46 protein-coding genes, 1 tRNA gene and 1 pseudogene are annotated in these 57671 nt (G+C 71.2%); 8 read left to right on the top strand and 40 right to left on the bottom strand.

All coding sequences use genetic code 11. From position 1 onward, the window contains the following. Positions 1-15: 15 nt before the first annotated feature. The 12 genes from IEW13_RS00240 to dacB form a co-directional block, all read right to left on the bottom strand. Positions 16-942: a Rossmann-like and DUF2520 domain-containing protein gene (locus tag IEW13_RS00240; protein WP_188548919.1), complete on the bottom strand. Its 927-nt coding sequence runs from the start codon at positions 940-942 to the stop codon at positions 16-18. Further along, the gene (locus IEW13_RS00235; RefSeq protein ID WP_188548918.1) at positions 939-2681 is read right to left on the bottom strand and encodes a PH domain-containing protein; all 1743 of its coding nucleotides are present in this window, start codon (positions 2679-2681) and stop codon (positions 939-941) included. The genes IEW13_RS00240 and IEW13_RS00235 overlap by 4 nt, the downstream gene beginning before the upstream one ends. Positions 2682-3386: 705 nt before the next feature. Continuing rightward, on the bottom strand, positions 3387-3929 hold the full coding sequence (locus tag IEW13_RS00230) for a PH domain-containing protein (protein WP_229744826.1): 543 nt from the start codon (positions 3927-3929) through the stop codon (positions 3387-3389). A gap of 4 nt (positions 3930-3933) precedes the next feature. Beyond that, positions 3934-4413: a DUF3180 domain-containing protein gene (locus IEW13_RS00225; RefSeq protein WP_188548917.1), complete on the bottom strand. Its 480-nt coding sequence runs from the start codon at positions 4411-4413 to the stop codon at positions 3934-3936. Positions 4414-4417: 4 nt separating this feature from the next. Next, entirely contained in the window at positions 4418-5422 is a 1005-nt protein-coding gene (gene folK, locus IEW13_RS00220) for a 2-amino-4-hydroxy-6-hydroxymethyldihydropteridine diphosphokinase (protein WP_188548916.1), read from the bottom strand. Then, positions 5419-6309, bottom strand: coding sequence for a dihydropteroate synthase (gene folP / locus IEW13_RS00215; protein ID WP_229744825.1), 891 nt, complete (start codon positions 6307-6309; stop codon positions 5419-5421). Before folP ends, folK begins: the two co-directional genes overlap by 4 nt. Then, positions 6306-6887 (bottom strand): GTP cyclohydrolase I FolE, encoded by a 582-nt coding sequence (gene folE / locus IEW13_RS00210; protein WP_188548915.1) that lies wholly within the window; start codon positions 6885-6887, stop codon positions 6306-6308. The genes folP and folE overlap by 4 nt, the downstream gene beginning before the upstream one ends. Further along, a complete protein-coding gene (gene ftsH, locus IEW13_RS00205) occupies positions 6884-9109 on the bottom strand; it encodes an ATP-dependent zinc metalloprotease FtsH (RefSeq protein ID WP_188548914.1) in 2226 nt (741 codons plus the stop codon). The genes folE and ftsH overlap by 4 nt, the downstream gene beginning before the upstream one ends. Before the next feature lie 130 nt (positions 9110-9239). Continuing rightward, complete coding sequence (gene hpt, locus IEW13_RS00200; RefSeq protein WP_188548913.1) at positions 9240-9791, bottom strand: hypoxanthine phosphoribosyltransferase; 552 nt, start codon at positions 9789-9791, stop codon at positions 9240-9242. Between the two features lie 99 nt (positions 9792-9890). After that, complete coding sequence (gene tilS / locus IEW13_RS00195) at positions 9891-11126, bottom strand: tRNA lysidine(34) synthetase TilS (RefSeq protein WP_188548912.1); 1236 nt, start codon at positions 11124-11126, stop codon at positions 9891-9893. Then, positions 11119-12222 carry an Rv3626c family coenzyme F420 biosynthesis-associated protein gene (locus IEW13_RS00190; protein ID WP_188548911.1) on the bottom strand — a complete coding sequence of 368 codons (1104 nt, stop codon included), beginning with the start codon at positions 12220-12222 and terminating at the stop codon, positions 11119-11121. Before IEW13_RS00190 ends, tilS begins: the two co-directional genes overlap by 8 nt. A 53-nt stretch (positions 12223-12275) precedes the next feature. After that, the gene (gene dacB, locus IEW13_RS00185; protein ID WP_188548910.1) at positions 12276-13814 is read right to left on the bottom strand and encodes a D-alanyl-D-alanine carboxypeptidase/D-alanyl-D-alanine endopeptidase; all 1539 of its coding nucleotides are present in this window, start codon (positions 13812-13814) and stop codon (positions 12276-12278) included. 387 nt (positions 13815-14201) lie between these two features. Here dacB and IEW13_RS00180 point away from each other — a divergent pair, with 387 nt between their 5' ends. Then, positions 14202-14522 (top strand): rhodanese-like domain-containing protein, encoded by a 321-nt coding sequence (locus IEW13_RS00180; protein WP_188548909.1) that lies wholly within the window; start codon positions 14202-14204, stop codon positions 14520-14522. Between the two features lie 150 nt (positions 14523-14672). Next, a complete protein-coding gene (locus tag IEW13_RS00175) occupies positions 14673-15161 on the top strand; it encodes an inorganic diphosphatase (RefSeq protein WP_188548908.1) in 489 nt (162 codons plus the stop codon). A gap of 442 nt (positions 15162-15603) precedes the next feature. Here the strand turns inward: IEW13_RS00175 and IEW13_RS00170 are convergent, their stop codons facing one another. Beyond that, complete coding sequence (locus IEW13_RS00170; protein WP_188548907.1) at positions 15604-18252, bottom strand: LamG-like jellyroll fold domain-containing protein; 2649 nt, start codon at positions 18250-18252, stop codon at positions 15604-15606. Positions 18253-18520: 268 nt separating this feature from the next. On the opposite strand from IEW13_RS00170, the gene IEW13_RS00165 reads away from it, so the two are divergent. Next, positions 18521-19159, top strand: a complete 639-nt coding sequence (locus IEW13_RS00165; protein ID WP_188548906.1) for a VOC family protein — start codon at positions 18521-18523, stop codon at positions 19157-19159. 251 nt (positions 19160-19410) lie between these two features. After that, positions 19411-19695: a hypothetical protein gene (locus IEW13_RS00160; RefSeq protein ID WP_188548905.1), complete on the top strand. Its 285-nt coding sequence runs from the start codon at positions 19411-19413 to the stop codon at positions 19693-19695. Positions 19696-19738: 43 nt separating this feature from the next. Here IEW13_RS00160 and IEW13_RS00155 read toward each other — a convergent pair whose 3' ends face one another. The 12 genes and pseudogenes from IEW13_RS00155 to IEW13_RS00100 all read right to left on the bottom strand — a co-directional run bounded on the left by IEW13_RS00155 (position 19739) and on the right by IEW13_RS00100 (position 35340). Then, the gene (locus IEW13_RS00155) at positions 19739-20479 is read right to left on the bottom strand and encodes a CPBP family intramembrane glutamic endopeptidase (protein WP_229744824.1); all 741 of its coding nucleotides are present in this window, start codon (positions 20477-20479) and stop codon (positions 19739-19741) included. Continuing rightward, a complete protein-coding gene (locus IEW13_RS00150; RefSeq protein ID WP_188548904.1) occupies positions 20476-24279 on the bottom strand; it encodes an efflux RND transporter permease subunit in 3804 nt (1267 codons plus the stop codon). The genes IEW13_RS00155 and IEW13_RS00150 overlap by 4 nt, the downstream gene beginning before the upstream one ends. 214 nt (positions 24280-24493) lie before the next feature. Continuing rightward, positions 24494-25219 carry a nitroreductase family protein gene (locus tag IEW13_RS00145; protein WP_229744823.1) on the bottom strand — a complete coding sequence of 242 codons (726 nt, stop codon included), beginning with the start codon at positions 25217-25219 and terminating at the stop codon, positions 24494-24496. A gap of 36 nt (positions 25220-25255) precedes the next feature. Continuing rightward, entirely contained in the window at positions 25256-25780 is a 525-nt protein-coding gene (gene msrA / locus IEW13_RS00140; protein ID WP_188548903.1) for a peptide-methionine (S)-S-oxide reductase MsrA, read from the bottom strand. 59 nt (positions 25781-25839) lie between these two features. Continuing rightward, complete coding sequence (locus tag IEW13_RS00135) at positions 25840-26784, bottom strand: hypothetical protein (protein ID WP_188548902.1); 945 nt, start codon at positions 26782-26784, stop codon at positions 25840-25842. Between the two features lie 93 nt (positions 26785-26877). Next, on the bottom strand, positions 26878-27681 hold the full coding sequence (locus IEW13_RS00130) for an SDR family NAD(P)-dependent oxidoreductase (protein WP_188548901.1): 804 nt from the start codon (positions 27679-27681) through the stop codon (positions 26878-26880). Next, positions 27681-28361, bottom strand: coding sequence for a peptide deformylase (locus IEW13_RS00125; protein WP_188548900.1), 681 nt, complete (start codon positions 28359-28361; stop codon positions 27681-27683). Before IEW13_RS00125 ends, IEW13_RS00130 begins: the two co-directional genes overlap by 1 nt. Positions 28362-28524: 163 nt before the next feature. Further along, positions 28525-29349: an HpcH/HpaI aldolase/citrate lyase family protein gene (locus IEW13_RS00120; RefSeq protein ID WP_188548899.1), complete on the bottom strand. Its 825-nt coding sequence runs from the start codon at positions 29347-29349 to the stop codon at positions 28525-28527. 164 nt (positions 29350-29513) lie between these two features. Further along, positions 29514-29993 (bottom strand): annotated as a pseudogene (locus IEW13_RS00115) (MaoC family dehydratase); the annotation flags it as partial. A 257-nt stretch (positions 29994-30250) separates the two neighbouring features. Beyond that, positions 30251-31411 (bottom strand): acyl-CoA dehydrogenase family protein, encoded by a 1161-nt coding sequence (locus IEW13_RS00110; RefSeq protein ID WP_188548897.1) that lies wholly within the window; start codon positions 31409-31411, stop codon positions 30251-30253. A gap of 123 nt (positions 31412-31534) precedes the next feature. Continuing rightward, a complete protein-coding gene (locus IEW13_RS00105) occupies positions 31535-33733 on the bottom strand; it encodes an acetyl/propionyl/methylcrotonyl-CoA carboxylase subunit alpha (protein ID WP_188548896.1) in 2199 nt (732 codons plus the stop codon). Between the two features lie 5 nt (positions 33734-33738). After that, positions 33739-35340 carry a carboxyl transferase domain-containing protein gene (locus IEW13_RS00100; RefSeq protein ID WP_188548895.1) on the bottom strand — a complete coding sequence of 534 codons (1602 nt, stop codon included), beginning with the start codon at positions 35338-35340 and terminating at the stop codon, positions 33739-33741. A gap of 381 nt (positions 35341-35721) precedes the next feature. On the opposite strand from IEW13_RS00100, the gene IEW13_RS00095 reads away from it, so the two are divergent. Next, positions 35722-36351, top strand: coding sequence for a TetR/AcrR family transcriptional regulator (locus IEW13_RS00095; RefSeq protein ID WP_188548894.1), 630 nt, complete (start codon positions 35722-35724; stop codon positions 36349-36351). Between the two features lie 375 nt (positions 36352-36726). Here the strand turns inward: IEW13_RS00095 and IEW13_RS00090 are convergent. Continuing rightward, positions 36727-36802 (bottom strand) — tRNA-Thr (locus IEW13_RS00090). 184 nt (positions 36803-36986) lie between these two features. Between IEW13_RS00090 and IEW13_RS00085 the strand changes: the two genes are divergently transcribed. Beyond that, entirely contained in the window at positions 36987-38132 is a 1146-nt protein-coding gene (locus tag IEW13_RS00085) for a M20 family metallopeptidase (RefSeq protein ID WP_229744822.1), read from the top strand. Positions 38133-38149: 17 nt separating this feature from the next. Here the strand turns inward: IEW13_RS00085 and IEW13_RS00080 are convergent, their stop codons facing one another. The 4 genes from IEW13_RS00080 to tmk all read right to left on the bottom strand — a co-directional run bounded on the left by IEW13_RS00080 (position 38150) and on the right by tmk (position 42960). Further along, positions 38150-38473 (bottom strand): ArsR/SmtB family transcription factor, encoded by a 324-nt coding sequence (locus IEW13_RS00080; RefSeq protein ID WP_188548893.1) that lies wholly within the window; start codon positions 38471-38473, stop codon positions 38150-38152. After that, positions 38470-38952 carry an SRPBCC family protein gene (locus IEW13_RS00075; protein WP_188548892.1) on the bottom strand — a complete coding sequence of 161 codons (483 nt, stop codon included), beginning with the start codon at positions 38950-38952 and terminating at the stop codon, positions 38470-38472. Before IEW13_RS00075 ends, IEW13_RS00080 begins: the two co-directional genes overlap by 4 nt. Positions 38953-39250: 298 nt before the next feature. After that, complete coding sequence (locus IEW13_RS00070) at positions 39251-40426, bottom strand: DNA polymerase III subunit delta' (protein WP_188548891.1); 1176 nt, start codon at positions 40424-40426, stop codon at positions 39251-39253. Further along, complete coding sequence (gene tmk / locus IEW13_RS17715; RefSeq protein ID WP_188548890.1) at positions 40423-42960, bottom strand: dTMP kinase; 2538 nt, start codon at positions 42958-42960, stop codon at positions 40423-40425. The genes IEW13_RS00070 and tmk overlap by 4 nt, the downstream gene beginning before the upstream one ends. Before the next feature lie 65 nt (positions 42961-43025). Between tmk and IEW13_RS00060 the strand changes: the two genes are divergently transcribed. Further along, positions 43026-43835, top strand: a complete 810-nt coding sequence (locus IEW13_RS00060; protein WP_373283525.1) for a lipoate--protein ligase family protein — start codon at positions 43026-43028, stop codon at positions 43833-43835. Between the two features lie 55 nt (positions 43836-43890). Here IEW13_RS00060 and topA read toward each other — a convergent pair whose 3' ends face one another. Both topA and IEW13_RS00050 read right to left on the bottom strand, forming a co-directional pair. Then, positions 43891-46617, bottom strand: a complete 2727-nt coding sequence (gene topA, locus IEW13_RS00055; protein WP_229744821.1) for a type I DNA topoisomerase — start codon at positions 46615-46617, stop codon at positions 43891-43893. Positions 46618-46785: 168 nt separating this feature from the next. Then, positions 46786-48750, bottom strand: a complete 1965-nt coding sequence (locus IEW13_RS00050; RefSeq protein ID WP_188548889.1) for a methyltransferase — start codon at positions 48748-48750, stop codon at positions 46786-46788. A gap of 293 nt (positions 48751-49043) precedes the next feature. On the opposite strand from IEW13_RS00050, the gene sftH reads away from it, so the two are divergent. Beyond that, positions 49044-51386 (top strand): DEAD/DEAH box helicase, encoded by a 2343-nt coding sequence (gene sftH, locus IEW13_RS00045; RefSeq protein WP_229744820.1) that lies wholly within the window; start codon positions 49044-49046, stop codon positions 51384-51386. Here the strand turns inward: sftH and IEW13_RS00040 are convergent. From IEW13_RS00040 to IEW13_RS00005, 8 genes are all read right to left on the bottom strand, one after another. Then, positions 51352-51711, bottom strand: coding sequence for an Rv3654c family TadE-like protein (locus IEW13_RS00040; protein ID WP_188548887.1), 360 nt, complete (start codon positions 51709-51711; stop codon positions 51352-51354). The two genes, sftH and IEW13_RS00040, sit on opposite strands and share 35 nt — an antisense overlap. Before the next feature lie 5 nt (positions 51712-51716). Next, on the bottom strand, positions 51717-52076 hold the full coding sequence (locus IEW13_RS00035; RefSeq protein WP_188548886.1) for a TadE family type IV pilus minor pilin: 360 nt from the start codon (positions 52074-52076) through the stop codon (positions 51717-51719). Between the two features lie 4 nt (positions 52077-52080). Continuing rightward, on the bottom strand, positions 52081-52356 hold the full coding sequence (locus tag IEW13_RS00030; RefSeq protein WP_188548885.1) for a DUF4244 domain-containing protein: 276 nt from the start codon (positions 52354-52356) through the stop codon (positions 52081-52083). A 508-nt stretch (positions 52357-52864) separates the two neighbouring features. After that, the gene (locus tag IEW13_RS00025; RefSeq protein ID WP_188548884.1) at positions 52865-53452 is read right to left on the bottom strand and encodes a type II secretion system F family protein; all 588 of its coding nucleotides are present in this window, start codon (positions 53450-53452) and stop codon (positions 52865-52867) included. Then, positions 53449-54156: a type II secretion system F family protein gene (locus IEW13_RS00020; RefSeq protein ID WP_188548883.1), complete on the bottom strand. Its 708-nt coding sequence runs from the start codon at positions 54154-54156 to the stop codon at positions 53449-53451. The genes IEW13_RS00025 and IEW13_RS00020 overlap by 4 nt, the downstream gene beginning before the upstream one ends. Then, on the bottom strand, positions 54153-55469 hold the full coding sequence (locus IEW13_RS00015; RefSeq protein ID WP_188548882.1) for a TadA family conjugal transfer-associated ATPase: 1317 nt from the start codon (positions 55467-55469) through the stop codon (positions 54153-54155). The genes IEW13_RS00020 and IEW13_RS00015 overlap by 4 nt, the downstream gene beginning before the upstream one ends. Further along, positions 55466-56485, bottom strand: coding sequence for a septum site-determining protein Ssd (gene ssd / locus IEW13_RS00010; RefSeq protein ID WP_188548881.1), 1020 nt, complete (start codon positions 56483-56485; stop codon positions 55466-55468). The genes IEW13_RS00015 and ssd overlap by 4 nt, the downstream gene beginning before the upstream one ends. 250 nt (positions 56486-56735) lie before the next feature. Continuing rightward, positions 56736-56999 (bottom strand): CopG family transcriptional regulator, encoded by a 264-nt coding sequence (locus tag IEW13_RS00005; protein WP_188549199.1) that lies wholly within the window; start codon positions 56997-56999, stop codon positions 56736-56738. Between the last annotated feature and the right edge of the window lie 672 nt (positions 57000-57671).

The raw sequence follows: 57671 nt of genomic DNA, 5'->3' as shown, positions 1-57671 counted from the left end.
GCACGATGCCGGCGGTCAGCGCCGGCTGCCCGGATCCGCCAGGACCTCTAGCAGGCGTTCGGCCGTCTCCGGGGTGATCCGGCCGGTCTGCAGTGCCGCCTGGGCGGTGGCGCGGGACATCTGGCGGTAGGCGTCCAGGATCTCGGTGCTGCCGTCCTGGGCGGCCTGCTCCGCGAGGGCTTCCAGATGCGCTTCGACGGTGCTCACGTCCCCGCGGGACACCGGGCCGGTGAGGGCTTTGGCGCCGCTTTCGAGCGTGTTGCGCACGCTCGCGGTCACCAGCGCGTCCAGCACCCGCGAGGGCTGGTCGACGCCGAGTGACTCCAGGGTCCGCATCGCCTGGGACAGCACCGTGACGACGTGATTCGAGGCGTGGCAGATCGCCGCGTGATACAACGCGCGGTCCGCTTCGGCGAGGATCACCGGCTCGGCGCCCATCTCCACCACGAGCGCCTGGCCGATCGGCAGGACCGGCTTGGCGGCGGTGACGCCGACGGTGGCTTCGCGCAGCCGCGGCAGGTCGATGCTGGTGCCGGTGAAGGAGAGGGAGGGGTGGAAGGCGATGGTGATGGCACCGGCCTCCGCGGCCGGCCGCAGCACCTCGGTGCCGAACCTGCCGGCCCAGTGCGCGACGATCTGCCCCTCCTGGAAGTGCCCGCCCTTGGCGAGCCCGGAGACCAGCGGCCCGATGGCGTCGTCGCTGACGGTCACCATGAGCAGCTCGGCGCGCTCCACGATCTCCGGGATCTCCAGCACCGGGACGCCCGGGAGCATCGCATCGGCGCGTTCCCTGCTGGCCTCGCTGGTGGCGGAGACCCCGATCACGGCGTGCCCGGCTCCCCGCAGCGCCGCGCCGATGACGGCGCCGACGCGGCCGCAGCCGATGATTCCCGCTCCCAGCCGCGTCGAGTCCCGGCCAAGCCCGTCCTGTGTGCTGCTCATCGGTCCATTTCCTTCCGTGCCAGGCGCGTCCGTTCGGCGTGCTGCGCGAAGAGCGCCGCGGCGGCGCGCACGTCCAGATTGCGGGCCACCGGCTTCAGCGGCCCCGTGGTGGAGTGCAGGTGCACATTCGCCAGACCCAGCACCCGCTGCAACGGGCCCTGGGTGAACGCCATCGACTGCACCCGCGGATGCGGCACCCACACGGACCGCCGGCCGATGCGCCCCTCGCGCCAGACCAGGACGGTGCCGGTCACGGCGACGCCCATCCGGCGGCGCTGGGCCGGGTTGACCCAGCGAGCGCTCTCCGGCACCGGCGCGAACCAGTCGTCGGGCCCCGGGCTGGTGTTGGCCGCGTCCAGCAGTTCGGCGCCGCGCTCGGTGCCGGGGTCGGGCAAGGCGAGCGCCATCAGGGCCAGCACGTCCTCCCGGCTGCCGACGGGCAGGATCACGCTGGAGGCGCCGCTGACCTCGGAGGTCTTGGTCCCGGCGATGTTGAAGCGCACCTCCCACCATCCGGTTGCGCGCCAGAGCAGCGGCTGGCTGATGCCGATCGCCTGCAACCGCTCCAGTGGAACGATCGTCCGGCGCGTGCTGGTCAGGCCGCGGCTGACGAGGACTCCGTCGGGCGTGAGCTGCACGGAGAAGTTGGCCAGCTCGGTGAAGCGGCCCCAGGCCGCGGCCAGGCCACCCAGGATGCCCAGGAGCGCGGGAATGGCGACCGGGCCGGCCAGGACCGTGACCACGGGGACGACCGCCACGGCCGCCGCGGTCAGGATCAGGGTGTCGCCGCGCCAAAGCGTAGAGGCCAGGACCCGGCCGGTGGGGACGTAGAGGAGACGCCCGTCGTGGCCGAGCTCGCGCCGGGCCTGATAGCCCTTGAGAAGCTGATTGAAGCTCGCGCTGAGATCGTCGATCCCGGCGCCGGCGGCGGTACGGAGCTGGCTGAGCGCGCGATGCTCGGGCGAGGATTGCGCCGGCATCCCGGCGGGAGCGCCTGCGGTGGCGGCGTTCCCCGGCCCGGACGGTCCCGGCCCGTCGGGATGAGCGGACGATGATCCAGCGGAGGCGGGAACGCCCGGTACCCCGAGATCGCCGGCACCCGGCGCCTCTGATGTCCCGGAGCCCTGCGGACTGTGCTGGCCCTGTAAGCCGTGCGCGCCGGGGCCGCCCTGCCGAGCGGCTTCCCGCTGGGAGCGGAGTTCCCGCACCCGGGCGAGCAGTTGATCCCGGAGGCGCAGCGCCTCGTCTTTGGCGAGGAACTCGATGGCGATCTCGGAGTCGTCCCCGCCGGCCACGTCGAAGGTGAGCGAGGACAGGTTCAGCAGCCTCGCCAGGAGCGGCTGCGCGATGTCGATCGACTGAACGCGGTCCAGCCGCGCGGTGCGATGGCTCCGGTTGAGCAGGCCCTTGCGCAGGCTCACGGATTCGGCGTCCACGCGGTATCCCATGGACCGCCACAGCAGCCACGAGCCCAGCCCGACGACGAGCAGGACGAGCAGCAGGGCGCCGATGAGCACGAGCGGCCACAGCGGGAACGAGCCGATGAACTCGAAGACCTCGCCTTCCCCGACGCCGGTGACGATGTCGACGAGGGTGTTGAACCCGAACGTGATCAGGCCGCCGATGACGGCGACGAACGCCAGCCATGACCGCACGAAGGGCGTGAAGGGATGGACCCGCCGCCACTGGCCCGGTGGATCGGCCTCGAAGCGCACCGGTTCCCGCGGCGGCACGGGCACCTGCCGCTGTCCCCGCTGGGGCGGCACGGGCGGTGACCCGTGGGCCGGGGCGGCACCCGGGGCCAGAGGCCGCCCGCCCTGCGGCGGCGGTGCGTGGTAGGGAGGCCCGCTCTGCGGGCCGGAGGCTGCGCCGTAGGTCGCTCCGCCTTGCGGGCCGGCCGCGGGCACGGGCGGCGGGATTGCCCCGTAAGGCGGAGCTGCAGACGGCACCACACCGGGCGGAGGCCCGGCGTTTCCGCCGGGCGGGGCCGGGAAAGCCGCCGTCGGGTGCGCACCTGCCGGACCGGCGGGGTGAGACCCGGGTCCCGCTGCGGGAATCCCGCCGGCCGGCGGGGCGCCACCGTAGCGCGGCACTCCCGGCGGAGCGGCGTTGCCGGGCGGGAACCCGCCGGGCGCCGGCTGCGGCGGGACGGGAGGCTGCGGCGCACCGGGAATGGGCTGCGACGGCACGCCCGGGGCGGCGTTCTGCGGCGGCACGCCGTGCGAGCCGGCCGGATCGTGAGGGCCGGAGCGGGGGAGTTCGCCTTGAGCGCCAGGCTCCGGGGCGTTGGGCTTCGCCTCATGAGCCTCCGGCGCATGAGGCTCTGAGCTTCCAGGCTCCGGAGCGCCAGGCCTCGGCGGGCGAGGCCCCGGAACGCCGGGGTCCGGGATGCCAGAACCGGGGGCGCCAGGCTCCGGGGACTGGGGAGGGGGCTGCTGGGACATCTACAGGCCCGCCAGGTTCCGTTCAGCGCGGCTGGCGAGCTTCTCCCGCAGCCGCACCGCCTCCTCGCGCGGGAGCCCGGGGATCACCGCGCTGGTGCTGGCCGAAGCGGTGTGCAGATGCAGGGTCGCCAGGCCGAAAGCCCGTTCCAGGGGGCCGGACTTGACGTCCACGTACTGCAGCCGGCCGTAGGGGATCACCGTGACCCGGCGGAACATGATGCCGGTGGCGATGAGCAGATCGTCCTCCCGCTCCGCGTAGCCGATGGCCTTCACCTGGCGCACGATGACGAAGGCCATGATCGCGAAGATCAGCACCGGGACGACCGCGAAGACGAGCAGCCAGTACTGGTCGGTGCCGAAGGCGATGAGCAGCGCGGCCACCAGGATCACCACCAGGAAGATGACGGTGCCGATGGCGTGGCCGAGCAGGTAGAGGGGGATGAGCCGCCTGGAGACCCGCCGGAACGCGGGGTCACCGAGGTCCTCTCGCAGCGGCATGGCGCCGGGCGGCGTCCAGCTCGGCGGGATCTGGGACGCCATCATGGTCCTACACTCCTTCGGGTTCCTCGCCCTCGGCGCCGTCGGCGCCATCGTCCGGGGGAAGCTGGCAGAACCACTCGACGATCATCCCCACCACCGTGGTGACGAGGCAGACCGCCACGGCGATGAGCATCTGCATGCCGGTGTCCGCACGGGCTCCGCCGGTACCGAACATCAGGTAGAGCGCCGCTCCCCCGTACCACCCTACTAGCCCCGCGCCGGTCAGGGACGCCGCCTTGGCCATCACCGCGACGCGGGCGGCCTGAAGCAGATCGAGTTCCCGTTTGCGATCGCCCTGGGTCCAGGCGCGCACGCGCCAGCCCAGGAAGAACAGCACCGCGGAGAGCACGCTCAGTCCTAGCACCGCCACCCAAGGCACGCCGGGCAGCAGCATTCCCTGGGACTCCCACAGCCGGTGCGCCAGGCCGGACAGCACCAGGCCCAGGACTGCCAGCTGGGCGAGGGTGAAGGGGCGGGTGGAGCGCATCGGATCAGTCCAGCACCAGTCGCGTGCCGTCGGCGCGCAGGCCGGGACGGTCCGGGGCCGCCGCGGCGAGTTCGGTGATCGGACGCGGGCGCCCGTGCGGGTCCGGCAGGGTCGCCCCGGCGTCGATGTCCGCCCAGGGCACCAGGACGAAGGCGCGCTCGCGGGCGCGCGGATGCGGCAGGGTGAGACGGTCGTCGTCGATGCGGATCCCGCCCGCGGCGATCAGGTCCAGGTCCAGCAGCCGCGGCCCGTGGTGGACCTCCCGCCGCCGGCCGGCCATCGCCTCGATGCCCAGCAGCGCCGCCAGCAGCTCGTGCGGGCTCAGCACGGTGCGCACGGCGGCCGCCGCGTTGAGGAAGTCGGGCTGGTCCGGCACGCCGCCGACCGGCGCGGTGCGGTAGACACCGGAGACGGCGGTGACGTCGATGTGCGGGTGCAGGCGCAGCGCGTCCACGGCCGCCTGCAGGGCGGCATGCGGATCGCCCAGGTTGGCGCCCAGCGCGATGATCGCCTCCAGCGGCGCGGCGTCCGTCCTGCCGGCGGCCGTCGTTCCGCCGGGGCCGGGCGCGGCCGCGGCGGAACCGGGTGCCCCGCCGCCGTTCTGCCCGATCCGCGGTGTCCCGGCGGCCTCCTGCGGCCCCGGCTGCTCGCGGCGGATGCGTACGCTGACGTCGCGGAACGCATGCGGGATGGGTGCCTGTGGCTTGTGCAGCTCGACGTCCACGGCCCGGACACCACGGAACGACAGGGCGGCATCGGCCAGCCGTTCGGCGACGGTCTCGATCAGATCGGCCGGCTCCCCGCCGATGATCTCCACCGCCCGGCCGGCCAGGGCGCCGTAGTCGACCGTGTCGGCGAGATCGTCGGTGGCCGCGGCCTTGCCGGCGTCGACCTCAAGGTGGATATCGGCCAGGAACTCCTGGCCCTCGCGCCGCTCGCGCTCGAACACGCCGTGGAAGCCGCGCGCGGCGAGCCCGGTCAGGGAGATCCGGTCCGGCACGGCGCTCATTCCTCCTCCAGCCGGAGAGGGACGTCGGCGGGCGCGTGGGCCGCCAGCGCGGCGGCGACATCGGCGGCGATGCGGGAGCTGCGGGGATCGTGCACGCGGACGGCCCAGGCACCGCGGGCCACCGCGAACGCCGTCAGCGCCGCCGTCGCCTGGTCCAGCTCCGGCTCGGCGGCCTCGTCCGGCGCGGACGGCGAGACGAGCGTGCGGAGGAACCGCTTCCGCGAGGCGGCGATGAGCACCTTGTAGCCGAGTCCGGCCAGTGCCTCCTGCGCGGCCAGCAACCGCCAGTTGTGCTCAGCCGTCTTGGCGAAGCCGATCCCCGGATCGAGGATGATCTGCGATTCGGCGACCCCGGCACCCACGGCGGCCTGCACCCGCTGCCGCAGCTCAGCCAGCACCTCGGCCACGACGTCCTGATAGACCGCGCGCTGCTGCATCCCGGCGGAGTGGCCGCGCCAGTGCATCAGCACGATGGGTGCCTGCGCCTGCGCGGCCAGGCCGAGCATCCCCGCCTCGGCCTGGCCGGCGGACACGTCGTTGATGATGGCGGCACCCGCCTCCAGGGCCGCCTCGGCGACCCGCACGCGCATCGTGTCCACGCTGATCACGAGACCCTGCTCGGCAAGCTCGCGCACCACCGGCACGACCCGCCGCAGTTCCTCGTCCTCCTCCACGCGGGCGGCACCGGGCCGGGTGGACTCCCCGCCGACGTCGATGATGTCCGCACCGGCGCGGGCCAGCGAGAGCCCGTGCTCGATGGCTTTCCCGACCTCGAAATAACGGCCGCCGTCGGAGAACGAGTCGGGCGTGACGTTGAGCACCCCCATGATGCGGGTGCCGGCCGGGGCCGGGCCGGCGCCGCCGGGCGGAACCCAGTCGGCGTTCATCGGCTGTGCCCCCCGCCCATGATGAGGCTCATCGCCTCGGACCTGCTGGTCGCCTCGCGGAACTGCCCGCGCACCGCCGAGGTGATGGTGGTGGCGCCGGGTTTCTGCACACCGCGCATGGACATGCACAGGTGCTCGCACTCGAACACCGTGATGACGCCAAGCGGCTCCAGGATCCGCATCAGCGCGTCCGCGACCTGGGTGGTGAGCCGCTCCTGCACCTGCGGCCGGCGGGCGTAGACCTCGACCAGCCGGGCGAGCTTGGACAGGCCGGTCACGCGGCCCTCGCCGCCGGGGATGTACCCGATGTGCGCCATGCCGTGGAACGGCACCAGATGATGCTCGCAGGTGGAGTAGACCGGGATGTCCCGGACCAGCACCATCTCGTCATGCCCCAGATCGAAGGAGACGCCCATGACGTCCTCCGCCTCCTGGTGCATGCCGGCGAAGATCTCGGCGTAAGAACGCGCCACGCGTGCCGGGGTATCGCGCAGGCCGTCGCGGTCGGGATCCTCGCCGACCGCCAGGAGGATCTCCCGAACGGCGGCCTCGATGCGCGGCTGATCGATCCCGCTCATGAGTCTCGCGGCGGCTGCTGGCCGCCCTCCGCCCCGGGGTTCTGACCGTAGGGGTCTGGGTTCTGACCGTAGGTACCCGGGTTCTGGCCGTACGGATCGGCGCTCTGACCGTACGGGTTCGGGTTCTGACCGTAGGGATCGCTGCCCTGGCCGTACGGGCCCGGTGCCGGCGGCTGGCCGGGCTGACCCGGCTGCGCGGGACCGGGATTGCCCGGGTGACCAGGCTTGGGCGGCAGCGGGCCGGTCTGGCCGTGCGGCCCCTCCGGCACATCGGTGACATCGGCGGGGGCGTTGGTCCCGGACTCCTCGCCCTCGCGCGGCTTGGGCGGACGCACCGGGGGCCGGTCCGAGACGGGCCGGTCCGCATTGGTCAGCCAGATCTCCCGCCGTTCCCGCTTGACGACGTCCTGGAAGATCTCCGCCAGCTGCGCCTGATCCAGGGTCTCCTTCTCCAGCAGCTCCAGGGCCAGACGGTCGAGCACATCGCGGTTGGTGTTCAGCGCGTCCCAGGCGTCCTGGTGCGCGGCGTCGACGAGCGCACGGATCTCCTCGTCGATCTGCGCCAGGGTTCCGTCGGCGTAGGTCTCATCCGCGCCCTGCCCGCGTCCGGCGAACGGCTCGGAGGAGACGTCCCCGATCTTCACCATGCCCACGCGGGAGGACATGCCGTACTGGGTGACCATCTTCCTGGCGATCCCGGTGGCCTTCTCGATGTCGTTGGCGGCGCCCGTCGTCGGATCGTGGAAGACGATCTCCTCGGCCACGCGCCCGCCCATCGCGTAGGCCAGCTGATCCAGCAGCTGATTGCGGGTGGTGGAGTACTTGTCCTCGCTGGGCATCACCATGGTGTAGCCCAGCGCCCGGCCGCGCGGCAGGATGGTCACCTTGGTGACCGGATCGGTGTCGTTCATCGCCGCCGCCACCAGCGCGTGCCCGCCCTCGTGGTAGGCGGTGATGGTCCGCTCGTGCTCGCTCATCAGGCGGGTGCGCTTCTGCGGGCCGGCGATCACCCGGTCGATGGCCTCGTCGATGGCCCGGGCGTCGATGACCGCCTGGCCCGAGCGGGCGGTCAGCAGCGCCGCCTCGTTGAGCACATTGGACAGGTCCGCGCCGGAGAAGCCCGGAGTGCGCTTGGCGACCAGGCCCAGATCGACATCGGGACCCAGCGGCTTGCCCTTGGCGTGGACCTCGAGGATGCGCTTGCGGCCCTTCATGTCCGGGGCCTCCACCGCGATCTGACGGTCGAAGCGGCCCGGCCGCAGCAGCGCCGGGTCCAGCACATCGGGCCTGTTGGTGGCGGCGATCAGGATGATGTTGGTCTTCACGTCGAAGCCGTCCATCTCCACCAGCAGCTGGTTCAGCGTCTGCTCGCGCTCGTCGTGGCCGCCGCCCATGCCGGCACCGCGCTGCCGGCCGACCGCGTCGATCTCGTCGATGAAGATGATGCACGGCGAGTTCTGCTTGGCCTGCTCGAAGAGGTCACGCACCCGGGAGGCGCCGACGCCGACGTACATCTCGACGAAGTCCGAACCGGAGATGGAGTAGAACGGCACCCCGGCCTCACCGGCGACCGCTCGGGCCAGCAGCGTCTTACCGGTACCGGGCTGGCCGTAGAGCAGGACACCCTTGGGGATCTTCGCGCCGACCGCCTTGAACTTGTCCGGCTCGGCCAGAAACTCCTTGATCTCCGCCAGTTCCTCCAGCGCCTCGTCGACGCCGGCGACATCGGCGAAGGTGACGTCCGGGTTCTCCTTGTTGACCAGCTTGGCCTTGGACTTGCCGAACTGCATCATCCGGCCGCCGCCCTGCATCTGGGAGAGCAGGAACCAGAAGATCGCGATGATGATGATGAACGGCAACAGGTTCAGCAGCAGCGTCACGAACCAGGACTGCTGCGGGACCTCGTCGTCGTAGCCGAGTTCCGGGTCGGCGTCGGCGATGGCCTGGGCCACCTCGGCGCCGCGCTGGGAGACGTAGTTGAACTGGACCTGCCGGCCGTAGTCGGTGTCGCCCTCGACGTAGTCCTCGGTGAGAGTCAGGTCCACGCGCTGATCGCCGTCGACGATCTTGGCCTGCTCGACCTTCCCCTCCTCGATCAGCTCGAGGCCCGCCTGGGTGTCGATCTTCTGGAAGCCCGAGCCGGTGAGCAGCATGGCGCCGGCCGAGACGATGATGAGGGCGAGGACGATCCAGAGGATCGGGCCCTTGACGAGTCGCTTCATGTCGGTGACGACCGGGCCAGGCCCGGCCGGCGTTCCCCTTTCGTCGGTCTCTTACGCGCCTGCCGCCGTGGGACGCATCGGATGCCGGCCTGCGCGGTGCCGGTACGACGCTAGTGCGCGCGGGTGGGAGTCAGCTGTACACGTGCGGGGCGAGGGTCGCCACGAACGGCACGTTCCGGTACTTCTCCGCGTAGTCGAGCCCGTAGCCGATGACGAACTCATTCGGGACGTCGAAACCGACGTACTTCACGTCGATCTCCACTTTCGCCGCCTCCGGCTTGCGCAGCAGGGTGCAGATCTCGACGGAGTTCGCCCCGCGCGAGCGGAGATTGGAGACCAGCCACGACAGGGTCAGGCCGGAGTCGATGATGTCCTCCACGATGAGCACGTCGCGCCCGGTGAGGTCGGTGTCGAGGTCTTTGAGGATCCGGACCACGCCGGAGGACTTGGTGCCGGAGCCGTAGGAGGACACCGCCATCCAGTCCATCTCCACGTGGCTGCGCAGCGAGCGGGCCAGATCGGCCATCACCATGACCGCGCCCTTGAGCACCCCCACCAAGAGCACGTCCCGGCCGGCGTAGTCCGCGTCGATCTGCTCCGCCAGCTCGGCCAGCCGCGCCTTGATCTCCTCCTCGGTGACGAGAATGCGTTCGATGTCACTGCCCAGGTCTTTGGCGTCCACGCTGAGGTTCAGCTCCTTGATCGGATGGTCGTGCGTGCGAGGTGGGGTCGGGTGTGCGGGATCGAGCGTCGAGGACGGGCGTGAGGGCCCGCCCCTCGATTATAGGTTCTGCGGCCCGTCCTGGCCGGGGCCGGAATCGCGCAGCCGCAGGGACGTCCCCTCGGCGACGGCGATGACGTCGCCCGGGAGGGAGACGGCGCCGCGCCGGGCGCCCGTGACGAGGGCGTCGACGGCCCGGACGTGCTCGTAGCTCAGGTCCTGGCCGGTGCCGATGAGATCCACGAGCCAGCGGCGCAGCACGCGGGTGCGCAGCGCCTCGGGAACGGCGGCCAGCGGGGCGCGGTCCAGCCGGCGGTCGCGGGAGTCTCCGAGCAGCCGCTCCGCCGCCTGCGCGGCCTCCGCTTCCAGGTGGTCGGCATCGGCCCGCAGCTGCGCCGCCGTGCGCGCGAGCGCTTCCGTGATGCCGGGTCCCAGCTGCTGTTCGAGGGCGGGCAGGGCGTGCCTGCGGGCGCGCACCCGGGCGTAGGCATCATCGGCGTTCATCGGATCGTCCCAGACCCGCAGGCCCTGCGCATGGCAGGAGGCCCGCAGCTGCGCCCTCCGCAGGCCCAGCAGGGGCCGCAGCAGCATGCCGCGCGCCGGCGCCATGCCGGCCAGGGATCTGGCGCCGGAACCGCGGGCCAGCCCCAGCAGGACGGTCTCGGCCTGGTCGTCCAGGGTGTGCCCCAGCATGATGGCCGCAGCCCCGTAGCGGCGGCGGGCTGCCTCCAGCGCGGCGTAGCGGGCCCGGCGGGCAGCGGCCTCCAGGCCGGCGGGGTGTTCGCGGTCGACCGCGGCCGGCACGACGAGCGTCTCCAGACCGAGGGTGCGCAGCTGCTCCGCGGCGCTTTCCGCGGCGCGGCGGGCGCCGGATTGCAGGCCGTGATCGACCAGGACCGCCTGCGCCCGGAGCGGCAGCGCGCGCTGCAGGAAGGCCGTCGCGGCCGCGAGCGCCATCGAGTCCGCGCCGCCGGAGACGCCGATGACCACCCGCCACGGATCTTCAGCGCCGGGCTCCGCCGGCCGCCCGTCTCCGGCGGGGCGGGCGGGCGTGCGTGGAGGCTCACTGCGCTCCCCGAGACTCCCGGACACCGGGGCCCGCTCGCCGGAGGGGAACCTGCCGGGCGCCCCGGGAGACTCGCCGTGCCCCTGCGCCGCGGCGTCCCGGCCTCCGGCGGGGAGGCCCCCGGACGGCCGGGTGAATCCGCCGGCAGCGGCATGGTCCTGAAGGGCGCGCCGGACGGCGCCCCGCACCGCGGCGGTGTCCGGGTCGAGGCGTGGCCGGCGTTCAGCCATGGACCCGGCGCACCCAGTCCCGCGGTCTGGCGATCTCGTCCAGGTCCGGCAGCAGAGCGGGGTCATCCCATACCCGGTTGAGGCCCTCGTGGCCTTTCTGCCGCAGCACCCCGCGGACGAAGGCCGCCCCGTGGCGGTACTGCTCGAGCTTCGCGTCGAGCCCCAGGAACTTGGTGAGCACGCCGTGCAGCCCGGTGCTCTCGGCACGGCGGCGATCGAAGGAGCGGCGGATCTGCCGCACGCTGGGGATGACTCCCGGGCCGACCTGATCCATGACGACGTCGGCGTGACCCTCCAACAGGGACATCACCGCCGTGATCCGGTCGATCAGGTCCTTCTCGACCTCGTTCTGGATCAGATCGACCAGGCGTCCGCTGCCCTGCGGCCCGAATACCTCGCGCATCCCCGACAGCCCCCCGGTCAGGCGCTCCGCCGGCGATTCCTCCCCCAGCATGCTGGCGACCAGTTCTTCCAACAGCCCGAGCAGATGCTCGCGCAGCCACGGCGCCGCGGCGAACTGGACCCGGTGCGTCTCCTCGTGCAGGGCCACCCACAGCCGGAAATCGCGTTGATCGGCGCCGATCTTGGCCGCGGTGGCGGTGATGCTGGGGGCGACCAGCAGCAGCCGGCCGGCGTCGGTGCCGAAGGGCTCGTACTGGCCCAGCACCCGGGTGCTCAGGTAGGACAGCAGGCCGCCGAGCTCCACTCCGCTGGCCCGGGCGGCAGCCCGGCTGGGTGCCTTCTTGCCGAACGACTCGCTCGCCCGGCGGTCGAGAACGGCGGTGACGGGACCATCCAGCATGGCGCTCATGGCGCCGATGTTGGCGCGGGCCCAGCTGAGCCGGTCGACGACGAGGATCTCACCGGCGGCCAGGCGGCGCCGTACCGGGTCCGCCTGTGATGTGGGCAGGCGCATCACGTCGAGGACCAGATCCGTCGCGGTGGCGGCGCTCTCGCGCAGTTCGGCCACCACGGCCGTCATCTCGGCCGCGGGCAGCGCCGGGCCGGGCGGGATCAGACTGCGGGCGGTCGCCTCCGCGGCGGAGGCGGAGAGCACCTCGCCGATCCGCGAACGGGAGCTGGCGTCCTGGTCCATCGGCGTTTCCTCTCGGGTCGAGCGGTCCGGCGGTGACATGGGCGTCTTCCGGCTCAGCAGCCGCAGCGGGCCAGGCCGGCCAGCAGGGCGTCCATGGCAGGGCGGGCGCGGGAGACCTCGGCCGGTTCGAGGCCGTCCCCCATCACCGCGAAGGCCAGCAGGCGCCCGTCGGCGGTCACCAGCGTCCCCGCCAGAGAGGTGACCGAGCGCAGGCTGCCGGTCTTGGCGCGGACGATCCCGGCGCCGTCGGCGCTCTCCTCGCTGCGGTAGCGCGAGGAGAGCGTGCCGGACCAGCCGCCGACCGGCATGAGCGAGGGCAGTTCCGCCAGCGGGCCTTCGCCGGCGACAGCCAGGACCAGCAGGCGGCTGAGCGCTTCCGGCGGGATGCGGTTGTCGTAGCTGAGACCGGACAGATCGGTCAGGGAGATCGCACCGTCCTCGTCCTCCAGGCCCAGGTCCGCCATGGCATCCTCCACCGCGCGCGCGGCTCCGGCGAAGTCGGCTTCCTCGCCCCGCGCGAGCGCGACCTGGCGGCCGACCGCCTCGGAGACGACGTTGTCCGAGGTGACGAGCAGATGCTCCGCTTGAGCACGCAGCGGCGCGGAGAGCACCTGCGCGAGTTCATCGTCGGCGTCGGCGGCCTGTGCGGAACCGTCGTGCCCGCGCACCTCGATGCCGGCGTCCTGCAGCGCCTCGGCGAAAGCGCGCGCGGCGTCCTCTCCGGACCGGTCGCTGCGGGGCATGCCCTCCCCGGTGCGGCCGGCGGCGATCATCAGCGGGGACAGCGGGGCGACGAATCCGTGCCCGATGTCGGCGCGGTCCCAGGTGGGGTGGAAGTCGGCGCCGGAGAAGAGGCTCTCGTCACGGGCGACGGCGACCTCGTCGATACCGTGGCCGCGCAGGGCATGCGCGGTCTCCTGCGCGAGGCTGGCCAGTCCGGCGTGCCCGTCCACCGCATCGGGATCGCTCTCCCCCGCGCCGAGCAGGACATCGCCGCCGCCGTGCAGGATGACCAGCGGCGGATCTGCTTCGTTCTCCGGCGCGTGGAGATAGGCAGTGGTGGGCAACCGGGTCTCCGCCCCGGCCTCGGCCAGCGCCGCCGCCGCGGTGAGCACCTTCGTGGTGGAGGCCGGGGTACGGCTCGCCCCGGCGTCGCGGGCGTAGAGGACGTCCCCGGTGAGGGCATCGCGGATGTCGATGCCGGTGCTGGCGGGAAGGCCGTCGGCCAGCGCTTCCTCCACCAGGTCGTTCACGGACTCCGCCGCGGGCGTCGGCGCGGCATCGCCGACCGGCGTCGCGCCTTCCGTGGTGGTCACGCGCAGGGTGGGGGTGGGGAACGGCACAGGATCCGGACGCGGCGGTTCGGCGGTGAGCACTCCCGGCACCGCGTCGACCACATCGGCGTAGCCGTAGCCGCCTAGCAGCGCGACGACCGTCAGGATGCCGGCGGTCCATCGCCAGCCGCGCCCACGCCGGCGGCCGCGCGAGGCACGGTCCTGTCTCTCGTTCTGCGACCCGCGCGCTGACTGGGGGTCGGCCTCCGCCAGTCGTGCCTCCCATCGCGTGCGCGGCTGGGGTTGAAACGGCTGCATAGTCGGCTGGGGTTGAAACGGCTGCGTCGTCAGCTGGGGTTGAGCCGAGGGCGCCGCTGGTTGCGGTTGAGGCGACGACGGCTGTTGCCCGGGCTGTCCCTCAGCCTCGGCCGCGGGAGCCTCCCGGCCAGGCCCGGCTGAAGCGGCCGCATCGACTGCACCACCTGCATCGCCTGTATTGCCCGTATCGCCTGTATCGCTGGAAGGCTGCGAAGGAACGTCCTCAGGCGGTGTCTCCGCGGGGGGCGTCTCCGCGCTGCCCTCTGTTCGCGGCTGCTCCTCCGGCGGCTCCGTTGCGCGATCGGTCACCGCGTCTCCCCTGCGGGGCGCGTCAGCAGATAGGGTTGTGACCGGTTCACGCCTCCCAGTGTAAGGAGGGCCTCTCAGATGGCCATCGCCGAAGTCTCCCCGGCCGAGCTGAAAGCAGAACTCGACTCGGGCTCCGTCACGCTCATCGACGTCCGCGAACCCGATGAGCACGCCGCGCAGGCGATCCCCGGCGCCCGCCTCGTGCCGATGCACGACATCCTCTCCGGGACGGTCCAGCTTCCCCGCGATGAGCCGCTCGTGCTGCACTGCAAGTCCGGGTACCGCTCGGGGAACGTGGCCGAGGCGCTCAGCGCGGCCGGGTACGAGCAGGTGCGGAACCTCAGCGGCGGCATCGAGGCCTGGGCCGAAGCCGGGCTGCCGGTGACCTCCCAGCGCTGAACCCAGCGCGGCATCCGTGACTGTCCCCGCCTCGAAAGACGAACTCGCGCGCGGGCTGCAGGCCGCAGTGATCGTGCCTGCGTGCGGTGCTGCCGGGATACAGTAAATGAGGAATTCACCGTCCAGTCGACACCCCTAAGGAGTGCAGCAGTGGAGTTCGAAGCCACCATCGAGATCCCGCGCGGACAGCGCAACAAGTACGAGGTCGATCACGAGTCCGGGCGGGTCAAGCTCGACCGCTACCTGTACACCTCCATGGAGTACCCCGCCGACTACGGTTTCATCGAGGACACCCTGGGCCAGGACGGCGATCCGCTCGATGTGCTCGTGCTGCTCCCGGCGCCCGTCTTCCCCGGCGTGCTCGTCGACGCGCGCCCGGTGGGCATGTTCAAGATGGAGGACGAGGCCGGCGGCGACGACAAGGTGCTCGCGGTGCCGGCCGGGGACCCGCGCTGGGACAACATCCAGGACGTCACGGACGTCGATCAGTTCACCCTGGACGCCATCAAGCACTTCTTCGAGCGCTACAAGGACCTGGAGCCGGGCAAGTTCGTCAAGGGCTCCAGCTGGGTCGGCCGCGCCGAGGCCGAGGCCGAGGTCCGCGCCTCCCAGGAGCGCTTCAAGGCCGAGGGCCACTGAACTCAAGGCCGAGGGCCGCTGAAGCCGGTCCCGCACCAGCGCTGAGCGGCGGGCGCCTCGGCACCGGGCCGGGGGCGGGGAACCGGCAGCCTTTCCGGCCGCCATGGCCTTACGTCGTCGCCCAGCCCGTAGGTCGTCGCCCTCCGCGCCTGGAGCACGGCGACGTACGGGCCAGATGACGGCATCACCAGGTCCACCGGATACGGACCCGCCGTACCACGGGCGGAGGTTCGGTTCGGCCGGTGGCACTCAACGAGGCCGCGGCAGCCCAGGGTACACAGACGGGTGTTGGGCCCGGGCGAGTTTCCGCCCGGGCCCGACACCCGTTCTCGTCTCCCTCAGACCTGAGGCCGCTCGGCTTCGCTTAAACGAGACCGCTCGGCTTCGCTTAGAACCTTGAGCCGTTCGGTTTCGCTCAGGCCTGGGAGTGCCTCATGCCCGCTCAGCCCTCGGCGCTGCGACGGCGGGCCAGGTAGACGGCACCGCCGCCGAGGCCGAGCAGCGCGAGCGCGGCCAGGCTCATGGCCAGCACGTCGCTGCCGGTGCGCGGCAGAGGCTTGCCATCGCCCGCACCCGGACCGCTGCCCGGATCACTCGGCTGCGGGGAAGCGCCCGGCGACGGCTCTCCTCCCGGCTGCCCCGGCGCGCCGGGATCAGCCGTCGGCTCCGATGTCTGGTCCCCTCCCGGCTGCCCCGGTTCACCGGGCTGACCGCCAGGATCGGTCGGGTCGCCGCCAGGATCGGTCGGGTCGGCCCCGGGCTCGGTCGGTTCCGGCGACGGAGCGCCCGGATCGTCATCGGCCAGGACGACAACCTCACCGGCGCGGGCCTCCGAACGCCGCTCCCCGAACCCGTGCGTCAGCGAGAAGGCGTAGGTGCCGGGCGCAGCGTCGAGCGCCGCCTGCTGGGCGGTTCCGGCCGCGGCATCGGCATCCAGCTCGCCCTCCAGCGTCCAGGTGCCGTCCTCGGCGACGACCGCCTCACCGGTCACGGCCCCCTCCGCCACCACGGTGGCGCCGGGCTTGCCGGTGCCCGTCAGCGCCGGCAGGGACTCCCCTTCGGCGATCTCCACCCGCTCGGCGTCGGCGGTGAAATCGTCCACATCGGGGCGGTGGATGAGCCATTCGGTCTGCTCCGTGGGCCGGTCGGCGATCCGCAGCTCACCCACGCAGCCGTGCCAGCCGTTGGAGGCCTGATCGTTCTCCCACGCCGCGCCGATGATCCAGGGCATGCCCTCCTCGAAGCTCATCCCACCGGTGCCGGTGGCATTGCGCAGGATGGGCGCGCCGTCGACGTACATGGTGGTACGGGCGTCGTCGATGTCGTTGACGAGCGCGACGTGGAACCAGCGTCCCAGCGGGATCTCACCGGACCAGGAGACCTTGTCCCCCACCGTCGGATCCTGGGGCAGCTCGGTCCATTGGAACTCGCGCAGATTGGAGAAACCGAGCGAGGCTGCGCCGGTGGTGTAGTCGTAGCGGGAGGGCGGCATGCCCATCCGCGAGCGGTTGCCAGTGCGGTTGAAGGCCTTGCTCCAGGCATTCTGGTCCGCGGTCCAGGCCTCGTCCAGGTACACGAAGACCTCGATGGTATAGCCAGCTGAGAAGTCCGCGTCGTTGACCGCCGCATCGGGCGCGGTGGACAGGTAGCTGTACCGTTCGCCGCTGCTGTCGGCGAAGCACACGCCCGCCCCGTCGGAAGAGAACGCGTGGCCCTCCCTGCGGACGGTGACGTCTCCGGGCTGCGCGGCCGGGGAGCCGGACTCCTCGATGCTCACGCGGGTCATATCGCCGCCGCCGATGACGTCCGGCACGGCGGCTCCCTCGTCCAGCACACCGTCCTCGCCGGTCTCGGCGATGCCCGGCCGCCAGTGCGCGAGGGCGTCCTCGCCCAGCCGCGGGTAGTCCTCCGCCGAGCCGGGAAGCTCCGCGGTCACCGGCGGCACGCCCTCGAAGCCGTCCAGGATGATCTCGCGCGCACGCTGGGTCAGGGAGGGAAGGTCGCTGTCCCCGGCGGTCCACTCGGCGTTGAACCCTGAGAACCGCTCTTCGAAGTCGATGCCGAGGGTGAACTGCTCGTTCGGCGCCTCCAGGAACGGCTGGTCGTACACCGTGAGCGAGTCCGCCGGCTTCCACGCCACCCAGGGGGAGGGCGCCGAGACATGGATCGCGTCGTGCTCGAGGTCGAACTCGAACAGGCCCAGGTAGCCGTTGCCGCCCTCGTAGGCCATCTGCCAGTCCTGGAGCACCTGGAAGACCTCGTTGCCCGCGTCGTTGGTCATGGTGCGGTAGGCCGAGCCGTGATTGTGGCCGCTGATGGTCAGGAAGATCTGGTCGTTCGACCGGATGAGTTCCTCCCACAGCCGGTCGCCGTTGGTGCCGCTGGTGGCCGTCCGGCCGTCCGACTCGACGCCGAGGATGTCGTGGGAGGTGAGGATCGTCGGCAGGCTCGGATGCTCGGCCATCACCTGCTCCGCCCAGGCCAGGGTCTCATCGGAGACCCGCCAGGCGAGGGCGAGCATGAGGTACCGCTGTCCCTCTGCTTCGAAGATCTGGTACTCGCTTAAGCCCGTCTCGTCGCGGCCGGACTCGGTGCTCTGGGCGGCAGCGCGCTCCGGCGGGAACCACTGCAGATAGGGCTCCTCCGCGAGATCGTAGTCCCGGTCGGTGAGGTGGCTGGCCGAGTTCCTGACGTCGTGGTTGCCCGGCAGGATGGAGTACGGCAGCGCGGCGTCCTCCAGCGCCTTGTGGGCTGCGTCGGCCGCGACCCACTCGGATTCCACCGTGGCGCGGTCGACGACGTCGCCCAGATGGGCCACCAGCGGGATGTTCAGATCGTCCTGGACCTGACCGAGCCATTCGGTCTGCACCTGGTACGGGTTGCTGCCGTACCGCGGCTCGAACTGGTCGAAGGCGTAGCGGGAGTAGAACTGAGTGTCCGGCAGCGTGGCAAGAGTCCAGCGGGAGCTCTCTTCCGCCGCGGGCTGCGCACCGGCGGCGACCGGCGCGGTGATCATGCCCGCCAGCACGGCGGTCACCACGCCTGCGGCCGCGATCGCCCTGCCGGAGGTGATTCCTGTTCGGGGAGGCATTGTTCTCCTGTTCCAGACCAGTGGGGACGAACGAGCGCCGGTATGCACGCACCGGCGAGGTATGAGCGACCGGCGGCGCTGGCGCGGACCGGCACTGCGCGCCAGCCACCGCCCCAGGCAATCAGGAGGCGCTGAACGGAAGGGGACGGCAGGATGAACTTAGACCGATTCACCGCCGGGATATGTGACGTGGATCACTACGGCGGGGACTTGTCAACTTGCCGGAGCCTAAACTGCGTCATATCCCGGGCTGTGCCATCCTCGGGTCATGGAACTCGATCACGTGTCCTATGCCAGCGAGAAGGACGGCCATGTGGCCACCGCGGCGCGGATCGCGGAGAAACTCGGGATCCTGCCCTACGACGGCGGCGTCCACCCGAGATTTGGTACCAGGAACCTGATCTTCCCGCTTGCCGACGGTCGTTACATCGAGGTCGTGGAGGCACTCGAGCACCCCGCGGCGCTCGGCACGCCCTTCGGCCAGGTGGTCCGTACCCGCTCCGAGGCCGGCGGCGGCTGGATGGGCTGGGTGGTCCGGGTGGACGACCTCGCGCCCATCGAGAAACGACTCGGCCGTGAAGCGGTGGAAGGCAACCGCACTCCCGAGGGCCGCCCCGAGCTGCGCTGGAAGCAGATCGGCGTCAAGGGCACGCTCGCGGACCCGCAGCTGCCGTTCTTCGTGCACTGGCTCTGCCCCTCCGAGGAGCACCCTTCAGCGCCGAACAACGGTCAGGTGCGCATCGAGAGCCTGCAGATCGCCGGCAACCGCGACCGGTTGCGGGACTGGCTCGGCACCGACGAGGAGAAGCCGATCTCCGACACCAAGATCGACTGGGTGGCGCCCAACGGCACCCCGGGCGTGCTCTCGGTGACCTTCGAGACCCCCAAGGGCCTCGTCACGATCTGAGCCGGCGGTGGTGCGAGCGCAGCGTGAGCCCGGTCCGGCTCCGCAGCACGCGACGTCCGGCCGATAGCCTTATGCGCATGAGCAGTGCGGGCATTCGGTACCACGAGGGCACGCGGTATCAGCGGGCTCAGGCGGCACGTCAGGTTCTCACCGCGGACGGCATACTGTGCGCGGCCGCAGCGAGTATGCTCGCCGCGGCCCCTGCAGCGCTACCGGTCCTGGGCCTCAGACGGCGGAGCAGGTGGCCCCTGGTGGCGGCGCTCGGCGCCACTGCCGGGTTGTGCATGACCGGTGCCAGCCGCCGGAGACCACCGGCGGCGCTCATGACCGCCGCCGCGGTGGTGAATCTGGGCTGGGTCGTCGCCTGCACCTCGACCCTGCATCGCGGGACCGGAATCGGCAAGGCCGCGATGGTCGTCACGGCCACCTTCGACGCCACCGCCGCCACGCTGCAGTGGATCCTCCGGCCAGACGACGATCGCCTGTTGTTCGAGCACCTGCCGGAAGACCTGCTGGCCAAGGCCGTGACCTCCTGAGGAACTCCGCTCCCCGGTGCCGGCTGCCCGATGTGGCCGCGGCTCAGGAGCTGGTCGGGTCCACGGCCGCCAGGACACCGGGTGCGGTGAAGCCGATGACGTCGATGGCGGTGTGTGCCGCGACCAGGGGCATGACTCGCCCGGTGCGCATGTAGTACAGCCCGAAGAGCACGCCCATCGCGACGTTCCCGAAGAACGGCCCGATTCCCTGGTAGAGGTGATACGAGCCGCGCAGGAGGGCGGAGACGCCGATGATGACGGGCCAGCCCCAGCGCATCTCGCGCAGCCGTTCGCTCAGGTAGCCGACCACGAGGACCTCCTCGAGGACGCCGTTCTTGACCGCCGCCAGGATCAGCACGGGCACGGTCCACCAGTGGGCGCCGAGGTTCGCCGGATGGATCTCCGCGGTGAGGCCCAGCGCCCGCCCGGCGGCGTACACCCCGAGCGTGGGGATGCCAATCGCCAGGAGCAGCAGCACGCCGTGGAGCGCATCGCGCCGGGGCCTGTGGAAGTCGAATCCCATCCGGTCGAACGGATTGCCCTCGCGAGCGAGCAGGTACAGCGCCAGCAGCACCGGCACGAGCGCGAAGCCGATGCCCAGCAGCTGGTAGGTCAGGTCGAACCACGGCCGCTCGGACTGCGAGGTGTTCATCCGCGCCTGCGCCTCCGAGAGCGGGCCACGGGAGAGCATGTCCGCCAGGCGCACGACCGCGTAGACGGCCGACTGGCCCAGGGACACGCCCAGGACCAGCAGCACCTCCCAGCCGAGCCGCCGCTGGTTCACCCCCGCGGCTCCGGCGAATCGCCGGGACCGGACTCGCCGCCATCAGGCCCAGGGTCCGGATGCGAAGGCCCGTCACCGTGCCCTGTGGCGCCGGGCTCCCCGGTTCCGCTCTGGGGTTCCCCTGCGCCCCGCGACCAGGTGTCCCCAGCCGGAGCATCATCTGAACCGCCGGTCCCCGGCGCCTCCGGCTGCCGCTCGGCCGGGCTGGCAGACGGTGCCCGGTCGTGCCCGGCGGACGCGCCGCCGCCCACGGCCAGACCGGGATCCGCGGTGCCCGGCGATGCATCGGTGGCATCGGCCGCGCCGGTGGCATCGGCCGCGCCGGGAGCGGAACCCGCACCGGCACGGGCGAGGGCGGCATCGTGCACCTGGTTCTTGACGGCTCGCTTCTCCGCCCGGCGCTCCTTGACGCCTTCCACCAGCACGTACAGGACGGGCACCAGGACCAACGTCAGCACGGTCGAGGACAGCAGACCGCCGATCACGACGATCGCCAGCGGCGCGGAGATGAAGATGCCGCCACCGGTCAGGCCGAGCGCCATCGGCGTGAGTGCGCCGATGGTAGCCGCGGCGGTCATCAGGATCGGCCGGTAGCGCAGCCTGGATCCGTGCAGCACAGCGTCACGCAACGGCACCCCGTCGCGCCGGTACTGGTTGATCAGGTCGATCAGCACGATCGCGTTGGTCACCACGATGCCGACCAGCATGAGCACGCCGATGATCGCCGGGACGCCCAGCGCCGTGTCGGTCAGCAGGAGCGCCCCGACGATGCCGGTCGCCATGAACGGGATCGACACCAGCAGGATGAGCGGCTGCACGAAGGAGCGGAAGGTTCCGACCATGATGACGAAGACGATCAGGATGGCCGCGCCGACCGCCAGGCCGAGCTGCTCGAAGGCCTCCTGCTGTTCCTGCGAGACGCCGCCCAGATCCGCCGTGGCGCCCTCGGGCAGATCCAGCGCGTCCAGCTCCGCCGTCACGGCGCGGGTCGCCGCGCCGACGTCATCACCGCTGAGTTCCGCGGTCACGGTCGCGGCGCGCTGCCCGTCGATGCGGGTGATCGACGGCGCCGTGGTGACCTCCTCGACCGTGGCGATCTCATCGAGCTGGATGGGCTCCACCTCCACGTCCTCCGGCTCGGCCGGCGCCGGCTGGGCGGGCGCGGCCGGCTGCTGGGGCTGCCCGGCGCCGGGATCCTGCGGCGCGCCGGGGACCGCCTGCTGCTGTTGCTGCTGCGCGGCCTCTTCGGCGGCTTCCTCGGCGGCTTCCTCCTGGGCGAGCTGGAGCTGCCGCTGGGAGACGGGAAGCTCGAGTTCGCGCAGCTCCTGGATGGTCTCCACGGGCGTGTCGGAGTACAGCTGCACCGTGCGGGTGATGTCGTCGATGACGATGCTGCCCAGCTGCTGGCCGCGCATCGCGCGCATCACGATCTGCCCCACCTCGGCCTCGGTGAATCCCTCTTCCCGGGCCTGCTCGTGATCAACGCGGACCTCGATGAACGGCTGGGTCGGCTGCAGATCGTTCGTCACGTGACTAAGTCCGTCCAGACCGGAGAGCGTCTCGCTGATCTGCTCGGTGGCCTCGGTGAGCGCCTCCTGGTCCACGGACTGCACGCGCACGCTCATGGCGCTCGTGCCGCCGAAGCCGCCGCCGGACATCAGTTCGACCTCGCCGGCGTCCTCGTCGAGCTCCTGGAACCGCGCGCCCAGACGCTCGTTCGCGGCGGCGACGTCGCTGTCAGGACGCAGGGTGACGGTGAAGGTGGCGACGTTCGGATCCGGTGAGGACATGTAGCCGTCGCCGCCGATGGTGACCTGGAAGGACTCGACGTCGGCGTCCTCACCGAGGATAGCCTCGACTTGCTCGGCGGCCTCCGCGGTCTCCTCCAGCGTGGCACCGGCGGGCAGCTCCTGCGTCGCCATCAGGGTGTTCTCGCCGCTGTCGCCGATGTAGTCGGTCTTCAGCAGGGGCGTGAGCGCCATGCTGCCGGCGAAGATCAGCAGCGCGGCGATCACGCTCAGCACCGGGTGGGCGATCGCCACCCGGAGCACCGGAAGGTACGACTTCTGCAGCCGGGTGGGCGGCTCGGCGATGGCCCGCTGAGTGGAGAGCACCTCCTGGCGGCGCTTCTCCCGGCGGGAGAGCACAGGCTGGCGGAGCTCCTCGTCCTGGTCCAGGACCTCATCAGGCTCAGGCAGCGGCGCGGCGTGCGCGCCGCGGCGCCGTTGCGCGCGCGCCTGCTTACGGCCGGCGCGCCACTCAGCCAGCGCGCTGCGCCGCTGGGTGCGCATCTCCTTGCGGGCGTCGCCACGGAGCTTGGTACGGCTGACCCGGCGCTGCAGGAACCAGTACGCCAGCACGGGGACGATGGTCAGGGCGACCAGCAGAGAGGCCAGCAGCGCGATGGCAGAGGTGATGGCGAAGGGACGGAAGAGCTCGCCGGCCTCGCCCTGAACGAGTGCCAGCGGCAGGAAGACCGCCACCGTGATGAAGGTCGACGAGGTGATCGCGCCGGCGACCTCCTTCACGCCGCTCATGATGCTCTGCCATTTCTCGGTGCCCAGGCTGTGATGCCGCCGGATGGACTCCACCACCACGATGGAGTCGTCCACCACGCGGCCGACGGCCATCGTCAGCGCCGCCAGGGTGAGCAGGTTGAGCGAGTACCCGCCGGCCCACAGCCCGGCGAGGGCCACCAGGAGGGAGAGCGGGATGGACACCGCGGTGATGACGGTGGCCCTCGCGGATAGCAGGAATACCAGGATGATGACGATGGCGAAGACCAGGCCCAGCATGCCCTCCGCGGCGAGGGACTCAATGGAGTCCTCGATGAACGGCGCCTGGTCGAAGACCGTGACGAACTCCAGCGAGCCGCCCAGCTCGGAGCGGGCTTCGTCCAGGGCCGCGGCGACGCCGTGGGAGACCTCGACGGTATTGGCGCTCGGGGTCTTCGTGATGGAGAGGGACAGCGACTCCTGCCCGTTCGTACGCGAGATGCTGGACTGCGTTTCGTCGACGAGGTCGACATCGGCGACGGCGTCCAGCCGGACCGGGCCGTCGGCACCCATGATGACGAGCTCGCGCAGTTGCTCGACGCTCTCCAGCCGGGTGCCCACCTGCACCGGTTTCTCGGTGCCGTCGTCGCTGAGGGAGCCGGCGGAGACGGCGACGCCGTTGGCGGTGAGGACCTGGGCGATCTCCTCCAGCGAGGCGCCTTCGTCCTCCAGGTCGTCGGCACGCACGGTGATGGCGACTTCCTGGGTCTGCTGTCCGAAGACGCTGGCATTCCGCACGCCCGGCACATCGTTCAGCTTGGGCACGACCACGTTCTCGAGCTGCTCGGCCACCCGGTCCTGGGACTCATCCGAGGTGACGGCGAGCATGACGACGGGGAAGTCATCCAGGGATCCGGTGATCACCTGCGGCTCGACGCCGTCGGGCAGCTGCGCCTCCACCTGGGCGACAGTTCGCTGGAGGGAGCGCACGATGTCGTCGGAGTCCGTGCCGTAGGAGGTCTCCACCATGATCTGGGAGTTCCCGGTCGAGGAGGTGGAATCCATCTGCTCGACCTCGGCCACCCCGGCCAGCGCGCTCTCCAGCGGTTCGGTGACCTCGGACTCCACCGCCTCGGGCGAAGCGCCCTCGTAGGTGGACAGCACGAGCGCCTGGGGGAACTCGATCGGCGGCAGGAGCTCCTGTTTGAGCATGCGCGCCCCGAGCAGCCCGAAGATGATCACCACGACCGCCAGCAGAGCGATCAGAGCGCGATTGGCCAGGCTGATCCGGGTGAGCGCGGTCATGGGACTCCTTATTGCGCGAACATGACAAGAGGGGTGCGGCCACTACGGTACGCGAGGGCGCGGACCATGCGCCGCGTGGCCCGCCCTACTAGGCGGCGGGGGTTATCCCCCGCTGTCTCCCCCTACTCCACCAGAGAGACCCGTTCTCCCGGTAGTCGGGGCCGTCACCGGCCGGGCATGACAGACGTCATGGTGCCGGCCGTGCGCGACTGCTTCAGTCTTGTGCCCGCAGGGGCGGTTGCGGCGCGGGCAGGCGGGAGAGGACGGCGTCCACGTCCAGCTCCCGCGGCTTGGGCCGGGCTCGCTGCGGATCCGGCCGGCCGATGTAGAGCCAGCCCATGAGCACCTCGTCCTCACTCAGCCCGTGCAGGCGGCGCACCGGCTCGCTGCGCACGAGAGGTCCCGTACGCCAGTGCACGGCCCAGCCGGCGGCCCACAGGGCGAGGGACAGCAGATGCCCCGCCCCGGCGGCACTGGCGTGCTGCTCCCATTCGGGGACCTTGGGGTGCGGCCGGTGGACGCCGACGAGGGCCAGCAGTAGCGGGGATCGCAGTGGCCGCCGGCTGTAGACGGAAGGATCGTCGGAGAGCGTGCCGGTGGCGTCGTCGAAGGCACGGCCCAGGGCCTTGCGGTCATCGCCGCGCAGTGCGATGAACCGCCAGGGGCGCAGCCCGGCGTGATCGGCGACCGGCGCCACGGCACGCAACAGCCGGGCGAGTTCCTCGTCGTCCGGCGCCTCGTCGCCCGAGGAGGCCAGGGAGCGACGGGACGCCATCGCCGTCAGGAACGCCTCGCGGTCGAATCCGGCCGGGTGCAGGCCGGCTGATTCCATGCCGTCCGCGCCGGCCGTACCCGCCGGCTCATTCCTGGGCTCACGCCGGGCAGAGGGCCCAGAGCCCCCGGCGGCCTCGGCCGGCGGTTGCGGGGTGTGCTCCGTCATCGGCGTCCCCTCCTCGGTCTGGGCGTCGTCGTCTGCTCAGGCGACCCAGTCGGCGAAGCCAGCGCGGGCCTTCGCCAGCTTCGGGTTGATGATCACCTGGCAGTAGCCGTTGAACGGGTTGCGCGCGTAGAAGTCCTGGTGCACCGGCTCGGCCGGGTGGAACTCTCCCAGCGGCTCCAGCGTGGTCACGATGGGACGGTCCCAGTTGGCCTGCTGCGCCTTGATGGCGGCGGCGAAGCGTTCCTTCTCCGCCTCATCGCGGTAGAACATGGCCGATCGGTACTGGGTGCCCACATCGTGGCCCTGACGGTTCAGGGAGGTCGGGTCGTGCGAGGTGAAGAAGATGTCGAGGATCACCTGCTCGGGGACGACGTTCTCGTCGAAGCGGACCCGCACCGCCTCGGCGTGACCGGTGGTGCCGCTGCAGACGGACTCGTAGTCCGGGTCGGGAGTGTGGCCGCCGGTGTAGCCGCTCACGACCTCCTCCACTCCCCGGGTCCGCCGCAGCACGGCGTCCAGGCACCAGAAACAGCCGGCCGCCAGCGTCAGTTCAGTGCTCATATCAACCGTGAAGGAACACCCGCGGGAGAATATTCCGCCAGCCGCGCGGAGCCATCACCTCAGCGTTCGTCCTTGACGATCTCCAGGTCTTCCGGATCAGGCCAGTCGGCGGCGCTCAGGCCGGAAACGTCGGCCTCCTCGCCATCGCCGTCCTCGTCCAGCACGGGAAGGATCGCGATGTGCTCCAGCCGCCCGTCCATGATGCCGATGCTGATCTCCAGGACGGCGCCGCCGGCGTCGCGGAAGCGGCCGCGCACCGGGTGGGTGTGCTCGTGCGGGACCAGCCGTTCGGCGACGGCGTCCTCATCCACTTCAGCGAGGAGGAACTCGTGGCCGCCGAGCGCGCTGAACCGGGCGGCGCCCAGCTGCGCGCGCAGCGCACGGGCATTGGCCGAGTTGCCCGGGACGAGAGCGTCCAGGACGGCACGCTGCCGGTCCGTCAGCTCGATCTCCTCGACATCGTCCTCGTCCTCGCCTGGCTGGAAGATGCTCCCGCCGAGCGGCGCGAAAGCCTGCCACACGCCCTGGCCCGGGTCCATCGAGAATTCCAGATCCCCGCGGCGGGCGGCACGTTCCGCGGCGATGTAGGCGGCGGCCATGAGCGCGGTCGTACCGAGAGCACCCACCAGGCGCGGGCTGCGGACACCGGCGCGCTCCAGCCAGCGGTCGGTCCACCAGTTGGCCTTGACCCGCGGGCTGAAGAGGGCATAGCCGAGGATGCCGGCCCCGGCTGCCAGGCCGGCGTCCAGGCGTACGTTGGGGGCGGCGTCGTCCTCCTTGCCGAGGTTCCTGGTCAGCCAGGAACCGGCGGCCGTCAGTCCGGCGTAGCCCAGCCGGTAGGCGAGGCGACCCGGCCCCGGCCTGACGTCGTCCGGGCGCATGAGCGACTGCACGCCGGCCACCGCGGTCGCAGCGGCGAGTTCCGCTCCCCTTCTGAGGGCGGCGCGCTGCCGGTTGAGCTCGTCCATGGTCTGGGCTGCGGATTCATACCGGGCTGCACTCATGGGCCCCATTATGCCGGTTCGGCCGCTGCCGGGCCGGGGCGCGCGGCAGCAGGACGCCGCTGCGCTCCGGCGCGGCGGGCCGGCTGCGCCCCCTCAGGAACGGGCGATCATGCCGGCGGAGAGATCGATGTCGGCACCGCACATGCCTGGCATGTGCAGCATCGCCACGACTGCGGCGGCGACCTCGTCCTCGGTGACCAGGCGATTCAGTGCGGCCCGGCCGGCGAACTCGGCGTATGCCTGTTCTGCCGGTATCCCGCGGCGTTCGCCTTCCAGCCGGAAGTTGCGGTCCATGCGCGGTCCCTCCACAGGACCGGGCGACAGGGAGTTGACGGTCACGCCCGCGGGGCCCACCTCATAGGCGAGCGTCGCGGTGAGCCCGATGACGGCCATCTTCGAGGCGACGTAGGGCGTGCGGCCCGGAAGGGGCCGTTTCCCCGAGACGGAGGCCAGGTTGATGACGTCTCCCGTGCCGCGCTCCACCATCGGCGGCAGGAACGCCCGGCACATGAGGTAGACGCCGCGGACGTTGATGTCGAAGACCTCGTCCCACTCCTCTGGCTCGATGTCCGTCAGCTGGGCGACGGGACCGGCGATGCCGGCATTGTTGACCAGCACGGAGACGTCCTCCCCGGCCAGCTCGCGGGCAAGCCCGGCGACCGCCTCCGGATCGCTCGTATCGCACGGCGCCGTACGTGCCTGGCCGCCGGCAGCGGAGATCTCCTGGTGCACCTCGGCGAGGGTGTGCTCACGGCGGCCGACGAGGACCACGCGGGCGCCGCGGGCGGCCAGCGCAAGCGAGATGGCGCGTCCGAGGCCGTTGCCGGCACCGGTGACGAGCATGGTGCGGCCGGCGATCCGGTCCGGCTCGTAGGTCGTGGGCGCGGTGCCCGCCATCAGAGGATCTGTCCCGGCGCGGCGAGGGTCCCCTGCGCCAGCGGGAAGCCGAGCGCCCGAGCGGCGGCATCGGGGGTGGCCTGGTTCCAGAGCACCGCGACGGCCTCGTCGCTGGCCAGGGACCGCATCTCGGCACGGTCGAGGTACAGGATGCCGTGCAGATGATCGGTCTCGTGGGCGATGATGCGTGCCGGCCAGCCGGTCATGAGTTCGTCCACGGCGGCGCCGGAGGCATCGGCGCCGGTGAGCCGCACCTGGCGGGACCGCTCGACGACCGCCTGATACCCGGGCACCGAGAGACAGCCCTCGTAGAAGGAGACCCGCTCGTCGCCGATGTCCTCGTATTCGCCGTTGAGGATCACGCGGAACGGCAGATGGGACCGCTCACGGGCGTCCTGGGCCTCGGGCGGGACATGGTCCGGGACGGGATCTTCCGCGACGAACAACTGCACGCCGATGCCCACCTGCGGGGCCGCCAGCCCGACGCCGGGAGCGGCGCGCATGGTCTCTCGCATCGCTTGGATGAGCTCGGCGAGCACGTCGTCGTCGACCTGGCCGTCGAAGCGCTCGGCGCGTTCGCGCAGCACCGGCGCGCCGGCAGGGACGAGCGGCAGGATCCCCTCGTTCTGACGGGCGTCGTCGAGGGCGGCATGGATCTGGTCGTACACGTGTCGGCTCACACCGCCCACTCTACTGGCGCCCGGCAACGACGCCTGTGCCTAGGCATCAGCGAACTCGGGCATCCACCGGGAACACCCCGGAGCTCCTTAGCTCCGGGGGTGTGTACTAGTTCCCGGTGAGCTCACCAGGAACTAGTACACAACGCCGGAATCAACAGCCCGCTCACGCCTCGGCGCGGGCGACGACGGCCTCGGCCTGGCGCAGCAGCGGCGCGTCCACCATGGCGCCCTGGTAGCTGAACGCGCCCTGCGCCCCCTGCGCCGCGGCCAGCACTCCGCGCGCCCACTCGAGCCGCTCCGGGTCCGGCCGGTAAGCCTCGCGCACCACGGGCACCTGCGCGGGATGGATGCTCACCTTCGCGTCGAAACCGCTGGCCACGGCGTCCTCGGCGATGGCGCGCAGGCCGTCCAGATCGCCGATGTCCGGGTGCACCGAATCGAGCGCGAACCGGCCGAAGGCGCCGGCGGCGATGAGGGTGCGCGCCCGCACGTAGCGAGCGACGTCCCGCAGGCCCGGCACCCCGGGCACGCCGGGGAACACGCTGGAGGTCCCCCCGAGCGAGGCCACCAGGTCCTCGGCGCCCCACATGAGCCCGGCAATGTGCTCCGCGGCGGCGATCTCCTCCACCCGCAGCGCTCCCGCGGCGGTCTCGATCAGCGCGATGACCTCGTATCCGGCCAGGACCTCAACCTGCGCGGCGGACTCGGTCTTGGCGAGCATCGCGTAGCAGTAGCCGGTCTTGCGCAGCGCTTCCAGGTCCGCTTCCTGTTCCCCGGTATCCGCGGCGTTGATCCGCACGACGGTGCGTTCCGGGTCCAGCGGCGAGGCGAGCAGCGCCTCACGGGCGGCGGGCTTGTCCTGCGGCAGGACGGCGTCCTCCAGGTCGAGGATGACGACGTCGGCGCGCTCGGCCGCCTTGCCGTAGCGGTCCGGACGGTCTGCCGGGCAGAAGAGCCAGCCGGGCCGGCGTACCAGCGGGTGCGTCATCGGGTTCCCTCCGTCGTCGTTCCTGCGGCACCGCCGGCATCGGCGATGCCGCTTCCCCCGCCAGCGCCTGCCGGGCCGAGGCTAGCCTGGGCGCCCGCAGCGACCTCAGCACCTGGTGCACCGGACGGGCCGCCAGCGTCTCCCTGGGCACCGCCCGGACCGTCGGCAGCATCGGCGTCCTGCGGGCGGCAGTGCATGAGCGTCTGCCGAACCGCGCGGGCGACCAGCACCCCGTCCTGGTTGTAGCCGCGGTGCTCCAGCGTGACGATGCCCTGGCCGGGGCGGGATTTCGACAGGCGCGTCTCCTTGATCTCGGTGACGGCGTAGAGGGTGTCACCGTGGAACAGCGGCGCCGGGAACGACACCTCGGAGAAACCCAGGTTCGCCACGATGGTCCCCTGGCTCAGCTGCGACACCGACAGCCCGACCAGCGTGGCCAGGGTGAACATCGAGTTCACCAGCCGCTGCCCGAAGGGTTGCTCCGCGGCGAACGCCGCGTCCACGTGGATCGCCTGAGGGTTCATCGTGACCGCGGAGAACCAGGTGTTGTCCGCCTCCGTGATGGTGCGCCCCGGGGCGTGCCGGTAGACGTCTCCGGCGGTGAACTCCTCGAACCACAGTCCGCGCTGGACGATCTCAGCCATCGTGCTCCTCTCCTCGTCTTCAGCCTGTCATACCCGTGCTCCGCCACGACGGCGGGCCGTCACCGCACCGACAACGCCCGCGGGCGCACCACCGGCAGCACACCCGAACCGGCACTGCACCGGCACCGCACCGGCACTGCGCCAGCACCGCACCGGAGCCGGACCGGCATCGAACCGGGGTTGAGCCCGGTCAGCGCCGGAACGGCGCCAGATCCGTGTCGCGACCGCCCCGGCACGCCGCTTGGCCGATACGGGACCTAGAGCCCGAGTTCCCGTGCGATCAGCATGAGCTGCACCTCCGTGGTGCCCTCGCCGACCTCCAGGATCTTCGAGTCGCGATAGTGCCTGGCGACCAGGCTCTCGTTCATGAACCCGTAGCCGCCGAACACCTGGGTGGCATCGCGGGCGTTCTCCATGACCGCATCGCCGGCCACCAGCTTGGCGACCGCCGCCTCCTTCTTGAAGGGCTTGCCGGCGAGCATCTTCGACGCCGCCGCGTAGTAGGCGGCGCGCGCGGTCGCGGCGCGGGCCTCCATATGGGCGATCTTGAAAGAGATCCCCTGGTAGGCGCCGATGGGCTTGCCGAAGGTGGTGCGCTCCTTGGCATAGCGGACCGATTCGTCCACACAGCCCTGCGCGGCGCCGACCGCGAGCGCGGCGATCGCCACCCGGCCCTCGTCAAGGGCGTGCAGGAAGTTGGCGTAACCGCGGCCCCGCTCGCCGAGCAGATTCGCCTCCGGAACGCGCGCGCCGGAGAAGCTCAGCGGATGGGTGTCCGAGGAATTCCAGCCCACTTTGTCGTAGGCCGGCTCGACGGTGAAACCGGGGGTCCCGGAGGGCACGATGATGGTGGAGATCTCCGGTTTGCCGTTCTCCCGCGTGCCCGTCACCGCGGTCACCGTGACCAGGGAGGTGATCTCGGTGCCGGAGTTGGTGATGAACTCCTTGGCGCCGTCGATGACCCACTCCCCGCCTTCCAGCCGCGCCGTCGTGCGGGTGCCGCCGGCATCCGTGCCGGCGCCGGGCTCCGTGAGGCCGAATCCGGCCAGAGCGCGTCCGGTGACGAGGTCCTGCAGCCAGGTCTCCTTCTGCTCCGTGGTGCCGTGCCGGTAGAGCGGCATCGCGCCCAGGCAGACGCCGGCTTCCAGGGTCACGGCGAGGGACTGGTTCACTCGCGCGAGTTCCTCAATGGCAAGGAAGAGGGCGAAGGGGTCACCGCCCATCCCGCCATACTCCTCCGGGAAGGGGAGCCCGAACAGGCCCAGCTCCCCCATCTTTGCGACCAGCTCGTAGGGGAAGGCGTGCGCGGCGTCGAGCTCCGCGGAGACGGGGGCGACCTGTTCATCGGCGAACTCGGCCACCACCCGGCGCAGGTCCTCGTATTCGTCCGGGAGCTCGCCCGGGGTCAGCGCTGTCATATCTGCTCCTTGTCCTTCAGATCCTTGAACGCGTGTCACGCTGCTGCCGCGATGACGCTCGTTCACTCCCGGCAGCGGTCTCGGGTCCTTTTCACGTTCCTCGCATGGGTTCGTCGCGTCTCCTCAGCCGCCCTCACCTGCCGGTGGCTGTTCCTGCGCCGGGCCGCCGGCCCCGCGGTCGCCCGATCCGGGGCTGTCCGATCCAGGAGTGCCCGGGCCGGGATTGTCCGCTGCGGAGTCCTCCGGCGGCAGCACTGCCGCCAGTTCCTCGTCCACGGCGACCTGCGCACCGGTGTGCGTGGCCAGCCGCAGCACCCCGTCACCGGGGCTGGTCAGGACGTGCTCCATCTTCATCGCCTCCAGCACGATGACGGGTTGCCCCGCGGAGACCTCGTCCCCGTCCGCCGCGCGCACGTCGATGACTGTGCCCGGCATGGGCGCGGTGATCCGCTGACCGGCGGCCCCGGGTTCCAGGGACGTCTGGGCACCGCGTCGTTCGAAGGCGGCGTTGCCCACCCAGACGGTCGCCTGCACGGCACCGGGAATGCGGCGCACCCAGGTCCGGAACTCCGCCGACGGCGCCGAGCCGTCGCCGGCGGCCAGGGCAGCGGCCGGCAGGACGATCTCGCGGGTCTCCTCGCCCTGGTCCGCACCGGAGCCGGCGGCACGGCTGAGGGTGATGACGGTGTCGCGCCGCCCGGAGACGAGCCAGCCATCGGGCACGGCCCAGGGACTCGGCGGTCCCTGATCGTCGCGGGCGGCCTGGTCCAGCTCGGAACGGGCGAGGGCAACGGCAGCCGCCCTCCAGTGCTCCTCGGTGACCGGCTGCGCGAGCTGCTGCGGATCGGCTTCGGCGGTGAGCCGGTCGATCAGGTCCGTGTCCATGTCCCCGGCCCTGACGTCCTCGCGTGCCAGCAGCAGGCGCAGGAATCCGGTATTGGCGACGACGCCGGGCAGCGCCGTCTCCGCCAGCGCCCGCTCCAGCCGCGACAGCGCTTGAACTCGGTCGCTGCCGTGGGCGATCACCTTCGCCAGCATCGGGTCGTACTCGGTGCCGATGCGCTGGCCTGCCGCGATGCCTGAATCCACCCGGATCCCCTCACCGGCGGGCAGGACCGCGTCGAGCAGTTCCCCGCCGGTGGGCAAGAAGCCCCGGGACGGGTCCTCGGCGTAGACCCGCGCCTCGACCGCGTGACCGCCGGTGGCCAGGCGCGCGTCGATCGCCTCCTGGTCCAGCGCGAGGGGCTCGCCGGCGCCGATGCGCAACTGCTGCTCCACCAGATCGATCCCGGTGATCTCCTCGGTCACGGGGTGCTCCACCTGCAGGCGGGTGTTCATCTCCATGAAGAAGAACTCCTCGGGAGCGTCCGCGGAGACGATGAACTCCACCGTGCCGACACCCCGGTAGCCCACGCTCCGGGCCGTCTCGCAGGCGGCTTCGCCCAGCCGGGCGCGGGTCGCGGGGTCGATCAGCGGACTCGGCGCCTCCTCGATGACCTTCTGGTGCCGTCGCTGCAGCGAGCATTCGCGTTCGCCGGCGTGCACCACGGCACCGTGGGCGTCGGCGATGACCTGGACTTCGATGTGCCGCGGGGTGGCGACGAGCCGTTCCAGGAAGAGGGTGTCATCACCGAAGCTCGCAGCCGCCTCCCGCCGGGCCGACGCCAGTGCCGCAGGCAGCTCCGCCGGATCGTGCACGGCGCGCATGCCCTTGCCGCCGCCCCCTGCCGAGGGCTTGACCAGGACGGGAAAACCGATCTGGCCGGCCGCCGCGACGAGCTGCTCGTCGCTCAGTCCCGGTTCGGCGATCCCCGGTACCAGCGGCACTCCGCGCCGGGCGACGGCGGCCTTCGCCGTGATCTTGTCGCCCATCGTCTCCAGCGCCTCCGGGCCGGGTCCGAGGAACACGATCCCGGCGTCCTCGCAGGCCCGGGCGAAGGCGGCGTTCTCGCTCAGGAACCCGTACCCGGGGTGGATGGCTTCGGCGCCGGTGGCGCGGGCGGCGTCGATGACGGCGTCGATGTTCAGATAGCTCTCGGCGGCCGATGCCGGGCCGATCCGTACGGCCCGGGTGGCGGCCCTCACGTGGGGTGCTGCCGCATCGGCGTCCGAATACACCGCGACCGAGGCGATGCCCAGCCGGTCCAGGGTGCGGATGACGCGGCAGGCGATCTCACCGCGGTTGGCGACCAGCACCGTGCCGAACAGGGGATCCGCCGGTCCGGTGGACGCGGAGGCTGCCGGCGCGGCGCCTGACCGGGCCGGGTGCTGGGATGGGCTGGCACTCTGGGGTGGAGTGGCGTTCTCGGGTGGGGTGGTCATGGCGATCACATCCTGAAGACGCCGTAGCCGTCCGGCTCCGGCACCGAATGGCGGGCGAGGTCGAGGGCGAGTCCGAGCACCCGGCGGGTGTCCGCCGGCTCGATGACTCCGTCGTCCCACAGCCGCGCGGTCGAGTAGTAGGGGTTTCCCTGTGCCTCGTACTGGGCCCGGACCGGGGCGGTGAGCGCGTCCTCCTGCTCGGCGGTGAACTCCTCGCCCTTCGCCTCGACCTGATCCCGGCGCACCGTCGCCAGGACGGACGCAGCCTGTTCGCCGCCCATCACCGAGATCCGGGCGTTGGGCCACATCCACAGGAACCGCGGGCTGTAGGCGCGTCCGCACATGGAGTAGTTGCCCGCCCCGTAGGAGCCGCCGATGACGACGGTGAACTTGGGCACCGAGGCGGTCGCGACGGCGTTGACCATCTTGGCGCCGTGCTTGGCGATGCCGCCGGCCTCGTAGTCGCGCCCCACCATGAAGCCGGAGATGTTCTGCAGGAAGACCAGCGGGATACGGCGCTGGTCGCACAGCTGGATGAAATGCGCCCCCTTGAGGGCCGATTCGCCGAACAGCACTCCGTTGTTCGCGATCACGCCGACCGGGTGGCCGTGGATGCTGGCGAACCCGGTGACCAGGGTGGTGCCGTACTCGGCTTTGAACTCGTGGAACAGGCTCCCGTCGACGATCCGGGCAATCGCCTCGCGGACGTCGTAGGGGGTGCGGGAGTCCGTGGGGACGACGCTGGTGAGCTCGGCCGGCTCGAACGCCGGCGCCGCGTACTCTCGGACCGGCCACAAGGGCTGCCGCTTCGGTGGCAGGCCGGCCACGATGTCACGGACGATCTCCAGGGCATGGGCGTCATCGGCGGCCAGATGGTCCACCACGCCGGAGGTGCGGGCGTGCAGTTCACCGCCGCCGAGCTCCTCCGCCGTGACCTCCTCGCCGGTGGCGGCCTTCACCAGCGGGGGGCCGCCCAGGAAGATGGTGCCCTGCTTGTGCACGATCACGGTCTCATCGGCCATGGCCGGGACGTAGGCGCCGCCGGCGGTGCACGAGCCCATCACCGCAGCGATCTGGGCGATGCCCTGCTTGGACAGCTGTGCCTGGTTGTAGAAGATCCGGCCGAAATGGTCCCGGTCGGGGAACACCTCGTCCTGCAGCGGCAGGAACGCGCCGCCGGAATCCACCAGGTAGATGCACGGCAGGCGGTTTTCCCGGGCGACCTCCTGGGCGCGGACGTGCTTCTTGACCGTCATGGGGAAGTAGGTGCCGCCCTTGACCGTGGCGTCGTTGGCGACGATGACGCACTCCCGGCCGGAGACCCGCCCGATCCCGGTGATGATGCCCGCACCGGGAGCGGCATCGTCGTACATGCCGGTCGCGGCGAGCGGGGAGAGCTCCAGGAAGGGCGTGCCGGGATCGAGCAGCCGGTGAACCCGGTCCCGTGGCAAGAGCTTGCCGCGGGCAGTGTGCCGGGTGCGAGCGGACTCGCTCCCGCCGAGTGCTGCGCGGGCCGAGCGCTCGCGCAGTTCGCCGATGAGTTCCTCATGGCGGGCCCGCGTGGGCGCGGCCCGGGACTCGTCGACGGGATGACCGATAGGGCGCATATCCGTAGCTCCGTTGCCACTTGAGTTAACTATGATTAACTGACTGCAGTGTAGGCACGTCCCGGCGGACGGAGCAAGGGAGTCTGATGCGGATGGAGCGGCGCGGCGTCCAAGGCGGCTGGCAGCGCCCGGGGCGCGCGCCGGCAGGCATGCGCCTCCGGGGGCGCGGCGTGGCACTCCGGCCCGTGCCCTCAGACCGGGACCGCCCGCGCGGAGCGATCCGGCGCTCCGGCTGGGCACCGCCCCCGCCAGGTATGCCCGGCTCCAGGAACAGGAAGGCGAGAGGCACGATGGCGGCCTCCGGTCGCCTCACCTAAATGCCGGCGCTCCGAGGGCGGGACTGCGCGGAGGGACGGGGCGAGAACGAAAGGAGCGTGTGCCATGGCCGAGCCGATGAGCCGCAGCGCGCAGAAGGCACAGCGCCGCGAGCAACTGCTGCGCGCGGCCGCCGGACTGTTCGCGGAGCACGGCTTCCGTGCGGTCCGGCTGGAGGACATCGGCGCCGGGGCGGGGGTGTCCGGGCCCGCCGTGTACCGGCACTTCGCGTCGAAGGAGGCGGTGCTCACCGAGCTGCTGGTCGGCATCTCCGAACGCCTGGCCGACGGCGGCCGGACGGTCGTGGGGAACGCCGGCACCGGGGCAGGCTCGGCGGAGGCGGCGATGCGCGGGCTGGTGGACTTCCACGTGGACTTCGCGGTCTCGCACCCGGAGCTGATCCGCATCCAGGACCGTGATTTTCCCGCTCTGCCGCAGGAGGCGCAGCGCCAGGTGCGCAAGCTCCAGCGCATCTACGTGCAGTGCTGGGCGGAGGCGCTGCAGCGGTATCAGCGCGAGACGTCCGGCAATGGTGCCGGGCGGCCGGCCGAGGGTGATCCGGCGGCCGCGACCGTCCGGGTTCAGGCCGTGTTCGGACTGATCAACTCCACCCCGCACCTCGGGACGCGCATGCCGCACCGCCTCGTGCGCGAACAGCTGACCGAAGCCGCTCGCGGGGCGCTGGGCCTGCGGTGACCCGGACAGCCGCGCTGCTCTGCTGCTCACCAGGAACGGGTGGGCCAGCTGCTTGCCCGGAACGGGCGCCGGCTGAGGCTGGCACACCGGGCCCGTACACGTATCGCCCACAGACATCTCTGCCGCTTACCCCCGGATTCCTGCCGATCAGGATGGGCAAGCAGACTCTGACACGCTTGGGCCATACACACTGTTCCGGTAACCGCCCGCTTACCCAGCGATGTGGACGACACGGTCACGTTGCCCGTGAATATCCGGTCAACGTGACCATTTGGGCGTAAGCGGGCAGAGCCGGGGCTACGTCCCGCGAGTTGCGCCGGGACTGAGACGTCAAAGTCCCGCGACATCGCCGGGACGATGGTGCGGGACTTTGCGTGGAGCCCTCGAGGGGAATCGAACCCCTGACCTATTCATTACGAGTGAATCGCTCTGCCGACTGAGCTACGAGGGCAGGTGCACAAGGTGTGCAGCCACCGGTTTACTGTAGTGGAGTAGCGCGCGAACGGTCAAAGCGGACGAGCGGTCCGAGGATCCCCCTCCATAGGGAGCACCACGCCGAAGATGAGCCCCCTGGGGCTCCGTCTGCTTCGGTCCGTGCCCGCGCATGTCCCCAGCCCCTCGTGGAAAGGCCATCCGTGTCCACCGCCTGGTTCGATCTCCGCCGTTTCCTGAACGAACTGGAGAGGCTGGTGAACACCGAGTCCCCCTCCCATGACCTTCCCGCGATGAGGGCGTTCGCGGAGCTGGTGGCGGACATCGGCGCCGCCCATCTGGGCCGCCCGGCCGAGGTGCTGGAACGCGACGGCCGCCGGCATCTGCGCTGGACCTTCGGAACCGGCACGGCGCGGGTGCTGCACCTGGCCCATATGGACACCGTGTGGCCGCTGGGCACACTGGCCGGCATGCCGTTCAGCATCACCGATGGCATCGTCCGCGGCCCCGGCTGCTACGACATGAAGGGCGGCCTGCTGATGTCATTCCACGCCGCCGCCGAACTGCTCCGCAGGCATGGTGAAGCGGGGCTGGAGGGCCTGACCATCCTGTGCACCGCCGATGAGGAGATCGGCTCGCCCACCTCGAGGTCGTTGATCGAGGAGACCGCCCGCGGCGCGGATGCCGCGCTGGTCCTGGAGTCCGCCGGGCCGGACGGGGAGCTGAAGATCGGCAGGAAAGGCGTCTCGTTCTACGAGCTGCGCGTGCACGGCCGTGCCGCGCATGCCGGCGTCGAGCCGGAGAAGGGCGTCAACGCCGGGATCGAAGCGGCCCACCAGGTGCTGCGGATCGCGCAGCTGGGCAACCCCGGAGCCGGCACCTCGGTGGTGCCGAGCGTGCTACGGGCCGGAACCGTGACCAACACGGTGCCGGCCGAGGCGTCACTGGCGATCGACTCACGCGCCACCACAGTGGCCGAGCAGCGCCGCGTCGACGCAGATCTGCGCGGGCTCGCGCCGGTGAACTCCGCAGCGGGCCTGGAGCTCCTCGGCGGGATCAACCGGCCGCCGATGGAGGCCGAGAACGCGATGGGCCTGTTCGCCCGGGCGCAGCGGATCGCTCACCGCCTGGGGCACCGGCCAGTGAGGTCCATCACGGTGGGCGGCGGCTCCGACGGTAATTTCACGGCGGGCATCGGCACCCCGACCTTGGACGGGCTCGGCACCGTCGGCGGCGGGGCGCATGCGGCGAACGAGCACGTCGAGATCAGCTGGCTGGAGGAGCGCACCGCGCTCCTGGCGGAGCTGACCGCCGAACTGCTCGGCCACGCTGCGGCGGCACGCACCTGAGGGCGGGTGCCGAACGCTCAGTCCTCCTTCTCGGCGCGGGCCCGCAGCCGTTCCAGACGCCGGTCCCAGCCCGCCGCGATCTGCTCGAGCTCGGCGGCCGCAGCCGAAAGCGCGGCTGCGATCGCGCGGTAGCGCAGTTCCCGCCCGTGCCGTTCCTTCTCCACCAAGCCGGCAGCGTGCAGCACCTCGAGGTGCCGGGCGACGGCCTGTCTGGTGACTGGCAGCTCGACGGCCAACGCCGAGGCGGAGGCAGCCCGGGCGCCGACCCGCTGGAGGATCTCCCACCTGGTGTCGTCGCCGAGGGCGGCGAACACGACGGCGGGCGAGTGAGCCTGGCTCATCGGCGGCCGGTCAGAGCGCGCGCCGCCAGAGCGAGTTCTTCTTCCCAGCCGGCGGAGTTGCTCTCGATCATGGCCCGGAGAGCGCGGGCATCCTCAGCCAGCGTCGCGAACCCGCTCTCCACCACGCGCAGAATCACTTCGCCTCCCGCATCCTGCAGGAAGAACTCGACGAGAGTGGACGCCCCGGGCCCCAAATCGCCTGTCCGCTTCTGGGCATCGGCGCCGAGGTAGCCGCGGAAGGCCGCGTAGCGGGGCCGCTCCAGGGCTACCGTCGCGACGGCGAAATCTCCGTAAGCGGGATCATGCACGAGGACGCGATCCGGGGCGACACGTTCCACGTCCTGCGCCACCTCGCTGCCGTCGTTGATCCACCAGCCGGGGGCACTGACGAGGTCCCAGACACGCTCCAGTGGGGCATCTATGCGTATCTCCCGTTCGATGCGGTCGAGTTCGTTTCCTGCCGTTCTCTGCTCCGTCATGCAATCAACCTATTGCACATTGCGCCCACATGCAATACTTCTGTTGCACTTCCTTCTCCGGCCCGACCCCGACGGCCCGGCCCCGGTGACAGAAACGCAGCAAAGGATGCGAGGCCCCGGATGGAGTAGCCGGGGCCTCACGGCGCTCTGCCACGAGCCGGCAGAACAGCGCGGCCCTTGACACCCCTGGCCTCGCCGCACCAGCATGCTCAGCGCGCCGGCTTTCGGGTCACGGCCCCTGGTGCGCCGGGGTCGCCGGTGACGCCGGTTGAGGGACACAGTCGCCGAGGTCTACAGTTCAGTCACGCAGTTGCAGGAAGAGCGCTTCGAGTACCAGGAGCGGAGCCGTGTTGGTCTGCAGCCGGCGGCGCGCCTCGGCGATGGCCTCCACCCGCCGCAGGGTGAGGGTGGCCGATGACCGCTGTGCCATGGCGGTGATCTGCTGCTCGGCTCCCCGGTTGATCTCGGCGCCGCCGGCGCCGAGCTGCACCAGGAGCACGTCCCGGTACAGGGAGAGCAGGTCCAGCAGGACCCGGTCGAGCTCGTCCTGCCGGGCGCGGGTGGCGCGGCGCTTCTGGTCTTCCTCCAGCTGCCGGATCTGTGCGCGTAACGCCGGGGGCACCGCTTTGCCTGCTTCCACCCCCAGGGTCTGCAGCAGCTCGGCGCGTTCGCGGGCGGCGCGGTCCTCCGTCGCCGCTTTGGCTGCGTCGGCGGCCTCCTCGACGATGCGGCCGGCGGCGCGAACCGCGTCTCCCACCGTTCCTAAGCGTTCAGGGATGGAGAGGATGGCGGTGCGCTGGGCTCGCGCGGTCTCGTTCGAGGCCAGGTAGCGGGCGCGTCCGATGTGGTTCTGCGAGGCGGCCGCCGCCCAGAGCGCCACGTCCGGTTCGACGCCGTGTTTGCGATGCAGCAGCTCCTGGACGTCGGTGGCGCTCGGCACGCGCAGGCCCACCACCCGGCAACGGGAGCGGATGGTGGGGACCACGTCGCTGGGGCTGGGGGCGCACAGCAGCCAGACCGTCCGCTCCGGCGGCTCCTCGATGGCTTTGAGCAGCACATTGCAGGTGCGCTCGGTCATCCGGTCGGCGTCTTCGATCAGGATGATCCGGAAGCGTCCCCCGCTTGGTGCCCGTTGCGCCTCGCTGACGAGCGCCCTGACCTCGTCGATGGAGATGAGGGCTTTGTCCGTCGCCACGACCGTCAGATCCGGGTGGGTTCCGGCGAAGACCCGCGCGGCGTCCTGCGTGGCGTCCGGACCGCCGGCCGGGTCGGTGAGCAGGGCCGCGGCGAAGCTGCGTGCCGCTGTCGAGCGCCCAGAGCCGGGCGGTCCGGTGAGCAACCAGGCGTGGGTCATGGCCGCGGACCTGGTGGCACCGGTGCGGTGGGCCGCCTCGGCGGCTCGCCGCAGTTCGCCGACGGCCTTGGGCTGACCCACCACATCGGACCACAGCGCTTCGGGCCAGGCGGTGGTCACTCGCCGCGCTCCTCACGTGCACGGCGCAGCCGGTCGCGGGCCTCTCGTTCCCGTTTGGCCTGGGCCAGCAGTCTGGCGCGGTCCCGGGCAGAGCCGGGGCGCGGGCTGCCGGGCAGCACCGTGGTAGCGGCATCGCCGGCCCCGCCGGTGTGGTCCCGGTCCTGCGTGCTGGCGGCGGCGGCGGAGGCCCCGTCCCCGGCATCGGGCAGGACGGTGGTGGCGTCGTCGGCTCCCCCAGGCGTACCGGCGCTGCTCGTCGCCCCGTCGCCGGGCGAACGGTCCGGCTGCTGTCCGAGCGGGGTCCCGTGCGGCGCGGCTCCCGCCGGCTCCGCGCCCTGGGACGGGGGCACCGCACCCTGAGGTGGCGGCACCGGGCGCGTTGCGCTGGGTGGTTCCCAGCGCTGGCGCTGAGGTCCCGCTGACGCACCGGACGGCTCTCGGTCCTGCCCGGGCGCCTCACCCTGAGACGGCGCCGCGTCCTGAGGCATTGGGACCGCACCCGCTGCGCTTGACGACTCCCGGCCCTGACTCTCGTCGGGACCCTGCGCTGCTGGCGGCACCAGGCTTGCCGGAGCTCCCGATTGCGGCAGCACGCCGTTCTGGCGGAGGACCTGGACCACGGCGTCGCGGACGGTCGCGGCAATGGCGTCCTCATGCTGTGAGGCGTCGACGATGAGGTAGCGGCCGGGCTGCGCCCCCGCCAGCTCCAGGAACGCGCTGCGGACCCGGGCGTGGAAGTCTCCCTCCTCACGCTCGATGCGGTCGGCCTCGCCGCGGGCTGCCAAGCGCCCCCGGGCGGCGTCCGGCTCCAGGTCCAGTAGCACTGTCAGGTGGGGCACGAGACCGTCGGTGGCCCAGCGCGAGATATCCCGCACCGCCTCGACGGAGAGCTCCCGTCCGCGTGCCTGATACGCCAGCGACGAGTCGATGTACCGGTCCGAGATGACGACCTCGCCGCGGTCGAGCGCCGGTTCCACCAGCCGGGCGACATGGTGAGCGCGATCGGCGGCGTACAGCAGCGCCTCGGACCGCGGCGCCACGTCGTCGCCATCGAGCAGAACGCTGCGGATCTGGCGGCCCACCTCGGTGCCGCCGGGCTCGCGCGTGACTTCCACCCGCAGACCGCACCGGTCGACCAGGAAGGTCGCCAGTTTGGCCGCCTGGGTGGATTTGCCGACGCCGTCGCCGCCTTCGAAGACGATGAACGCACCCCTCGGGTACGTGTGCTCGCGCACCCCGGTAACGCCCTCGCCGGACCGCCTCGCGGGGGTGCGCGGCTGGAAGGCATACATGATGTCCACTCCCAGGCCGGTGGTGCCGCGCGGGTCGAAGCGCAGCACCGCGACCACCCCGGCAAGGGTGGCGATGAGGCCTACGATCAGGAGGGCCGAGTCGACCGGCGTCACCGCCCAGGCGACGTACTCCGAGAGCGCGATGGTGCCGCCGGGCAGCAGCAGTACGAGCAGCAGCGCGACCGCGAGACCTACGCTGAAGCCGATCCGGCGGGAGAAGCCGTACGGTTGCGCCCGCACGCCGATGCCGATCAGCACCGCGGCGGTGGCGGCGAAGATGGCGCTGGCGGTCAGCTCCAGGACGAAACCGCCGGCGGTGGTCAGGATGCCGGCGCCCAGTAGCGCGAAAGCGGTGACCCGCGGCCGGGACATACCCGGGGCGAACGTGGGTCCGAGTTCGAATCCGACGGCCCAGCCGAGCAGCACGAGCACGATGATGAACGCGAAACCGGCCTGACCGACCTGCAGGCTCCAGGTCATCGGCTGCGCGAGCGCGATGAGAGCTCCCAGCAGCGCGAACAGCACGTGGCAGGGCCACGGCAGGCGGATGTCCTCCGCGGCGCGGATCCCCTCCCGGCGGACCGAGGTGTGCGTGCCGGTCTGTGGCAGCCCGGTCGGATCCTCCGTGCGGAAGACGACGATGCTCAGCACGCCGGCGGCGACCAGGAGCACGGCGGCGACGATGGTGAGCACCACGACCGCGACGGTGCCCATGCCGCTGCCGCCGAAGATTTGGAACGCCCAGGTCAGGAAGAGCATGGCGGAGGCGCTGATGCCCGCCAGCCGCCAGGGCTTGTGCAGGCCGTCCGGGTGCAGGGCCAGGACCGCACGGGTGAGCAGGCTCAGCAGCAATGCGGCGATCCAGATCCACCACGCGAACCGCAGCACGCTGGCCAGCCCGAGCACGACACCCAGCGCGACCGCCAGGATGCCCGCGCTGAACCCGATCGGCAGCTTGGGAATCAGCCGCTGCGCGGCTCCGGCCGGCACCAGCTGGACACCGGCGACGATGACGAGACTGATGAGCAGCGCGGCCGTGCCCTCCCGCAGGGAGAACTCAGCCAGCAAAGGCGCCTCGGGTCCGCGGGCGGGCAGTTGCGCGCCCTGCAGCAGCCCGGCGGCACCGCCGTACCCGAACGAGAGCACCGCCACCGACAGCGCCGCCATCCAGCCAGCCGTGACGATGGCGGCGGTGACCAGCTGGGCCGGGTGGTAACGGGTGGTCGCGGGTGCGTCAGCCATGTCACCAGGGTACGCGGCGGCACGGACGCCAGGCTCTCCCGGTGACTGGATTATCCTTGTGAAGCATGACCCCGATGCGTCTGCTGACCGGCGAGGAGGCCGTGGCGCCGGCGCTGGCGCTGTCGATGGGGATCGAGCTGCTGCGCCGGGTCCAGCGCGGGCAGGAGGGGCCGCTGCTGAGGGTCTACCGGCCACGCCCGACGGTGGCTTTCGGCGCCCGGGACCGGCTGCTGCCGGGGTTCCAGGCGGCTGCCGAGGCCGCCCGCGCGCACGGCTTCACGCCGGTGCTGCGCGGGCCTGGAGGTCGTGCCGCCGCGTACCACGAGGGCAGTCTCGTGATCGACCACATCGAGCCGGACGATAGTTTCCTCGCGGATACGCGGGGGCGGTTCGAGCGGTTCGGCGAGCAGTACGTCCGGGCGCTGCGAGGCCTCGGCGTCGATGCACGGCTGGGACCGGTGCCCGGGGAGTACTGCCCGGGCGAGCACAGCGTCAATGCCGCGGGACGGGTGAAGATCATCGGCACCGCGCAACGCGTGGTCAAGGGCGGGTTCCTGTTCTCGTCCTCCATCGTGGTGACCGATCCGGCTCCCATCCGCGCGGTCCTCACCGATGTCTACGCCGCACTGGACCTGGACTGGGACCCCGCCACCGGCGGCAGCATCACCGAGACCGCGCCCGGGGTGACCGTGGATGCCGTCGCCGCGGCGGTCATCGGCGAATACGCGCGCCGCTGGACCCTGAGCCGCGGAGCCGTGGACGCAGAGGTGATCGACGCCGCCCGGGCGCATCTGGCCCGGCACGAGATACCCCCGCATCGGCCGCGTGGCCGGCAGCCGGTGCAGCCGGCAGCACCCGGCGAGCCCCGGCGGTAGCGGCGCACGGCACGAACACCACGACCGTACTGCCGGGGCAGGGCGGACAGGCGCTTCAGCTCTTGGCGGCCGTCTTCCGGGTGCTCGTGGTCTTCTTGGTCGTCGTCTTCTTGGCGGCGCTGGTCTTGCGCGCCGTGGTCTTCCGCTTGGCGGGGCCCTTGGCCCGCTTCTCCGCCAGCAGCTCGGCGGCGCGTTCAAGGGTGATGTCCTCGACCGAGTCGTCTTTGCGCAGGGTGGCGTTGGTGGTCCCGTCCGTGACGTAGGGACCGAACCGGCCGTCCTTGACCACCACCGGCTTCTCCGAGACGGGGTCCGTGCCCAGTTCCTTCAACGCCGCCGATGCAGCACGGCCACGCCGCTTGGGCTCAGCGTAGATCTTCAGCGCCTCGTCGAGGGTGATCTCGAAGATCTGGTCCTCGCGCTCCAGTGAGCGGGAGTCCGTGCCCTTCTTCAGGTAGGGGCCGTAGCGGCCGTTCTGGGCCGTGATGACCTCGCCGCTCTCCGGGTCCACGCCCACCTCGCGCGGCAGGGACAGGAGTTTGAGCGCCTGCTCCAGGGTGATGGTCTCCAGGTCCATGTCCTTGAACAGGGAGGCCGTGCGGGGCTTGACCTTCTTGGCGCCGCGCCCCCGCGCCGGCTGGTCCTCCTCCAGCTTCTCGGTCACATACGGACCGAAACGGCCGGAGGTGGCCACGATGGTGCGGCCGGTCTCCGGGTCCTCGCCGAGCACGCGTTCCCCGGTGTCCTGCTTCTCCAGCAGCTCGCGGGCCTTCTCCGCCGTCAGCTCGTCGGGAGCGAGGTCTTCCGGGATGGAGGCGCGCTTGGGCTCGCCGTCCTCGCCGGCGGCCTCCAGATACGGCCCGTACCTGCCCACGCGCAGCACGACGCCCTCGTCGATCGGCACCGAGTTCACCGCGCGGGCGTCGATCTCGCCCAGGTCCTCCACGGTCGGTTTGAGGCCGATGCGGCCGTCGTCGCCGAAGTAGAACCGCTGCAGCCACTCGTTGCGGTCGTCCTGGCCGGCCGCGATGCGGTCCAGCTCGGCCTCCAGGTCAGCGGTGAACTCATAGTCCACGTAGGAGTCCAGGTAGCGCTCCAGGAGGCCGACGACGGAGAACGCCAGCCAGCTGGGCACGAGGGCGTTCCCGCGGGTGGTGACGTAGCCGCGGTCCTGGATCGTGGAGATGGTAGCCGCGTAGGTGGACGGACGGCCGATGCCCAGCTCTTCCAGGCGCTTGACCAGGCTCGCCTCCGTGTATCGCGGTGGCGGTGAGGTCTGGTGGCCTTCCGGGGCGACCTCGAGGATGTTGAGCGTGTCGCCCTCGGCCACCTGGGGCAGCCGGGCTTCCTTCTGCCCGTCCTCGTAGCGGTCCGCGTCGCGGCCTTCCTCATAGGCGGCCAGGAAGCCGCGGAAGGTGATGACCGTGCCAGAGGCGGCCAGCTCCACCTGAGAGGGCCCGTCCTTCAGGCCGGTCTCGGCGCTCAGGCGCAGGGACGCGGTCTTGCCCTTGGCATCCTCCATCTGCGAGGCGACGGTGCGCTTCCAGATCAGGTCGTAGAGGCGGAAGTCGTCACCCTTGAGGGTGCCGGCCACCTGCGCCGGGGTGCGGAAGGAATCGCCCGCCGGCCGGATCGCCTCGTGCGCTTCCTGCGCGCCCTTGGACTTGCCCTGGTAGATCCTCGGCTTGGCCGGGACGAACTCGGCGCCGTACAGCTCGGTGATCTGCCCGCGCGCGGCCTGCACTGCCTGCTGGGACAACGCCGAGGAGTCGGTACGCATGTAGGTGATGTAGCCGTTCTCGTACAGCGACTGCGCCACCCGCATCGTCTGCCGGGCGGAGAAGCGGAGCTTCCGGCTGGCTTCCTGCTGCAGGGTGGAGGTGGTGAAAGGCGCGGCCGGACGGCGCGTGTAGGGCTTGCTCTCGACCTGGGCCACCGTCACCGAGCCGGCCGGCAGGCCCTCCAGGGCGCGGGCGACGCGTTCGGTGGTCTCCTGATCCAGGACGGTCGCCTTGGAGTTCTTCTTCAGCTGGCCCGCGTCGGTGAAGTCCCGGCCGGTGGCCACCTTGGCGCCGTCGACCGCGACGAGCCGCGACCGGAAAGCGTTGTCCTGCTCGTCGCCCGTCGCCGGTGCCAGCTCGGCGGTGAGGTCCCAGTAGTCCGCGGCGACGAACGCCATCCGCTCGCGTTCGCGCTCGACCACCAGGCGGGTGGCGACGGACTGGACGCGGCCTGCGGACAGGCCGGGCCGGACCTTGCGCCACAGCAGCGGGGAGATCTCGTAGCCGTAGAGGCGGTCGAGGATGCGCCGGGTCTCCTGCGCATCGACGAGGTCCTCGTCGATCTCCCTGGTGTTCTCCAGTGCCCGGGAGATGGCCTCGCGGGTGATCTCGTGGAAGACCATGCGCTTGACCGGGACCTTGGGCTTGAGCACCTCGCGGAGGTGCCAGGCGATGGCCTCTCCCTCCCGGTCCTCATCGGTGGCCAGGTAGAGCTCGTCGGCGTCGGCCAGGAGCTTCTTCAGCTCCGCGACCTTCTTCTTCTTGCCCGGATCGACGCGGTAGTAGGGCTCGAACCCGTCCTCGACGTTGACGGCGAACTTGCCGTAGGGCCCCTTCTTCAGGGATTCGGGCAGCTCGGAGGGCTGAGGAAGGTCACGGATATGGCCGACGGACGCCTCCACGTCGAAGCCGTCGCCGAGGTAGCCGACGATGGTGCGAGCCTTGGTGGGCGACTCGACGATCACCAATCGACGGGGGCTCTGGGCCTTGCGTGCTGGCACGTGTTGACTTCCTTCCACGCAGGCGGCTCCTCGCCGTCCGTGCGTTCTGTTTCTGCGCGACGCGTCCGCATCCTCTTGCTGCCCGGATGCTCCCTCAAGGCTAGCGAAGCCGGGGGACAGGTCATCTCCGGGGTACGCCAGCCGAGCGGGCTCGTCTCATCTGTGTGCTCACCGCTCAAGCCGGAGCAGGCCCAGGGCGATGAGCCTGCGTACCTGCCCATCGAGCTGGTCCGACAGGTCACGGGCGTCGACGTCGAGTAACCCGGCGAGCGCGGTGGCCAGCTGACCGACCGTGAGTTCGCCGTCACTGGCCCCGACCAACCCTGATAGGGCGGTGTCAGAAGGGACAGTAGCACCTATTCCTCCGCCCTGTCTCAGCAGGAGCGCGCTGGGCTCGCCTCGCCCGGGCCAGAAATGCCGCTCGTCGGTGACGTCGTCGGCGACGCGCAGCCGCAAGCCCATCAGCTCGTCCTGGCTCATCCCCTCCAGCCAGATCCCGGCCCGCAGCCGGGCCGCCAGCTGGACTCCCAGGGTGCCGTCCTGCGGCGCCGGGGTGGTGACGCGCTCGGCCCGGTGGACGGCGCGCTCGGCTTCCTCGTCAGGCCGCTGGAGGAGGACCCAGCCCAGGCCGATGCCGGTGACGCCGCGTGCGGCGAAGTCGTCGAGCCAGTCATCGAGGGCACGCTGCCAGCTGGCGCTGCCGCGTTCCTCGCCGGCGTCGCGGATCCAGGTCTGCGCGTAGCGCAGCGGGCTGAGCACCTCGCGTTCGACGATCAGACCGTGCGTGGGGACCTCGGCCTGCGCGAGCATCGCCAGTGCTGGGGCGGCGTCCTGGGTCCGCTCGTCCCCGGCCTCCTGCTCCGGCTGGCGTGCCGGCCGCTCGTCCGGCTCGGCTGCGGAGGTTTCCCCTGGCCGGCGGGAGGTCCGCTGCTCGTCCCGGTATTCCCAGTTCGCCAGCAGCTGGGCGGTGCCGCCGGGGGTGAGCCGGGCACCCGCTCCGCGCAGGATGGCGGCGACGATCTCATCACCGGTCCGGCCTGCGTCCCGGTACTCGTACACCGCCCGGCCAGTGCCCCGCGGGGTGATGACGAACGGCGGGTTGGAGACGATCTGGTCGACCGGCCCGTCGAGGGGGTCGAACATCGACCCTTCGCGGAACTCGATCCTGGTGTGCGGGAGCCTGCCCTCGTTGAGCAGCAGATTCCAGCGAGCGAACCGCAGCGCCCGATCGGAGACGTCGGTACCGATCACCTGCTCGGCGTGCCATGTCGCCAGCAGCGCGTGGTAACCGCAGCCTGTGCCCAGGTCGAGCAGGGTGCCGACGGGTTCGCGCTCGGTGATCTCGGCGAGGGTCCGGGTGGCCCGTCCGACGCCGAGGACGTGGTCCGCCGGCAGCCGGCCGGGGCGGGTCCCGGTGTCCCAGTCGGAGGCGATGAGAAGGTCGTGCGGACCGGCCGGGGCGGGCGCCTCCCATGCCGGTGGTCCGTCTGCGTTCCCGGCCGGTGCCACGGCGGACAGCGCGGATCGAACCGCGGCCGGAAGCACCTCCGGCACGATGCGGAACGCGCCGACGAAATGCTCTTCTGTCTCGCTTGCGCCGTCTGCGCCGGCACCAGCGGTTGCTGGCGAGGCCTCCATATCGGGCGAGCCCGGGGAGACCTCGGCAGCTGTCTCAGCGGTGCCTGCTGGCGAGGTCCGGGCCGCGCCAGGCGGGGCGTCGGTCACTGCGGACGATGCGCCGGTGGCGGCGCGGATCTCCTCGGCCGTGGCTTCGGCGATCAGCCCGGCATCGCGGAGCCGGTTGAGGGTGTCGGCGCCGAGGGCAGCGCGGAGATGGCCGGCGGAGACCGGCACACGGATGAGGAAGAGCGCGATCAGGACTGCCCGGGGAAGCAGCGGCACCCACGCCTCGGTCAGATTGCCGTTCAACTGCGGGAACAGCGCCGGACGCAGCGCCCGGCGGGCGGCGCTGGGATCCTGTTCCTCCAGCGCCTGCAGCGCGTCTTCACCCAGGAGCTCGGCAACGCCGGCGCGGTCGTATTCGTGGGCAACCAGCAGTCCGCGCACCTCGACGAGGGCCGCGGTAACGATGTCGTCCGCGCTCGTCGGCTGCTCGGAAGGGGTCTCGGGCATGCCCTCGAGCCTATACGCCGGGCGAGGCACGCCTCCAGCACGGACGGGCTCCCCGTAACTTTCTGGTCTCGGCAGGGCTCCCGGAAACGCCTGCGCGATCGATCACGAACACCTGTTCCGCAGCCGAACTGAGCTCACGAACGGAATAGCCGACGGAAGTCACGACCGGAATAGCTGACGGGAGGGGCGCTTATCGAGGTGGGCGGGGCAGTCGTATCATCGCGGGCTGGGCACTCCGGGATGCATGGAAGGCCCGCGACTCCGGGACTGGGATGCGTGCCAGAATAGGGCGCATGCCGACTGCTGATGCGCTTCTGGACGTGATCGGCGGCTTCGGGGCACGCGAGGACCGGATCAGGCATATCCGGCGGCTGCCGGCGCGGGCCGCGCGCACGGCGCCGTGGCCTGCCGAAGTGCATCCGGAGGTCCGGCGAGTCTTCGAAGAGGCGGGGATGCCGCAGCTGTGGTCGCATCAGGCTCAGGCGGCCGGACACGCCTTCGGGGGCCGGCACACCGTCATCGCGACCGGGACCGCCTCGGGCAAGTCCGCGGGGTTCCTGCTTCCTTCGCTCAGCAGCATCATGCGCGGTCTGGATGCTCCCGACGGCCGGGGAGCGACCGTCCTCTATCTGGCTCCGACGAAGGCACTGGCCGCCGACCAGCTCTCGACTCTGGAAGGGCTCCGGCTGCGCGGGTTGCGCGCCGCGCGACTGGACGGTGACGCCTCGCAGGAGGACCGGGAGTGGATCCGCAAGCATGCCAACTACGTGCTGACGAACCCGGACATCCTGCATTCGAGCGTGCTGCCCGGTCACGCCCGCTGGTCGGCGCTGCTGCGGCGGTGCACGCACGTGATCGTCGATGAGTGCCACCACTACCGCGGCATGTTCGGCTCCCATGTGGCGCTGGTGCTTCGGCGGCTGCTCCGGCTGCTCGGCCACTACGGGGCGACTCCGGTCGTCCTGGGGGCCTCGGCGACCATCGCCGAACCGGCGGAGTCGTTCTCCCGGTTGATCGGCGCGGACTGCGAGGCGGTCACCGAGGACGGCTCGCCCCGCCCGGCCGGGGCCTTCGTGCTGTGGGAGCCGCCGCAGCTGCCCGGGCTGGGAGAGCACGGGGCACCTGCGCGTCGCGGGGTGATCGGTGAGGCCGCGAGCGCATTGACCGATCTGATCTGTGCCGGCGCTCGCAGCATCGCCTTCGTCCGCTCCCGCGGGGGCGCCGAGGCCATCGCCGATATGACCCGGCGTCTGCTCGCCGACGTGGATGCCGACCTCACACCGCGGGTCGCCGCCTATCGTGGCGGGTACCTCCCCGAGGAGCGGCGGCTGGTGGAGGAGGCACTCCGTTCGGGCCGGTTGCTCGGCGTGGCCTCGACCAATGCCCTGGAACTGGGCATCGACATCTCGGGATTGGACACGGTCATCATCGGCGGCTGGCCGGGCACCCGCGCGTCCCTGTGGCAGCAGGCGGGCCGGGCTGGCCGCGGAGGCGGGCGAGCTGCCGACGGGGAATGGGCGGCGGTGCTCATCGCGCGGGACGATCCGCTGGACACGTATCTGGTGCACCATCCCGGAGCCATCTTCGATGCCCCGGTGGAGGCCTGTGTCTTCGACCCCGGGAACCCGCATGTGCAGGCCGGGCATCTGCTGGCGGCCGCCGAGGAGCTGCCCCTGACCGAGGAGGCCATCGCGTCCTTCGGGCCGCATGCCCGGATCCTCGTGGACACCCTCACCGAACGCGGCTTCCTGCGACGGCGCCCGGCAGGCTGGTTCTGGACCAAGCGGGAACGTGCCAGCGCCCTGACCAGCATCCGTTCCAGCGGCGGCACGATCCGCCTGGTCGAATCGGACACCGGGACGCTGATCGGGACGGTGGACGAGGCGGCCGCGCATGCCCAGGCCCATGCGGGCGCGGTGTACGTGCATCAGGGCCGCACCTATCTGGTGGACGAGCTGGATCTGGACGGTAAGGCGGCGCTGCTGACCCGGGGCTACCCGGATTTCACGACGCAAGCCAGGAACGTCACCGACATCAGGATCGCGCGCACCGAGTGGACGCGGCGGTGGGACTCGGGAGTCTCGCTGCATTTCGGGGCGGTGGAGGTCAGTGACCAGGTGGTGTCCTTCCAGCGGCGGCAGCTGGTGAGCAACCAGCTGCTGTCGGAGGAGCCGCTGGAGCTTCCGGCGCGTGAGCTCCTGACGCGCGCGGTCTGGTGGACGCTGCCGGAACACGTGCTGGAGACCGCCGGCATCGACGCGGCGGACGTCCCGGGCGCGGTGCATGCGGCGGAGCACGCCGCCATCGGCATCCTGCCGCTGTTCGCCACCTGCGACCGCTGGGACATCGGCGGGGTTTCCACCGCCCGGCATGCCGACACGGGGCAGGCGACCATCTTCATCTACGACGGTCATCCCGGTGGAGCGGGTTTCGCGGAGCACGGTGCCGGGCATGCACCGCAGTGGCTGCAGGCCACGGCGGAAGCGATCGAGGCGTGCGAGTGCGTCTCCGGCTGCCCGTCGTGCGTGCAGTCGCCCAAATGCGGCAATGGCAACGAGCCATTGGACAAGGACGCGGCCTTGGCACTGCTGCGCACGATGCTCAGCGGCCATCGCCTGCCACCGCCTCAGCAGTGACCGGTTCGAACGGGGACGGGGCGGTGACTTCCACCGTGACGCCGGCACGCACCAGATCGGGGCGGGCGATGCACCCGGTGAGCGTGGCACCGTTGCGTTCGGCGATCCGCTCGGCCGCGTCGCAGGCATCCTCGCCGGTGTGCCCGGTCAGTGCCTGCGCAGCGGCCAGAGCAGCCAGGTCGGCGGCCGTGGCGGCGCGCGCGTTGAGGGTGGCCGCCGTACCCAGCAGGACGATCAGCGCCGCAAGGAAGAACGCGCTCACGGCAAGCGCGATGACCAGTACCGAAGCGGAGCCGTCCTCGGTACCGCCGGCAGGCTGAGTCACGGGGTTCACCCTCCTTCGGTTCTGGCGGTGGCGGAGGCACGGACGGGTTCGCGCAGCACGAGGCCCAGCGGCGGGGAAAACCCGATCTCCACGGTGACGGTGGTGGTGCCCCCATGCTGGTCGATAGTGACCTCGGCGTTCTCCCCGGCACGGGTGCGGGCATGCGTGCGCACGTCGGCGGCCGGTTCGCCGCGGGCGGCCTCACGGGCTCCCGCACGGGCGGCGTCGGTGGCACGCACCTGCGTCAGACCGAAGGCGGCGGCGGCCAGGAGCACCAGCAGCACGAAGACGATCGCAGGCATCACGACTGCGAACTCCGCAGCCGCCGCGCCTTCATCCCGGGCTCTCCTGGCCGCCTGTCCCATGACGTCAGCCTCCAAGCCCAAGCGCCGTGGTGATGATGGACTGCACGGCATCACGCACGGTGTCGCTCTTGAGGATCATCACCAGGAGCGCGCCGAAACCGCACGCCGCCAGCGTGGTGATGGCGTACTCCGCCGTAGTGGCGCCTTCGTCGCTGAGGGCCGGGACGGTTGCCGGGCCCCCGGCCGAACCAGTGGTGTCCGGGTCGGTGGCGTCCGGGACAGCGTCCGCCCCCACCGCGCGAGGCGGTTCGGGTACGGCGGCCGCGAGAGGTGTGCTCATATCGTGTGTCCTTTCTCTTCAGGGATGGGGCTCTTTCACCTTCATCGCACCGGTGGTGGCACGGCCAGGGGGTCGGATGTCTTGTGCATGGCCCGCGCCGGGCGGGGGCCGTTGTGACCTCGTTCTTCGGCGCACTGTGACCTCGTGCCCGATATCGCGCGTTTCCATCTCGACGGAATCGGTCTCAACAGAACAGGCACGGTGGAGAGGTGGGACCGGAATGACTGTGGGATGCCGTCACCGGGCGCCCCCGAGACCGCATCCTCCCTCTGACGGCGGTAAGCCCCCGGAAACGGGCGTTGACCTGCGAAGTAATGCCCAGCTCGGGAGCCGAGGATAAATCCCGGCGCGGCGGGACATCGAGCGCGGACCGCTGGCCTGGTTCCGTCCACGGCGATATGTTCTAGGCGTGGCGGGATCCCGGTAAGGCCGAGCACGCTCGCGGAGGAGTGCCGGGGCCGGGGGAGCACCAGCGGGACGCGGCGACACACGGCGGAGCGCGGGCGGGTCAGAGCACGGCAAGCATCTCGCTCAGTAGGGATAGGACGACCGGGACGATGCCGAGCAGGACGAAGGCGGGCAGGATGCACAAGCCCAGGGGGAGCACGAGCTGCACCCCGAGCTTGGCCGCCCGGCGCTGCGCCTCACGTTTGGTGCGGGCACGGATATCACTCGCCATCCCGTGCAGGAGCGGCGCGACGGGTGCTCCGCTGGAGGCGGAGAATTCCAGTGTCCGGGCGAGTTCGGCGGTGAGCGGATCGGAGGCCGCACCTGAGCGGGCCTCACGCGGTGAGGCTGCGGTGTTCTCGGTTCCTGCTCTCAGTTCCAGGGAGCGTGCCAGCGCGCCCAGACCGTCTCGTCCGGTGGCTTGTGCCACCAGGTCGAGCGCGCGCTCGGGCGGCAATCCGGCGTGCACGCCGATCCCGACCAGGTCGATGATGGTCGCCTCGTCGACGCCCTGGCTGGGAGTAGCCGGAAGGGAACGATCCTCATCCGCGGGGGTGAGCACCGCCGCTAGCCGCCGGCCGCCCCGGCCGGGCAGCAACACCACTGCCAGAGCGACGCACAGTCCTGCGAGGAGAGCGGGGACCGTCATCGGCGGCCTGTCTGCGGTTGAGTGCATGCGGTGAGCATCCGGTTCATCCACCAGCGGCCCAGCAGGAGCAGCGCAGTGCCACCGGCCATCGTCGCGGCACCCCAGGGTGATCCGGTGAGGACGGCCAGGAGATCGGCGCCGATGAGCGCGCCGAGGCCGAGACCGATGAGCGGCAGCCAGCTCAGGACGGACACGGTGGCACGGGGACCGGCCAATGCGACATCGCGTTCGCGGCGAGCGTCCACGCCGTCCCGGGCGCCTTGGGCGAGGGTTTCGAGGACATCGCCCAGGGCGGCGCCACTGGTCTCGGCGACGTGCCAGGCCGCGCCGAGGCCTTCGAAGACCTGCGCGGTCTCTGCCGGGAGGGCGCCGGTGTGCTGGAGGATGGCGCGTTGCGGGCGCGTTCCCAGCTCGATCGCCCGTGCCACGCGGTGAAGCGGCGGCCCGAGCTGGTCCCCCTCGTGAGCGCGCGCCAGATGGGCGAAGCAGGAGTGCGGGGTGGCGCCGATGCGCAGCAGCGCCGCGCTCTGGGCGATCACGGTGACGGCGTCCTCAGCTCCGGGAGCCCGCGGTTTTCCAGCCGGGTTGCCCCGCTGTGCGGGCGTGAGGGTGTTCCCGCGTGCCAGCAGCACCGGCAATCGTCGCCGGGACCGGCCCCAGAGGAGCACGGCCGCGGCGATGAGCAGGCCGGCCAGGAGGATCATCGCCGGCCCCCTTCCAGCAGCGCACGCAGATGCTCTGCGGCCGGGCCGGTGCTGAGGGGCGCGGCAGGCTCGGGGCTCTCGCGCCAGAGAGCGGGGACGACGTGTGTCTGTGTGCGGTCGCGGACCACGACGCCGAGCTGTACCAGTCCCCGCCGGGCGCCATGTCTGCGCAGGTGAAGGACCATATCGAAGGCGGACCCGGCCTGCGCGGAAACGGCCGCGGGGCTCAGGCCGGCGAGTGCGCCGAGCGCCTCGAGTCTGGCCGGAACGTCCTCGACCGCATTGGCGTGGATCGTGGCGCAGCCGCCATCGTGTCCGGTATTGAGGGCCGCCAGCATGTCCCGCACCTCTTCACCGCGGCACTCCCCCACGACCAGGCGATCCGGGCGCATGCGCAGCGCGTTCCGCACCAGGGCTGTGAGCGTCACCTCCCCGGCTCCTTCGATGTTCTTCTGGCGCGCGGCGAGGGCGACGACGTGATCGTGATCCACGGCGAGCTCCGGAGCGTCCTCGACCAGCACGATCCGGTCGGAGGCCGGCGCGAGACCGAGAAGCGCGCCGAGCAGTGCGGTCTTGCCCGAGCCGGTCCCGCCGGAGATGAGGTAGTTGATCCGGCGGGAAATCAGCTGGTGGAGCAGACCCGCCCAGGGCGGCGGGATGAACCCGGAGGCGACGAGGTCTGCGACGGTGAAGCCTCCGGCCCTGGGGACGCGCAAGGAGAGCACCGTGTGCTCACCGGAAATGGGTGGGATGACGGCGTTGAGGCGGACACCTCCGGGCAGACGGACATCAACGAGGGGGCTGCTGTCGTCGAGCCGCCGGCCTCCCGAGGAAGCGAGCCGGACGGCAAGGGCCCGCACGTCGGCCTCCGCGCCGAGGTTGAGCCGGTGACGGGTGAGTCCTTCGCCGCGGTCGACCCAGATGCCGTGCGGGCCGTTGACGAAGACGTCGGTCGTGCGCGGATCGTCGAGGAGAGGCTGCAGCGGGCCGGCACCGGCGAGTTCGGCGGATAACTGCGCTACGAGTTCAAGCAGCGCACCGGAACCGAGTACCTGGCCGGTGGCGCGGACTGCGGCGGCCACCCGAGCCGGGGTGACGGGGCCCGGATCGTGGAGGAGCTTCTCCCGGACGCGGCGGACCAGGTCCGGATCCAACCACGGTTGCGGCGACGTGGTGTCGTCGCTCCGGCGGTGTCTCCGGTAGCCCGCCTCACCCTGAGGAGTTGGTGCGCCGGCGCCCGGTAGCTTGAGGCCGGCGCGTGCGCCGTCACCGTCATAGCGGGTGGGGTGGCCTGTGCTGGGCGTCCGGCTCATCCGAGCGCTCCCAGGAGTTCTCCGGCAGCTCGGGTGATGCCGCGGTTGCCGTGGGGAAGGCCTTCACCGCGGTCGATGGTGTCGGCGAGGCCCCGGTCGGTCTTGAGTTCCCCGGCGAAGGGCAGGCCGAGGCTGTCGGCTAGAGCGCCCGGATGCACGCCGCCGGGTGTACGGCGTACGACGAGGCGGACGTCGGGGTGGAGCGAGGTGAGACGTCGTGCGACCTGTGCCGCGGCCACGGCAGCTCTGACCTGGGTGGGGACGATGAGGAGGACGTGCCGGCACCGGCGGGTCCAACCTCGCGGGGCGTGCCGGGGCAGATCCAGGATCACCGTGTCGAACGCCAGCTGCGCCGCGGAGACGACCGCATCGAAGACATCGTCGCCGACGTCCGGGGTTCCAGAGCGGTCCCAGGACAGGACGGAGAGCAGGTCGTCGCGAGGGAGAGCGTCGACGAGGGTGCTGGGTCTGAGGCGGCCGCGCGAGTTGACCAGTGCGGGCCAGCGCAGACCGTCGTGGCTTTCCATGCCCAGGACGAGGTCGACGCCGCCGCCGAGTGGGTCGGCGTCGATGAGCAGGGTGCGTCGTCCTTGCGCGGCGGCGTGCCGGGCGGCGGCGCAGGCCAGCAGGGAGCTCCCGGCACCGCCGGATCCCGCGACGACGCCTATGGTGGGGGCGGGCTGTTGCGGGGGTTCAACGGCGGCGATCATGCGTTGGATGAGCCACTCCTCGGCACCGGGGAGGAGGGCGACGTGTTCCACCCCCAGTGCCGCGGCGCGGCGCCATATGCTGTCGGCACGCTCAGCGGCGTCGAGCGCTACCAGGACACGCGGAACGCCGGGAGGTTCGGGTGGCTCGTCGACGTCCTCCCCCACGATCAGCAGACAGGGCCGCGCACCACCGGCCAGGACCGAGTCGAGCACGTCGATCTCGACCCCGACTCCGGCAGCCAGACGCCGGCTCTCCTCCAAGACGCTGATCAACGAGGAGAGCACCGCGATACGTGGCGGTTGCATTGCCGGTGGCACCTGGTTCCTCATGCCCTCCAGCGTGAGGTTTCCGGCCCTTTCGACGCTACGGACCGCGATGGCCCTGTGGATGAAGCACCACATGGGGGCATGCCTGTGACCTGGGAGGTGCTGCGTCGGGCGGACCGGTTCCCGCCCATCGGAGTCGGACGATCCGAGGCCACCCCCGCGTCCGCGGGGAGCACACTTCGAACGGCAGTTTCACCCACCCGTCCGCGGGATCGCCCCCGCGGGGATTTCAGAGCGTGTCGATAAGTTCCCGGACGAGTTCTGAGGCAGAAGTGTGCCGCTCCTTGGCGATCTGCTCGAGCTTGGCCCTTCGATGCGCATCGAGACGCAATGTGAAAGGGCGAGCATCGGCTCCTACGCTGATCGGGCGCCCACGCCGCGGCGGCCCGAGGTGCCCGCCCTGATAACCTTCCTCAGACTCGGCTTCAGCGGCCCAGCGTTCGATGTCCTCGTCAGTGAACTCCACACCATCCGCCGCAGTGTATTTCCCCATGTCGTTCACCTCATCCTCAGTTCCTTGAGAACCTTCGCGGTAGCAGCCATCGCATGGAAAACGAGCCATCCTTCCGGCTCAACCGCCACTGCGATCCATTCGAGTAGGCGGCCGCTCCGGTCCACCCCGACACCCAACCACTGGACGGGATGGGTGTCGCGTGCCCGACTGCGCAAGGCTCCTTCGAACGCCGCTATGACGTCCGAATCGCTGATTTCAGGACGCTTCGCTGACGCTCTAAGGTGCACGCGCACACGCACAGCCGATCTCCCTGTACTTTCGTACTGCACATAATGTAGTACGAAATTATCCTGATTGACAGACCGAGGTCCGCCGCTGGAGCACACAAGGACAATCAGCGCCTCCGCGGCGTCAGCGCCATCATGCCGGCATCCAGGCTCCGGGTTCTGCGTGAGGTCTTCGCGCGACCCCTGACCCTCGGGATCCTCGGAGGGCAGTCCATCCCCACCAGTCAGCTGCGGACACGCCGTTGCCAGACACACTTTTGTCCTATAACCCGTGAGCTGGGGTCCGGCGTTCGCGGCGAGCTTTCCCATGGTGTATCTCCTTCTGCGTTGCGCATGAAAAAGCGGCTCTTCGGACTTCTGGTGGGGAGCGGGACTCGCGGCGTAGCTGAGGGTGGGTAGGGGTCGAGGTCCTCGATGATCGGTA

The sequence above is a fragment of the Sediminivirga luteola genome (assembly GCF_014639315.1).
GTDB classification, from domain to species: Bacteria; Actinomycetota; Actinomycetes; order Actinomycetales; family Brevibacteriaceae; genus Sediminivirga; species Sediminivirga luteola.
Note: the sequence above shows the minus strand (reverse complement) of the source record. Positions and strands in the feature narration are given on the sequence as shown.

What these genes read in the sequence shown, in the direction of transcription:
- IEW13_RS00170 (WP_188548907.1), bottom strand. Translation starts at nt 18,252, where the DNA reads ATGCCTCCCCGAACAGGAATCACCTCCGGCAGGGCGATCGCGGCCGCA.
- folP (WP_229744825.1), bottom strand. Translation starts at nt 6,309, where the DNA reads ATGAACGCCGACTGGGTTCCGCCCGGCGGCGCCGGCCCGGCCCCGGCC.
- IEW13_RS00030 (WP_188548885.1), bottom strand. Translation starts at nt 52,356, where the DNA reads ATGAGCACACCTCTCGCGGCCGCCGTACCCGAACCGCCTCGCGCGGTG.
- ftsH (WP_188548914.1), bottom strand. Translation starts at nt 9,109, where the DNA reads ATGAAGCGACTCGTCAAGGGCCCGATCCTCTGGATCGTCCTCGCCCTC.
- IEW13_RS00120 (WP_188548899.1), bottom strand. Translation starts at nt 29,349, where the DNA reads ATGACGCACCCGCTGGTACGCCGGCCCGGCTGGCTCTTCTGCCCGGCA.
- IEW13_RS00190 (WP_188548911.1), bottom strand. Translation starts at nt 12,222, where the DNA reads ATGGACCAGGACGCCAGCTCCCGTTCGCGGATCGGCGAGGTGCTCTCC.
- IEW13_RS00060 (WP_373283525.1), top strand. Translation starts at nt 43,026, where the DNA reads ATGACCCCGATGCGTCTGCTGACCGGCGAGGAGGCCGTGGCGCCGGCG.
- IEW13_RS00105 (WP_188548896.1), bottom strand. Translation starts at nt 33,733, where the DNA reads ATGACCACCCCACCCGAGAACGCCACTCCACCCCAGAGTGCCAGCCCA.
- IEW13_RS00225 (WP_188548917.1), bottom strand. Translation starts at nt 4,413, where the DNA reads ATGCGCTCCACCCGCCCCTTCACCCTCGCCCAGCTGGCAGTCCTGGGC.
- IEW13_RS00165 (WP_188548906.1), top strand. Translation starts at nt 18,521, where the DNA reads ATGGAACTCGATCACGTGTCCTATGCCAGCGAGAAGGACGGCCATGTG.
- IEW13_RS00015 (WP_188548882.1), bottom strand. Translation starts at nt 55,469, where the DNA reads ATGAGCCGGACGCCCAGCACAGGCCACCCCACCCGCTATGACGGTGAC.
- folK (WP_188548916.1), bottom strand. Translation starts at nt 5,422, where the DNA reads ATGAGCGCCGTGCCGGACCGGATCTCCCTGACCGGGCTCGCCGCGCGC.
- IEW13_RS00110 (WP_188548897.1), bottom strand. Translation starts at nt 31,411, where the DNA reads ATGACAGCGCTGACCCCGGGCGAGCTCCCGGACGAATACGAGGACCTG.
- IEW13_RS00100 (WP_188548895.1), bottom strand. Translation starts at nt 35,340, where the DNA reads ATGCGCCCTATCGGTCATCCCGTCGACGAGTCCCGGGCCGCGCCCACG.
- IEW13_RS00230 (WP_229744826.1), bottom strand. Translation starts at nt 3,929, where the DNA reads ATGATGGCGTCCCAGATCCCGCCGAGCTGGACGCCGCCCGGCGCCATG.
- msrA (WP_188548903.1), bottom strand. Translation starts at nt 25,780, where the DNA reads ATGAGCACTGAACTGACGCTGGCGGCCGGCTGTTTCTGGTGCCTGGAC.
- tmk (WP_188548890.1), bottom strand. Translation starts at nt 42,960, where the DNA reads ATGGCTGACGCACCCGCGACCACCCGTTACCACCCGGCCCAGCTGGTC.
- IEW13_RS00020 (WP_188548883.1), bottom strand. Translation starts at nt 54,156, where the DNA reads ATGATCCTCCTGGCCGGCCTGCTCATCGCCGCGGCCGTGCTCCTCTGG.
- IEW13_RS00025 (WP_188548884.1), bottom strand. Translation starts at nt 53,452, where the DNA reads ATGACGGTCCCCGCTCTCCTCGCAGGACTGTGCGTCGCTCTGGCAGTG.
- IEW13_RS00075 (WP_188548892.1), bottom strand. Translation starts at nt 38,952, where the DNA reads ATGACGGAGCAGAGAACGGCAGGAAACGAACTCGACCGCATCGAACGG.
- IEW13_RS00145 (WP_229744823.1), bottom strand. Translation starts at nt 25,219, where the DNA reads ATGACGGAGCACACCCCGCAACCGCCGGCCGAGGCCGCCGGGGGCTCT.
- sftH (WP_229744820.1), top strand. Translation starts at nt 49,044, where the DNA reads ATGCCGACTGCTGATGCGCTTCTGGACGTGATCGGCGGCTTCGGGGCA.
- IEW13_RS00135 (WP_188548902.1), bottom strand. Translation starts at nt 26,784, where the DNA reads ATGAGTGCAGCCCGGTATGAATCCGCAGCCCAGACCATGGACGAGCTC.
- ssd (WP_188548881.1), bottom strand. Translation starts at nt 56,485, where the DNA reads ATGCAACCGCCACGTATCGCGGTGCTCTCCTCGTTGATCAGCGTCTTG.
- IEW13_RS00130 (WP_188548901.1), bottom strand. Translation starts at nt 27,681, where the DNA reads ATGGCGGGCACCGCGCCCACGACCTACGAGCCGGACCGGATCGCCGGC.
- IEW13_RS00095 (WP_188548894.1), top strand. Translation starts at nt 35,722, where the DNA reads ATGGCCGAGCCGATGAGCCGCAGCGCGCAGAAGGCACAGCGCCGCGAG.
- folE (WP_188548915.1), bottom strand. Translation starts at nt 6,887, where the DNA reads ATGAGCGGGATCGATCAGCCGCGCATCGAGGCCGCCGTTCGGGAGATC.
- IEW13_RS00035 (WP_188548886.1), bottom strand. Translation starts at nt 52,076, where the DNA reads ATGGGACAGGCGGCCAGGAGAGCCCGGGATGAAGGCGCGGCGGCTGCG.
- IEW13_RS00150 (WP_188548904.1), bottom strand. Translation starts at nt 24,279, where the DNA reads ATGACCGCGCTCACCCGGATCAGCCTGGCCAATCGCGCTCTGATCGCT.
- IEW13_RS00050 (WP_188548889.1), bottom strand. Translation starts at nt 48,750, where the DNA reads ATGCCCGAGACCCCTTCCGAGCAGCCGACGAGCGCGGACGACATCGTT.
- tilS (WP_188548912.1), bottom strand. Translation starts at nt 11,126, where the DNA reads ATGGCTGAACGCCGGCCACGCCTCGACCCGGACACCGCCGCGGTGCGG.
- IEW13_RS00005 (WP_188549199.1), bottom strand. Translation starts at nt 56,999, where the DNA reads ATGGGGAAATACACTGCGGCGGATGGTGTGGAGTTCACTGACGAGGAC.
- dacB (WP_188548910.1), bottom strand. Translation starts at nt 13,814, where the DNA reads ATGCAGCCGTTTCAACCCCAGCCGCGCACGCGATGGGAGGCACGACTG.
- IEW13_RS00240 (WP_188548919.1), bottom strand. Translation starts at nt 942, where the DNA reads ATGAGCAGCACACAGGACGGGCTTGGCCGGGACTCGACGCGGCTGGGA.
- IEW13_RS00080 (WP_188548893.1), bottom strand. Translation starts at nt 38,473, where the DNA reads ATGAGCCAGGCTCACTCGCCCGCCGTCGTGTTCGCCGCCCTCGGCGAC.
- IEW13_RS00180 (WP_188548909.1), top strand. Translation starts at nt 14,202, where the DNA reads ATGGCCATCGCCGAAGTCTCCCCGGCCGAGCTGAAAGCAGAACTCGAC.